Here is a 53295-nt window from a genome sequence, read left to right on the forward strand (position 1 = left end):
GTTGTTCACAAACCGCCAGAACGCCATATTGGCAGCCCAATCGCCCCGGGCCATCTGGCGCAAGCAGACGCTGCGCGTGCAAAGCATAGCCCGGAGAAGCGTCGCCCCCTTTTGTCGAGACGAACGTCCCCGAACTCACCCAAAGACAAATCCGGCTGCATCGCTGGCGCTCCTTCGAATCAAAGCGCCAGTGAGAGAATCATACAACATGCTGCAGAGACGCCACTTCTTGCTGCACCGAGTCAATCTGTCGCGCCCCAAAACCGTGTAGACACGCTAGTGCGAAAGCAGGGACGACAGTGAGTGTGCGGCACGGTTTGTGAGTCATACGCCCGCATTCTTGCGACATGGTTTGTCCGAGTTGACAGGTTTGTGCCGAGTTGCCCGTCGGGCAGCCACACGGCGCGGCACATTCGGCGCCCGCCGCCCGCTTGTCCGGTCGTCCATGCAATGGCAGAATTGCACCATAACGTGCAAAATCGGACACGGGCCATGCCACTCATCCGGATCTGGGTCTATGACGGCATCCTCGCTTCGGGTGTGGCGGGGATTGTCGACGTGTTCACCGCCGCCAATTCGGTGACGGCGCAGCGGCCGCGACGTCGCAGCGGCATGCCTTCACAGCTGCGGTGGCGCGTCGAGTCTTTGAATGGCCGGCAGGTCCAGACAGCGTCAGGCCAGGTCATCGGCGTCGATGGACCGATCGGCGCGCGGTCTTCGGCAGACGCGGTGGTGATCCCGGGACCGTTCGTCGGCGATATCGAACGTTTCTTCGAGCGCCTCGATACCGTCGAGCCGCTGCTCGCGGCTCTGCGCCGGCAGCATGAGCGCGGTACCCTGCTCGCGTCCTATTGCACCGGCAGCTTCATCCTCGCCGAGGCCGGCCTGCTCGACGGCAGGGTTGCGACCACCCATTGGGCGAAGGGACGGACATTCGCGATGCGCTATCCGGCGGTCGATCTGCGCGTTGCCGAGATCCTCACCGAGCAGAACCGGATTGTCTGCTCGGGCGCGGTGACCACCTCGCTCAATCTCGCGCTTCGGCTGGTCGAGAAGTTCGCCGGTGCCGATGTCGCCGCCGAGACCGGCAAGCTGATGCTGATCGACAGCAATCGCATCTCGCAGGCACCCTATGTCAGCCGCACGTCCGACACGCAGCACTCCGACGCGCTGGTGGCGCGGGCGCAGAGCATGATGGAGAAGTCGCTGCAACAGGGCTTCAGCCTTGCCAGGCTGGCCCGCGACCTTTCGGTCAGCGAGCGCACCTTGAACCGCCGCTTCAAGCTGGCGGTCGGCGAGGCGCCCTTGCAATATCTGCAAGCGCTGCGGGTCGACGTGGCCAAGCGCCTGATCGAAACCACGCGGCTGAAGCTCGACGCGGTCAGCGCGCGCGTCGGCTACAACGATCTGTCGACCTTCCGTCGTCTGTTCAAGCGCGAAACCGGGCTCTCGCCCCGCGAATACCAGCGCCGGTTCGTGCGCAGGGTCGCCGCGAGCTGAGAACGCCGTGTCCGAATTTGCCCTAAGATTGGCGATACTGCCACTGCTGCCGGGAGTACGCCGCGCATAGACCTCGTCCTGTCAACAACAGGAGGTCGCCTCAATGCCGATGATCGACGTGACAATTCCCGAAGGAGCCCTGAAGCCGGAAGCGGAAGCGCGGCTCATCAAGGAGCTCGGCGATATCCTGATCGGCCACGAGGGGTTCGATCCGGCGAACAAGGTTGCGCAAGGCGTCACCGTTGTCTTCCTGCATCGGCCGGCCGCCGTTTATGTGGCGGGCCGGCCGTCGCCATCGCCACGATTTCGCATCGTCCCGACGGTCCCCGAGGGGCAGTACACCGAAGCCTCGCGCGCGGCCTTGGTGAAGGACGTGACCGATGCGGTGGTACGCGCCGCCGGCGGTTCGTTCGAGGACGTGGCGCCGCAGGTCTGGGTGTTTCCGACAGAGATCCCCGACGGCCAGTGGGGCAGCCGCGGCGTCATTCGTCCGCTGCCGGACATCCAGGCCTTCATCGCCGGCGAGCACGAGCGCAAGGTCGGCGAGGCGCGTCTGGCGCGACGCCGGCGCGTCAAGGCGCTGGAGCTGCTCGCGGGCGCGCTCGACGCTGTCCGCAAGGGTGTCGACTGACGCGGGCACAACCATGACATCCGACACGCATTTCAGGCTCGCGGCGATCCAGGCCGCGGCGGTGCCATTCGATCGCGACGCCTCGCTGGAGAAGGCCTGCCGCCTGATCGGCGAGGCCGGCGCCATGGGCGCGACGATCGCCGCCTTCGGCGAGACCTGGCTGCCCGGCTATCCCTTCTTCTGTCACGCGCCGACCGGGCCGAGCACGTTTCGCGCGATGGCCGAATATCTCGACAACGCGGTCGAGATTCCCTCGCCCGCGACCGATCGGCTCTGCGCCGCCGCCGAGGCCGCCGGCATCGATGTCGTGATCGGCGTCGCCGAACGTGATGCCGTGACCAAGGGAACGGTCTACTGCACGCTGCTGTTCATCGGCCGCGAGGGACGGCTGCTCGGCCGCCATCGCAAGCTGAAGCCCACCTTCAACGAGCGCTCTGTGTGGGCCGATGGCGACGCGGCGGGGATGCGCGTGCATGAGCGGCCCTATGGCCGGATCAGCGGCCTCAATTGCTGGGAGCACAACACCATGCTGCCCGGCTATGCGCTGGCCGCGCAGGGAACGCAGATCCACGTCGCGGCGTGGCCGGGGCGGGAGCCTGCGGTGGCGCCACCGTCGCCGACGCCGCTCTGGCCGCGGCAGTTGTTGCTGTCGCGAGCGTTCGCCTCGCAAGCCGGCTGCTACGTCATCGCGGTCGGCGGCATGCGCTCGCACGAAATCACGCCGGAACGCTACCGTGAACTCTCGACGATCGAGTACAGCGGTGACAGCGTCATCATCGATCCGCGCGGCGAGGTCATCGCCGGTCCGGCGCAGGGCGAGACCATCCTGATCGCGGACGGCTCGCGGGAGGCCGTGCTCGCCGCCAAGGCGCTGTGCGATATCGGCGGCCATTATTCGCGCCCCGACCTGCTGCGGCTGATCGTCGATCGCAATCCGCAGGAGCGGGTCATCGACTGCGGCTTCGCCGGGCGTGTCACGCCGGAGATGTGGGAGTGACCGAACGGCGCGGGCAACCCGCGCCGTCAGAGCCTGTCGCGAGAAAGGTCGCTCCGTGTCACGAAGCTTCCTGCGGAATTGCGGATGGTGATTCCTCGCCCTTGAGCTCCTCGAGACTGCGGTGCCGCGGCTCGATGCCGAGCGCCCATACGGTGATGATCTGCACGATGAGCAGTCCGATCATCAGGGCCATCACGCCGGCGACGCCGCGCGCTTCGAACAGCATCACGACCAGGAATGGTGTCACGATGGTGGCACCTCGACCGAGTGTGTTGACGATGCCGGATGCCCGCAGCCGCACCTCGGTCGGGAACAGTTCGGGAATATAGATGCCGAACAACAGCGCGACCAAGACATAGATCGGCACGGTCAGCGCGAAGCCGACGGCCGGCAGCAGGAACGGATCCGAGATCATCGGATAGATGACGCCGAGGATGATCGAGATCAGCGATGCGCCGATGATCGTGGGCTTGCGGCCCCAGCGGTCGGCGGTCAGGGCGCCGATCGCCGAGCCGATCGGCGCGCCAAGCGCCATCAGCAGCGAGTAGCCGAACGAGGTCGCGACGGACAGGCCCTGCTTGATGAAGAACACCGGCAGCCAGGTCACGAAACCGTAGAGCAGCGTATTGATGGTAATCAGGCATACCGCGCCGACGATCATGCGGGACAGCAGCGGCGCAGCGAACAGCGTGGCGAGATCGGGCGACACCGGTGCCGGCGTTGCAGCCGCGGGCGCCGGCAAGGGCTGACCCCGGGAAGCTTCCTTCTCGATCGCCTGCATCAGCGCCTCGGCCTCGGCGGTGCGTCCCACCGCCTCCAGCCAGCGCGGCGACTCCGGCAGCGACTTGCGCAGGTACCAGACGATCAAGGCGCCGACGCCGCCCAGCACAAACATCGCGCGCCAGCCGAATTGCGGGACGACGACTGATGCGACCAGCAGTGCGATGGGCAGGCCGGTCACGACGCAGACGGCGGTGAAGCCGAGCCACTTGCCGCGGCTCCGGGCCGGCACGAACTCGGTCATCGTGGAGTAGCCGACAACATTTTCGGCGCCGAGACCGACGCCCATCACGAAACGGCAGGCAATCAGAAAGGCCATGTTTGGCGCAAACGCCGCCGCCAGGGACGCGATGCCGAACAGCAGCAGATTGAACTGGTAGGTGAAACGCCGTCCGTAACGGTCGCCGAGGAAGCCGGTGCCGAAAGATCCGAGCATCATGCCGACGAAGGTTGCGGAGATGAACGCGGCGTTTTGGGCGAGCGTCGAGAACCCGGTTTTCAGCGTCACGCCGAGCACGGTGCCGGCGATATAGATGTCGAAACCGTCGAAGAACATTCCGATCCCGATCAGGATCATGATCCGGCGGTGGAATGGTCCGATCGGTAGCCGATCGAGGCGGCTCCCGGCATTGACCGATGTCGACATATGCGCTCTCCCCTTGACTGTTTCCTCGGTGATGCGGCCCGCCATCTGTGGGCGGTTTGCCGCTTTGCTCGACTGCGGCTAGTTCAACCGGCGCTGGCTGGCCGTGTCGCGGTACCAATCGAACGGCTGTTCGTGGGTCGCGACCATCACGCTCTTGGTGTTGAAATGGTCGTCGAAGCTCTCGGTGCCGCATTCCCGGCCGATGCCGGAATCGTCAACGCCGCCCCAGGGCGAGGCCGGATCGAGCCGGTGGTGATCGTTGATCCAGACGATCCCGGCCTTGACCGCGGCGGCCACGCGATGCGCGCGCGCGACGTCGCGGGTGCGAATGGCGGCGGCGAGGCCAAAGGGCGAATCGTTGGCGAGCCGGAGCGCGTCGGCCTCGTCCTTGAAGGGGGTCACCGAGGTGAAGGGGCCGAACACCTCCTCCTGGAAGATCCGCATGTCGGATTTGACGTCGGCGAACACGGTCGGTTCGACGAAAAAGCCGTTGTCGTGGCCCGCGACCTTTGCGGCCACGCCGCCGGTGAGCAGCCGCGCGCCGTCTTCATGACCGTAGCGCGCATAGCTGAGAACGCGGTCGCGCTGGCGCGCCGAGATCACCGGCCCAAGCTGCGTGTTCGGATCGAACGGATCGCCAATGCGGATGGTGCGGGTCTTGGCCTGCAGCTTTTCGACGAACTCGTCGTAGATCGAGGCCTGCACGATATGGCGCGACGCGCAAACGCAGGTTTGGCCGGCGCCGATGAAAGCGCCGAACGCGGCGTAGTTGACGGCGCGGTCGACGTCGAAATCGTCGAATATCATCACCGGCGTCTTGCCGCCGAGCTCCATGGTCTGGTGCGCGAACACCTTCGCCGCGGCGCTGCCCGCGATGCGGCCGGCTTCGGTCCCGCCGGTCAGCACAAGCTTGTTGATGTCGCCATGCTCGGCGAGCATCTTGCCGGCGCTCTGGCCGAGGCCAAGCACGATGTTGAAGACGCCGGGAGGCAGTCCGGCCTCGCTGAAGATCTGGGCGAGCTTCAGTGTCGTCAGCGGCGTGTATTCCGATGGCTTGACCACGGTGACGCACCCGGTCGCCAGCACGACGGCAAGCGACTTGCACAGGATCATGAGCGGGTGATTGAAGGGCGTGCAGTTGGCGACGATTCCGATCGGCGTGCGCAGGGTGTAGTTCAGATACGCGCCTTCGACCGGGATGACGGAATCACGGCGCGACAACGCGAGTCCGGCGAAGTAGCGGAAGAAATCCGGCAGGCGCGACAGTTGCGCGCGGGTTTCGTTGACGGGACGGCCGTTGTTCAACGTCTCCAGCCGGTACAGCGTGTCGAGATTGGCCTCGAACGCGTCGGCGAGCCTGTTGACGAGCCGGGCGCGCGCCCTCGTGTCCATCCCGCCCCACGCCTTGCCTTCGAACGCGGCGCGCGCGCTCTTCATCGCGCGGTCGATATCCGCGGTGGTCGAATTCGGAATCCGGGCGATGACGTCGCCGGTCGCGGGATTGCGGACGTCGAGCATCTCGCCGTCTCCGGCCTCGACCTCGCGTCCGTCGATGAAGTTGCCGTGGATCTCGACGTCGATCGTCGCGGGCTTCGACGGAATGTTCATGATGACCTCTCTTCGACGATGACGGCGTTGCGCTTGAGTGCCGGCAGCACGCGCTTCTCGGTCGCCGCGATGTGAGCCTTGATGATGCGGGCCGCGGTGCGTGCCTCGCGTTGCTGCATGGCGTCGATCAATGCGACATGCTCGGCCACGAGCTTCGCCGGGTCGTGGCCCTTCAGATTGGAGACGCTGACGCGCACCAGCCGATCGGCCTGGCCGATCAGGTCGCAGAGCGTGGTCGCCATGCGGCGGTTGCCCGACGCGTGCGCCAGCGCCGAGTGGAAGCCGCGATTGTAGGTGATGAAGTCCTCATGGCTGCCGGAGAAGCGGCGGAATTCATCGAGTGATTTCAGGATGCTGTCGGGCGCGCTCTCGATTGCTTCGGCGACGCAGGCCGGTTCGAGCGCAAGGCGGAAGCGCAGCAGATCGCGCGCGTCGGACAGCGAGATCGGATTGACCCGGTAGCCCTGGCGGGGCTGCACCGTCACGAGGTGCTCGCGCTCGAGCCGCAGGAGGGCGTCCCGGACCGGCTGGCGGCTGACGGCGTAACGCTCCGCCAGATCCTGCTCTCGTATTTCATCACCGGGAGCAAGCTGACACAATAAAATATCAGATCGCAGATTTTCGTAGATATTCTCGCGGAGAAGGATCATCTTTATTGAGTCTCCTGCCCGTAAAATGCAGTTTGTGAAATATCACGTCAAGCTGAAATCCTTGAAATCCGGATGATTTGATCTATCAATCGTCCGCAGGGGCGCTTCGGAGCCCAAATGCGCGAATTTCGGGCGCGATTTGAAAGAGAGCGACGATGGAAAGGCTTTTGGCCAACCGCACAGTCAACGCAGCCCAGTCGGGCGAAGGGCCGCCGCTGGTCCTGTTTCACTCGCTGCTGTCGGATCGCGCGAGCTTCGATGCGATCGTGCCGGAGCTTGCCCGCTCGTTTCGGACCATCGTGCCGGAACTACCGGGATTCGGTCGGTCGAGCGCGGTCGAGGGTGGCCTTGCCGCGATTGCCGACCGGATGGCGGACGCGGTGCATGATGCGGCTGATGGCACGCCGGCCATCGTGCTCGGCAATGGTTATGGCGGGTTCGTCGCGCTGCAGATGGCGATCCGCCACCCGGCGATCGCGAGCCGGCTGATCCTCGCCGACAGCGGTGCGGCATTCTCCGAGCCGGGCCGCGAGGCGTTTCGCAACATGGCCAGGGTTTCACGCGAGAAAGGGCTCGCCGCGATCACCGACATTGCAATGCGCCGGCTGTTTGCACCGGATTTCCAGGCACAGCATCCCGCGCTGATGCAGGATCGCCGCGACGCATTCCTGCGCACCGATCTCAACGTGTTCTGCGCGGCCTGTGACGCGCTGGCGAGCCTCGATCTTCGTGCCGAACTACGCAGCGTGACGGTACCGACACTCGTTGTGGTCGGCGAATATGACGAGGCGACGCCGCCGCCGATGTCATACGAATTGGCAGGCGGCCTGCCGAGAGCGAAGCTCAGGGTCATTCCGGGATGTGCGCATGTCCCGCAACTGCAATCGCCAAAACTGTTCCTCGATACGATCGGCGATTTCCTGGCGATCAAGCATAACGCGCCCGCCTGAGGCACGCGCAAACGGCTGGATCGCGCCGCGGGTCACGCGGCGGCGTGCCGACAATTTGGGCAGAACGCCCAGCTAATGCCGTTTGACGCGACAGCATCTCTGCCTAGTCTGACCGGAGACGGAGATGAAACATGCGAGCGATCCTTGATCACTGCACCGGCGGTCGCAGGCGCAGCCTGCCGGCGGGCACGGATTTCATCGAGGAGGGAGGCAAGACCGGTCATCTGTTCGTGCTGCTCGAGGGCAAGGTGGAAGTCGTCAAGGGCGACAGCCTGGTCGCCGTCATCGACGAGCCCGGCGCGGTGTTCGGCGAGATGAGTGTGCTGCTCGACCGGGCGCACAGCGCCAAGGTGCGCACGGCCACTGATTGCGTCCTGTACGAGTTCGACGATGCGGCGTCGTTCCTGCGCGAGCAGCCGGCGGTGGCGCTGCTGATCGCGCAGCTGCTGGCGCAACGGCTTCATGTCGCCACGACCTATCTTGCCGACCTGATGCACCAATATGCCGATCACGGCACCCACCTGGCGATGGTCGGCGAGGTGCTGCAGAGCATGATCAACCTGCCGCCGATGCAGGTCGCGCCAGGCTCGGATCGGCAATCCGATCCAAGGATATGAGCCAGTCCGGCGCCTCGCGCACGGGAGCCGCCGGCCGCGACAGCGGCGCCTTGAGATCGATCATCTGCGCATCGCCGGCGGCCAGCCAGAACGCCTTGTCCTGCGCGAGATCGAGCACGATGTAGACCGGAGGCCGGCCGGGCTGCAGGCCGGTGTTGAACACCCAGCTCGCTCCGATCCGGTCGAACCACGAGCCCATCTGGATGAACGGCGACTGATGCACATGGCCCGAGATCACCAGCGCCGGATGGTGGCGCTCGATCCAGCCGAGCAGCTCGGCGTCGCCGAAAAAGCGCTTGCCGCCCCAGCTGGTCGGCGAATCCGCCGGCGGGGCGTGATGGACCCAGACCCAGCGGCGGTGCGGCATCGCGGCCGCCGCGCGAAGCTGATCGTCGATCCGCGCCTTGACCAGCGGGCCGTCCCACCACGGGCACACCGTGAACAGCGTGTCGCCGATGGCCAGATTGTCGCCGTCGCAGGCGACGCCGAACTCCCTGATGCCCGCGACCCAGCGCGCGATCTTCTCGCCCTCCGGGTTGCGCTCGTCGAGGTCGTGATTGCCTGAACAGAAGATCACCCGCGTGAGATCGGCGAGCCGCGACAGGTATTTCGTGACGACGACGATCTGGGCGCGGAAATCGACCGCCGAGCCGAGGTTGAGCGCATCGCCGGCGAAGATCACGAGATCGAATTGCGGTGCCGCCGCCAGCAGCCAGTCGAACTGCGGCAACGAGTAATGCAGATCGGCGACGACAAGACAGCGCATCGGTGAAATCCGAATGCCCGGAAAACGGGCGGGGCCGCACGGCAATGAATTCAAACAAGCCGAATCGCAGCAAGATCTATGCCGCGCCGCGCGGATCCGACGCGACAGATGTTCGCAGTGTCCTGGAATCGGCCGGCAAGAGCGCGAAGGGCGGATCGCGGCTCACGCCCTTGCTGTGGCGTGGGCGAAGGTCACCTCGATCAGCGTGCCGGTGCGGCCGCCGGTCCGGATCTGGAATTTGGCGCGATTGGCTTCGACCAGCGCCTTGGTCAGCGACAGGCTGACGCCGCCGGAGCCGGCCTGATCTGAAGGCGTCGGGGCGCGGAACGGCTCCAGCGCGGCGGCGACCTCGTTGTCGTTGAGACTCTGCCCGGTGTCGCGCACGCGCAACATCACCTCGCCGAAATCCGACAGCGCGGTCGAGACGATCACCTGGCCGCCGGCATTGGCGAGATGGATCGAGTTGCCGATCAGGTTCAGCGTGATCTGGCGCAACGCGCGGGCGTCAGCGACCACAGGCGGCAGCGTGTGGGCGAGCGAGGTGCGGATGATGATGCGCTCGCGGTTGGCTTGCGGCTGCATCACAGCGACGCAGCTCTCCACCATCTCGTTGAGGTTCTGGCTGGCGAAGGCGAGGTCGAGCTTGCCGGTCTCGATCCGCGACAGGTCGAGCAGATCGTTGACGATCGCGATCACCCGCTCGCCGGAGGCGCGGATGTCCTTCATGTATTCGACATAGCGCTCGTTGCCGAGCGCGCCGAAGCGCTCGCCGATCATCACCTCGGCAAATCCGATGATGGCGTTGAGCGGCGTGCGCAGCTCGTGGCTGATCCGCGCCAGCATGTCGGACTTGGCGTTGGCAGCGCGTTCGGCGAGCCGCCGCGCCTCGCGCAATTCGCCCTCGCTCTTCTTCGTTTGCGACAGATCACGGAACACCGCGAAGAAGTTCGGTCCATCGGCGCGGGTGCGGCCCATCGTCACCGACAGCGGGATGATGCCGCCCTGGCGGACGCGGCCGAGCGTCTCGCGGCCATGGTCGAGCAGGCTGGCGACGCCGGCCGATTTCAGGCTGGCAAGATAGTCGAAGATGCCGTGCTGGCTTTCCGGCGCGAACAGATCGGCGAGCTTGCGGGTGACGAACTCGTCGCCGTCATAGCCGAACAGCGCCTCGGCGCTGCGGTTGCAGGAATGGATGTTGCCGTCGGCATCGAACATGATGATGCCTTCGGCGGCGGTGTCGAGGATCGCGCCGAGCTCTTCGGCGTCGGCCTGGCCGGCTTGCGGCTCAGCCGGCGCAAGCAGCGGCTCGGCGGCCGCCGCAGGCTCCGGCTCGGACAGCGCGGCGGCGATCGAGGCATCCTCGTCCAGCGTGCGCGAGAAGATCAGCGCCAGCGCGGAATCGTCGTCCCAGGTGATGGTGTGCAGCCGCGCCTCGGCGGACACCGACTGCGCGCCGTCCTCGGTGCTCTGGTTCGCGGAGATCGTCACCGGCGTGCCGGTGCCCGACGTGCTGCTCGCCTGCGAGACGCCGGGCTCGACATAGAGCGCGTCGAGACCGCCGGCGGCTTCCAGCGCGTGCAGGCTGTCATGGCCCATGCGCGAGAGGAAGGCGTGGTTGGCATAGAGCAGGCGGTCGAGCCGGTAGATCAGGATGCCGACCGGCAACAGATCGAGCAGCGCGCGGTCGCGGCGGGAATCTGCGCGCGGCGCCGGCTCCGCCGCAGCCAGCCAGCTGGCCTTTGGTGTTTCCGCCGCCGTCTCCAGCTGCGCGACCGCCTCTTGCAGCGCCGTCTCTGCTTGCTGCGGCGGTTCGCTTGCGGGCGGCGCTTCGCCGACCGGCTCGGCCGGCACGCTGTCGTCCGTCGTCGCGGCGAGGCCGGCCTCGTTCTCGAGCCGCGCCGACAATTGACGGGCGAGCTCGTTGAAGGCGTTGTTCTCGACCGGCGTCAGCGACGGCGGCCGGGTGTCGCCGGCGGGACGGAACGGCACCACATTCGGTGGCGGGTCGTGACGCACTTCGTGCGTTTCCTCGTGCGTTTCCACGGCGTGATCCGGATCGGCTCGGTGTGAAGTCTCTGCGGCTGTCGGCTCGGTCAATTCCTCGGGTGGTGCTGCTGCGGTCGTGTCGGGCGGCGGCTCCGCGTGCGGCGGAGGATTGTCCTGTGGCGCGGCGGGCCCGGGCGGCGCAACGGTGCGCGGCACCGGTGCGACATCGGCCGACAGCGATTGTGGCGCGACCGTGCCGCTGAAGAACTCATAGCGGCGCAATGCGGCGAGTCGCGCAAGCCCGTCGAGGTCGCGACACACACCAAAGCCGCGATAGCCGGCGAAATTCCTGGCACGATCGAACACTGGCAGGCCGGACAGTTCGACCGGCAGCCGGCCGCCGCCGTCGACCGGCCAGTGCAGCGTGATGCCGCTCCAGGTGTCGTGGCTGGCGAACGCCTGCATGACGCGGCCCTCGGGATCGAGGCCAAAGCTCTCGGCGATGTCGCTCCACAGCCGGCCGAAGCCCGCCGCGGTGTGCAGGCCGATCAGGCGGGTGAATTCATCGGAGCCGAGCGAGAAGCGGGCCTCATGGTCCATCTGCCACATGAAGCGCAGCGGATGCCGCCGCACCGGCAACGGCTCGTCGAGCCAGGATGGTGGTGGCACCGGCGCCAACGTCGCGGGCTCCGGCTCGGCGACAGGCTGCGGCGTGTCAGCGATCGCATAAGGCGAGGGGACGGGATCGGCCGGCAGCGCCGATGTTTCCCGTGTGTTGGCCGTCTCTGCGGGATCAGGCGCGGACTCCGGCGCGGGCTCTTCGGCGTGCGTCTCCGTGGGCACTTCGATCAGCGCTTCCGACAGCGGCTCCTCGACGGCAGCAGTTTCGCCGGAACTGGTGTCGAGAGGTGCAGGCTCGACGGGCGTCGGCTCTGAATGCGTGAGTTCTGCCGACGCAAGTGGCGGGGCAAGATGCGCAGGCTCCTCGATCTGCGCGCCGTCCGGCACTTCGATCAGTGCTTCCGACAGAGGTTCCTCGGCGGCAGGTGTTTCGTCTTGCGTGGTGTCGAGAGCTGCGGTCTCGACGGGCGCCTCCACGTGCGCCGCCTCTGCTGCCGCGGCAGATGGAGCAGCATTCTCAGGTTCGGATTTGGCCGCGCTGACGAGCGGCTCGATCGTGACGCGCTCTTCCGACTGCGGATCCAGCGCGTCGAACAGTGTGAAGGCGATCGGTGCTGCGCAGGCCGTCGTGGGCGCTTCGTCATGCGCAACGGCTTGTTCGACAGCGGCAGGTGCGGGCGGCGACTCCGCGGCCATGGCCTCTTGCTGCGCTGGCGCTGCGGGGGCCGGGGCTTCGGGCGCCGGCGTCTCCGGCTCAACCGGCTCGGGCACGATCGGCGCCGCCGGCTTTGCGGCGAGGTGCGGCGCCGGCTTGATCAACGCGACCAGCGCGCGATCGGCGCCGCGGCCGATCCGCTGCAGCACGACGCGGCCGATCGCAACGCTCGCCGCCGCGCGGCCCTGCGCCAGCGCCTCATCGAGACCGGCTTCGGTGAGGTCGTGCAGGCCGGGCAGCGCACGCGCCGCCTCGTTGGTTGCGACCAAAAGTCCGTCGCTGGTGAAGGCGGCGGCCGGACGCGGCAAGCCGTGCAGCAGCCGCTGCAGGCGTTCCGCGAGCGGCATGCCGCGGCCGGTTGCGTTGAGCGCGGTCATCAGGATGCCGTGGCTGCCGTCCGGCAGGTCGATCCGGGCGCAGCCGCAGGTCGCGAGCATGCCGGGCGCCGCGCCGAAGCCGCGCAGCCGCTCCAGCCGGACTGCGCCATTGGTGTTCAGGCTGTGGCCGAGCCGCGCGACCTGGCGGCGGTGCGGATCGGCCGGGCCGAAGCCGCGCTTCGCCAGTTCGGCGCCGTTGGCGGCACCGAATACCTGCGCGCCGACCGGGTTGGCCCAGAGAATCCGCGCGCCGTCGGCCCCCCACAGCCATGCCGGCAGGGAGCCCGCCGCATGATCCGCCAGCCTGACATCGCCGAGCGCCTGGATCTGGAATTCCGCGTCACTCATCACGCAAGATTTGACCGCATGGGTTTGGCTTTCTTCCTTAAGCTCAGCCGAAGGCCCGGCAGCCGCAGGACGACAGCCTTAACAGAAGGTTAGTATCGCAACTGGGGGGCAGCAGGTCCATGTCCGCAGCGAAACTGCCCAGCCTTAAGCCGGGATAACGTTAACTTGGCTGAACGATCCACAGCCGTTTGGCGTTGTCGGGCAAAGCTAGGTTGCTGCGAGCCGCACGATGCGGAACCAGGCGGCGCCGCGTCACACCTGCGATTGCAGTGCCACGATATATTCTGCCGTCTATCTTGCCCTAGGCCCGCAGGGCCAAGCGGCGGGCCGATCAGCAAGCGAGGGAGAGCGACCATGAGCGACAACGGGCGTGACCATTTCGAGATCCCCAAGTTCGAGATTCCCAAGGATATGCGGTCGATGGCGGAGGCGAGTTTTGAGCAGGCGCGCAAGGCGTTCGAGCAATTCGTGACCAACGCCAAGGACACCGCCGGCAAGATCGAGGAGCGCAACGCCACGGTGCGCGCCGGCGCCAAGGATCTTTCGGCCAAGGCGCTGACCTATGCCGAAAAGAACGTGCAGTCGTCGCTGGACTACGCCGAGGCGCTGCTCAAGGCCAAGGACCTCAGCGACGTGATGCGGCTGCACAGCGAATATGTGCAGGGCCAGATGCGCTCGCTCGCCGAGCAGGCCAGCGAGATGGGCCAGGCCGTCAGCCGGGCCGCGATGGACGCGGTCAAGCCGAAGAACTGACGAGGCGCATTGGCCGCGGCCGACCCCGGCGCGTTCAGCCTCGGTCGGCCGCGGTAATCTTTTGTTCCGTCAGATAAAAAATGTGGCGTCGCACGCGATCTTACGTTGCGTTGCACAAAATTGACATGATATGGGTGTTTATTAGGCGCGCCCGACGAAGGGCACTCCCGTGAATCAAGGCAGCGTGATCCATTTCAGCGCTCCCGGCCTGATGGGCTCCGGGACGTCCGCAATGGTCACATCTACTCACCCGTTGCGAAGGATTACACGTATGACCAACCCGTCCGATCCGTTTTCCGCCTCGATCATTCCGTTTGAAGTTCCCGAGCAGATGCGCGCGTTCGCCGAGAAGGGCGTTCTGCAGGCCCGTGACAGCTACGCCAAGTTCAAGGACGCTGCCGAGACCCACAACTCGACGGTCGAGGCCGTGTTCACCTCGGTGAGCAAGGGCGCCAGCGAGTATTCGGCCAAGCTGATCGAGTTCTTCAAGGCCAACACCACCTCCTCGCTCGACTTCGCCCAGGAGCTGTTCAGCGTGAAGTCGCCGACCGAAGCGGTCGAGCTGTGGACGTCGCACGCCCGCAAGCAGTTCGAGACCTACACCGCGCAGGCCAAGGAACTGGCCGAGCTCGGCCAGAAGGTCGCCAGCGAGACCGCCGAGCCGATCAAGGCCAGCGCCTCGAAGCTCTACAAGCCGGCCGCCTGATCGCTGCCGTTTGGGAGACCAGCGAAAGGCCCGGGCCGAAGCGGTCCGGGCCTTTTTGCTGGCCAAGGGCCCGTCAAGCGGCCCGACATAACAGCGGAAATCGGCGCGTTACGGCCTTGCCAAAGCGCGGCGTTGCACCTAGTTTCCGCCCGAAATCGCCGCCCCGCTCGAGCGGGCCGCGCGTCAGGATGCAGTTGTAGCTCAGTTGGTTAGAGCGCCTGTCTGTGGAACAGGAGGTCGGTGGTTCGAGCCCACCCAACTGTACCATCCGCAAGATCACTCAGAGCTACATCGCAAGATCAGACCATCGCAAGGTCGCTCGCCCTTATCGCCCGGCGTGTCATCGCGTCCGCTTGCACTTCTCTGTCCCGTCACCCAAACTGGCTGACACGACGCCTTAACGACGCCTAGTGACACCTTTGGGGGGATGCATGGGGATCGCCGGTTCAAGGAGTTTTTCGTTTGCGTTGATATCAAGCATCGTTCTTGCGGCGCTGTTGCTGCCGGGCCGAAGCGAGGCCTACACGCCGGACCAGCAGCAGGCCTGTACGCCCGATGCGTTCCGGCTTTGCAGCCCCGAGATTCCCGACGTCGATCGCATCACGGCCTGCATGATCAGGAACAAGGCGCAGCTGTCGCCGGCCTGCCGCGTGTTCTTCCGCGCAGATCCGGAGCCGCGTAGGGCGAGCGAACGCGTCGAGCGGCGGCCGGTCGCTACGAAGCGGAAGGTCTCCAAATCGCACAAGGCGAAGAAGCCGGCCCACTGAACAGGCTCTCATCGCGCGCATGCCAGCGTCGCCAGCCGGACGCGTTGTTACCACGCGAACCGGTATGCGCCTCGCGCGATAACGGGCGTTGGATCGCCAGGCCGCGATTTCAAGGCTGCGATGCGCGACAGACTGACGCCTTGTGACGCTGTCACGCAGCATCATCTGTGGGACTTGTGTGGTTTGCCAAATCCGTTCCGCCTGTGGAACGGATGGAGTGGGACGCGTGAGCGAATACTACAAGCAAGAGATCGATCGGCACTTCGCCTGGTTTGAAGCCAAGCTCCCGGAAAAGCCGGCGCGCTTCGTCGCGTGGCTGCGCAAGCCGTCGTCGCGCTATGTGCGGATTCCGCTCGCGATCCTCCTGATCATCGGCGGCATCTTCAGCTTCCTGCCGGTGCTCGGACTCTGGATGCTGCCGCTCGGACTCCTTTTGTTCGCGCAGGACGTTCCGTTCCTGCAGAAACCGACCGCGCAATTGCTCGGCTGGATCGAGCGCAAGTGGATCGAGCGCGAGCGCGCGAAAGCTGCCGGAAAACGCTAGGCACTGAGTCAAATCAAACGCTTAGCGCTTCCATTTGGGGTTGCGTCATAAGTTCGGTGTGACTCAAAAAGCAAAAGGCACCGGTAATCTTGGCCACTTTGCGGATTGCAAGAAATTTTTTCTTTCGCGAATCAGCGTGCTGATTCATTTTCGCCTCCTGGGGTCAATCTGGAGGCCAACGTATGAACGTGATTGTTTTCGCTTCGCGTAAGGGGGGCTCGGGAAAAAGTACCCTGGCTGCTCACCTCGCCGCGCAAGTGCACAAGGCAACGAAGCCCTGTCTGTTGATCGATGCGGATCCGCAGGGCTCGCTGACTCTCTGGCACAAGCTGCGCGGCACCAACGAGCCGGCGATCAAGACGGCAGTGAACTCGGTCAGCGGGATCATTGCCCAGGCCAAGCGTGACGGCATCGAGTGGGTGTTCATCGACACGCCGCCGAACCTCTCGGCCGTGGTCGACGACTCCATCAAGAACGCCACGATGGTGATCATTCCGGCGCGGCCCGGCGTGTTCGACGTCAACGCCGTGCAGGAAACCATCCAGACCTGCCGCTCGATGCGCAAGCCCTATGCCGTCGTGATCAACGGCGCGCCCGCGCAGCGTGACGGCGCCGAAAGCCGCATCGTCGCGATCGCGCGCGAGGCGCTGGCGAAATTCCGCGCACCGGTGTGGAGCGGCCAGATCACCAACCGCGCCGATCTGCTGATGGCGCTCGGCCAGGGCGAAGGCGCCCGCGAATATTATGCGGAAGGCCGCGCCGCCGCCGAGATCAATCGGCTGTGGGCCGCGATCGAACGCTCGATCAAGGCGATCCGCGGCACGGCGTCGGCGTCCGGTACGATGCATAAGCAGGCGGCGTAACAACGCCGCTTACGTTCGAAATGGAAAGAACGCGCGGCACTCGCGCGTTTTTTGTCGATTGATGGAACGTCATTCCGGGCGATGCGCAGCATCGAACCCGGAATCTCGAGATTCCCCGATGCGCGATTGCGCATCTGAGGTTCTCGCTTCGCGAGCCCCGGAATGACCAATTCGGCGGCAGCCCTCAAGCCACCATCAGCAGATAGAACACGATCACCGGCGCCAGGGTCAGGATCACCGACCAGATGCCGACAGCCCATAAAATATCCTCGGTCGTAAAGCCCGGCTCGGCACCCGGCCTCACGGCAACAAAATTCCTGGAATTCACGACGCCCCCGCGCTGGTCTTGGCAATGCGGAAGGCTGTACGCGAGCGGTTTTAAGATCCCGGTTGGAATTTCGGGGGCATTTGCGCGCGGGTGCTACTTCGGATTAACCACGGCCCCGCCGGTCGGCCGTTTTGGCCGGGGCCGAAAGCCTCAGCGCATTGCGCCGTCCCGATCGCGGATCGCGCCGAGATGCTCGTTGATCCGGAATACGATCAGGATGAACTCGGCAGCGATGCGCGAGAACACGATGCCGACGAAGACGCTGGCGATCGACGCGAGCAACTGGATGAATCCGACGAACGGGCTGATCGCCATCGCGGTGAGGCTCCACAGGATGCCGGAGATCCCGAACAGCACGATGACCGCGATCACCAGCCAGTAGAACGTCTTGATGATCGTGGGCGTGATGAAGCGGTCCCACTGAAACAGATCCTGGAAATCGAACATCATGGTTCTCCCGGCCAGCCGAATATGATTCGCGTCGCATGCATCCTACTGCGTCACCGCCGGCGTGATCACTTCATCCCGGGAGCCTGCGCCGCAGGCGCCCGTCGGGACGAGGCTTTCGCCGGCCAATGGTTCGGCACGGCGCCAGGCGCCTCCGCGACCAGAGGGATCGATACCGCAGAACCCCAAACCATCTCGCCTGGAGCGAGCCCCGGACCGGGCGCCGGCAGTCCAGGGGCGAGCTATGCGAGTGGGCCGGTTGTGATTGCCGCAAATAACGGCCACAATCGGGCTTCCCTCCGGCATATCCTCACCCAATGACCACGCTGACCTTCGAAGACTTCAAGCCCGGCCGCTTCGGCACGTTCGGCCCGCGCCATGTTTCACGCGAGGAAATCCTCGCCTTTGCCGCCGAATTCGACCCGCAGCCGATGCATCTCGACGAGGAGGCGGCGAAGAAATCCATGCTCCGCGGCCTGTCGGGCTCAGGCTGGCATCTCGGCTCGCTGATGATGCGGATGCTGTTCGACGGCTTCATCGGCCGCACCGCCTCGCTCGGCTCGCCCGGGGTCAACGAGATGCGCTGGGTGGCGCCGCTGCGTCCGGGCGACGATTTGACGCTGGATGTCGACGTCGTCGAGGCGCGCGTCTCGAAGAGCCGGCCCGAGACCGGCATCGTCACCTTCAAGGGCACCATCCGCAACGCGCGCGGCGAGATGCTGTGCGAGATGGAGTCGCCGATCATCGTCAGCCGCCGCGACGGCGCGAGCGCATAGGAGAGGTCATGCGCTTTTTTGAAGATATCGAGATCGGCGCGCGGCGCGAGTTCGGCTGCTTCACCTTCACGCCCGAGGACATCAAGCGGTTCGCCGCGCAGTTCGATCCGCAGCGCTTCCATCTCGACGAGGAGGAGGGGCGCAACTCGCTGTTCGGCGGGCTCGCCGCATCGGGCTGGCATGTCGCCAGCGTCTGCATGAAGCTGCTCGTCGCCGACGGCAAGCGACTCGCCGCGGAAGCCGCCGCGCGCGGCGAACAGATCGCGGTCTGGGGGCCCTCGCCGGGCTTCCGCGAACTGCGCTGGATCCGCCCGGTGCTGGCAGGCGATACCATCAGCTTCACCAACCAGATCGAGACCAAGCGCACGTCCGAAAAGCGGCCCGAATGGGGCATCCTTCAGGCCCGCAACACCGGCGTCAATCAGCGCAATGAGGTGGTGTTCTCGTTCCTTGCGACGGCCTTCGTGCCGCGGCGGAATCCCGGTTCCTGATGTTGCCCGCGCGCCTCTGATGTTGCCCGGACGCCATGGTTAGCGAATGACTTCTGCTGCCGACGCAGTTGTGCGTTGCGTGGAACTCAGTTTTTGCTAACGCATTCTGAACCTTTGTCCCTGCCTTATGGTTTGAGGGCACGGACATCTGGCAAGAATGACTGGGGATACCATGGCAGATCGCAGCGCGCTGAAACTCGTCGGCATTATCTTCGCGACGGTAACGGTTGTGGTGATGCTGGCCACCGGAATGGTCGTGAAGGGCTTTGCCGACGGCAACTATTCCTTCGAGACCACTGCGAGCATCGACCGCTGATCGACCGTCTGTAACTGCCGGCGCTCGAGGGAGCGCAGGTGGCGTGCATGGCGCTTTTCAATGTGATCTGTCGGCAGGCTGCGTCACATTTCTTCCAAGCTTCAGTCTAACGATTCCAGATCAGCACCATCACGACCATCGCGGCTGCCAATATGCCGATGAACCGGATCATGATCGTGCCGATGCCCTGCTGCGGCTGGCGCAGCGGAATCGGATCGGCGGCGTTAGCCGGCCGGACGCTCTGCATGACTTCGTCTCCAAATGGATGCCGGCAAGGCGCAGTCCGGACGCGAATTCCGGATTGGACGCGGGCTCGACATCCCAAGTTCAAATCGGCTTCTGCAAAAATTGACGTCGCGGAGTTTACACCGCGCTGAATAACGAATCGTTCTGCGCTGAATCAGGTCGCAAAGCGAAGCCGCCGCCCCCCGTTCAGGAGGCGGCGGCGATCAGTTTGGGAAACTGAGCTGTATCAGCTGTTGCGCAGGCCGTCGGCGGCGCGCTTCCACTGCGAGACGTTGTCGGCGATCATGCGCGTCGACTTCATCGCGGCCTGGCTGAGCTGGGCATAGCCGGAGATCTCGCGCTGGACGCGCTGGCCCTCGGCATGCAGCAGGTCACGCAGGCTCTCGAGCTCGCCGATCAGCTTCTCGATCTCGGCGAGCGAGGTGCCGGCGACGCGCTGGATCAGCGAGTTGACGTTGCTGACGGTGGCATCGGTGTTGGTGTCGGTCGGCGCGGTCTCCGGGCTCGCCACCGGCCGGCGCAGATAGGCGATATCGTTGCGCACGAAGTCGCGGATGCCGGCTTCGACTTCCGAGACGGCGGCGAGGTTGGTGTCGACCTCGGACGTCGTTTCGACTTCGGTTTCCTCGGTACGGTTGGTGGCGTTCATCGGCTTTCCCCTTGTTCGCAATGGCGAAGCGCGGCTTGTCCCCCGCACGACGAATTGATGAAGTTACGGACCTATCAGTGCCGCCGAATTTGACCGCATCTGGGCCAAGTTGCGGCAATGCCTGATCATTTAGCGCGATAGAGCTAACAGACCGTTCACCATGAGCGCTTGTAGCCGGCGCTGATGCTCTTGTTGGTGGTGCCCTGGGAGGTCTCGCCGACCGAGCCGGAGACGGTAACGCCGTCGAACAGCTTCTGCTCGGCGCCGATCCGGCGCAGCCATCTGTCGTCGGAGGTCGACAGCGTCTGGCCTGCCGTGATGCTGGTGCCGGTGTCGTTAACGGACAGGCTCGCCGACTGATCGGTGTCGTAGCTGCGCGAGGGGTGGCTGATGATGCCGGGCACCGGGACCACGCCCTGCTGGATGAGGTTGTAGCCGTTCTGCAGCGTCAGCGAATATTGCTCCGACAGCGGCACCGACTTGCTCAAGGAGGTGCCGACCTTGCTCTGGTCGGCGGAGGGATCGACCCGCGCCTCGACCGAGGTCTTGTCCCAGATCGAGGCCACCCCGCCGGTCGAGATCGCGGCCCAGGCCGAGCCGCCGGACTGCGGCAGGCTGCCGCCATTGGCGAGCCGCTCCGACAATTGCTCCGACGTCGTCATGGTGCCTTGCCTTGCGACCGTCATGTCGGCGCCGATGCGGGTGTCGAGGAATGGCGAGATCGACTGCTTGACCGACACCGCCGACGAGCCGTTGGCGTTGTTGTTGGTCGACCAGGATGGATCCTTGCCGGCGACGCTGGCGGGCCTCGCCGCGCGCTTCGGCGCCAGTGTGGGCAGGCTGGTGGAATCGGTGTCGAGCTGGCTCCAGTCGAGCTTGCTCTCGTCGATGTCCTTCAGAATGTCGGCGTCATTGGCATTGGCCGCCGGCGGCTCCTCGTCGGCCGCAGCCTCGGCGTTATCAGCTGCGGTATCCTGGGCGGCGGGAGCGATCTGCCATGGCGGGGTTTGCGCGGCGGCCGGCAGCGCCATCGCCAGGCTGAAGCCGGCTGCCAGCACCTGCAGCCTTGCCCAGCCAAATCGTAATGTGAAAGTCATTCCCAGCCCGCAAATTCCAGAGCCGCAGCATGCATTGCCGTGGCGCAAAATTGTGGCATCGGCGCTCTGAAAGCAAGTGATCAACGCGTGATCGTCATGTCCGGGACAAACGCGCCGCGCGTTCGCGCGGCGCGTCCCGAGCGCGGCCGTTCGAGGCTGGCAAAACAGGCCGCCGCTGCCGGGGCGCCTGAACGCGAAGACGCGCTTCGCGCTTTAGCGCCCCGGACATGACGAAGGCGTGAAATCGAAAAGCCGTCAGACCGCGATGCGCGGCAGATGGATCGGGTAGCCGACGGTCTGCTCGACGAGGTCGAAACTGTCGACCAGCACGCGGAAGCTCGTCAGCTTGCCGGCCCTGAACTGCGCGAAATGCGCGATCCGGAGCGAGATCGGCTTGTTGGAGTCGAGTGCCGTCAGCGAATAGCGCAGCATCGAGGCTGCGGAATCCACGCCGAGCATGATCTGTTCCCGGTCGAAGCGGTGAACCCTGAGGTTCTCGCCGATCTGCCGGATCACCTCGAGCACCGCGGCCTTGCCGCGGCGCGCGCCGAAAAAGGAAAACAGGTCGATCGGTCCATAGATGGACCATTCGACCTCGTCGTCGAGCAACGGCTCGATATCTGCGAGCTGGCGTTCGTTGATCGCGCGATGCAATGCGCGCGAAAAACGCCAGAGACTATGCTCTGTCATTTTGGCCTTGTCCTGAAACTGGATTTTCAAACGCAAACGGATGGCAGGGGGTCAGCGCCGACGCCTTGCCAGGTTGCTGCACATCGCTATTGCGGCCTGAAATAGTGCGGAACGGCAAAAACGCAAATGACTTTTTTGCAAGGCACAATTGCGCCGAATTTTACCCGAATGTGACCGCCGACCTCTGGATTCTGGTTCCGACGCGCTTTTTTGATGCGAACCGGCATCCACCCCGCGTCACGTGCGGGGCAGGCTTCGCGCGAAAACGCTCCGGTCGCCGCAAGTCAGCGGTCGCGCTGCCGCACCGGTTGCCGCTCGATCACGATCTCGGCGTCGCGGATCGCCACCACCGCGAACAGCAGCGCGCCGCCGATGCCGCCGATCGCGGCGCCGAGCGGCATGAAGGTGAAAAACACCAGCGTTCCGCTGTCGATACCAGAGGTTCTGGCCAATCCGATCCAGCTAAGCCCGGCTCCGATGCCGAAGGCGGCGCCGCCAAGGGCGCCCAGCGCCAGGCCAAGCACAGCGAGCAATGCGATTTTCATGGTGATTTCAGCCCCGACCGCAACAAGCCCGGTAATGAGTCAGCGCCGGGCCGTCGAGGTTCAACGCCGGCGTTGCGAATTTGCGGGCACGATGTCGTCGTGCCCAGTCAGCGCCGCCGCGACGTCGCGCTCCAGCACCTGCTGGACGAGGTCGAAGGTGTCGATGATCTCGCGGATCTCGGTGATCTTGCCGTCGCGCAGCGTGTAGAACACCGCGACGTCGAACTGCACCACGCGGGCGTTGTTGCGCTTGCGGAAGAACACGCGCAGCTGCGCGGCGACCCTGTCGCCCTGGGTCACCACGATCGGCGCCTCGTAGCGCATGTCCGAATAGCGCTCGTGGATCGTGGTCCACATCTGGCGCAGCGCGGCCTTGCCGCGGTGCTGGCCCATATGCGGAAGAATGTCGATCGGGGCGTTGGCGAGAAACGCGACGTCGTCGCTGCAGCGATCGAGCGCGCCCTCGATGCCACCGGCATAATAGACGTCGAGGAAGTTCAAGACGCGCTGCCGGTTCAAATCCTCGCCCATGATCGACTCCGCCGGTCCGACTCGCTCTGGCCCGGCATTGTGAACCGGAGCATTCCACAATCAAACAACATATGTTTGACGCGCGAGACGCGATTAGGTTCGGCAACCAGCGCGTGCATTGTGGCACAAAATGCATGCGGCGCGCCGGTTCGCACATTGCGACGACGGGCGGCCGTCGCGTTGCAGACGGCGGTTTATTCCGCGCCTGCGCCGCTTAAATCTTCGCGCCCGCGGCCTTGCCGCGGCACCGCCGGCCCGTATGCTTTGCGGCGGAAGGCGGCCGAACAGAGCCGCCCCGATGGGGAGAGACCAATGAAGCGCATCACCCACTTCGCCGCGATCCTGTCGCTGCTGGCATGCCCGGCGATCCCGCCCGCCTTCGCACACACGCCGCAGCAGCCTGCCCACCAGCTCTACAACGAAGGCGACCTGAAGCTCGAGAGCGGCGAGGCGATCAAGGATTTCTCGATCTCCTACGTCACCCACGGCACGCTGAACGCGAAGAAGTCGAACGCCATTCTGATGGTGACCGCGATCTCGGGCAATCATCACCGGCTCGATTTCATGATCGGCCCCGGCAAGGCGCTCGACCCCGACAAGTACTTCATCGTCTGCACCGATGCGATCGGCAACGGGCTGACCACGTCGCCGAGCAATTCGAAGGCGCAGCCGCGGATGCAGTTCCCGAAATTCGCGATCCGCGACATGGTGGAATCGCAGTATCGGCTGATGAAGGAGAAGCTCGGCATCGACCATGTCGTCGCCGTGGTCGGCCCCTCGATGGGCGGCATGCAGGCGCTGCAATGGGGCGTCAGCCACCCGGACTTCATGGACGCGCTGGTTGCGATGGTGCCGCTTGCGAAGACGCCGGCCTGGTCGGTCGCGGTGATGGAGGCCTCGCGTAAGGCGATCATGAACGATCCGGCGTGGAAGGACGGCAATTACGAGGCGCCGCCGGAGAAGGGCCTCAAGCTGTTCCGCGATATCGTTGCGCTGCTCGCGGCGCGCACGCCCGACATGTATGCGGCGCAGTTCAAGTCCGGTCCCGACGTGCTGCCCTGGATGGCCGAGCAGGAGACCGCGCTGTGGAAGCTGTTCGACGCCAACGACTGGATCTACCAGAGCTGGGCCTATGACCGGCACGATGTCGGCACCACGGCCGGGTTCGGCGGCGACACGGCGAAGGCGCTGGCTTCGATCAAGGCGAAGACGCTGATCCTCACCGGCACCAAGGACCTGCTCAACCCCGAATTCGAGCCGAACCAGATGGGCCAGAACATCGGAGGCGTGACCATCAAGACGATCAGCCCGGGCACCGTGACCGGCCACGCTTCGGCCGGCGGCTTCTTCCCGGCGGATGTCGAGTTTCTCAACCGCGAAACCGGGGTGTTCCTCGACGGCGTGACCGACGGCGGCAAGAAACTGAACTGATCGGCTGAGTCGGCCGCGTCTCGCAGACGTGGAGCACGCGGCGGGCAGCTGTCCGCGAGTTAATGAAACCTCCGCCCGCGCGCCTGGTTGGTTCGGCGTGGGCGACGCATCCGCAATCAGGAGTTCCGTATGAGAAACACCATGCCGCTTGCCGTCGCCGCCCTGGTTGTCTCCAAATAAATCATGCGAGCGCGCACCGCGCGACGGTGAGCCGGCGTCGACGCCGGCCACGAGGCCTTGAGCTCCTCCGGGGCCGGCCGGTGAAATCGCGCCGGCTCGCTGTCGCGGTGCGTTCGACAACAGCCAATCCGACGGCGCCGCGTTGCCGACGGAGGGGGCGATGGTGAACCGCTCATCTTCCCGGAACCGGCGGTGCCGCTGCGCCGTTGATGCGGCAGCATTGCATTGGAGCCGCATCATGAAATCGATTGTTCTCGCTTCCGTCATGGCCGTCAGCGCGCTCGCCTTGGCGTCGCCTGCCGACGCCAAGGGTTGCATCAAGGGCGCGATCGTCGGCGGCGTCGCCGGTCATTATGCCGGCCATCACGGCATGCTCGGCGCCGCCGCCGGGTGCCTCTACGGCCGCCATCACGCCAAGCAGCAGCGCCAGCAGCAGCCGCAGTCACAGCCCGCGCAGCAGGAGAAGCTGCAGGGCCAGTTGTGAAGCCACGTTCCTGGAACGAAGTCTCGTTCCGGGAACGCCGTCCGCACCGGCAGCGTTGTCTCCATGCGTAACGGAGACGATGATGACGAAACCAAAGACAAAGACCATCCAGCCCGTTCCCGATGACAACAAGAGCCACAAGGGCCCCGGCAGCACCCCCAGCGTTCCCATCGACACCACCAAGGGCCATCGCGACGACGAGAAACACAACATCCGCGAGCAGGCCGCGCACGGCAATCTGACCCAGAACACCAGCAACAAGCGATCGGGGTAGGTAGGGTCGGGGCGAAGCGGAGCGGAGCCACATCCCTTGACGTCGTCCTGGCGAAAGCCAGGATCCATTACCCCAAATGCGAATTGTTGCGCGACACTGGGGCCACAATCCTTCCGACAACCAAAGCCGGTGGTAATAGGTCCTGGCTTTCGCCAGGACGACTTCCGAATATGTGGTTCGGCCGGTGCGTCATACTTCCGCATTCTCGCGACATGATTGGCCCGAGCTTTGCGCTTCCCTTGCGCGCTGTTGCCGATCGGCCTTATCTGCGAGCATGCAGATCAGGGACGAACGCCCCGAAGACGCCGCCGCGATCAGCCGCATCACGGCGGCCGCCTTCGCGACAGCGCCGCACAGCAGCGGCACCGAGGCCCGCATCGTCGGGGCGCTGCGCCAGGCTGACGCGCTGACGATTTCTCTGGTCGCTGTATCCGACGACGGCAGCATCGTAGGACACGTCGCGTTCTCGCCGGTGCAGATCGATGGCGTAGCCGGACGCTGGCATGGCCTTGGCCCGGTCTCGGTCGCACCCGACATGCAGCGGCAGGGCACCGGCGACGCGCTGATCCGCGCGGGACTTGCTCGCCTCGCGGCGATGAATGCCGACGGCTGCGTCCTGCTCGGCGATCCCGCCTATTACGGACGCTTCGGCTTCGTCAGCGATCCCGCGCTGACCTATGGCGGCGAGCCCAGCCCGTACTTTCAGCGGCTGGTGTTGAAGGGTCAGCCGCCGAAGGGGGATGTGAAGTACCATGCGGTGTTCGATGTGACGTGATCAGGTACCGCCTCAAGACGACGTGACTTACGGCAGAGTCATTTCCTCGATCCGCGCCGGGACCGCGCCGAAATCGCTGAACCGGGCCCAGTTCGGCCGTATCCGCACATAGCCGATGTTCGGCCATGTCTCGCGCGTCGGGCCGTCGGGCCACGCCGCGAAATACACCTGCTTGCAGGCGATGAGCTCCGCGCCGCTCGGGAAGTCCGCGACGCCCTCGACCTGTGCGGTCTGCTCGGCGTCCCAACCGATCACCAATGCCGCGCGCGGATCGGCGCGGAGGTTCTGGTATTTGCGCGAGGTGGTCAGCGTGTCGAAGATGATCTCGAGATTGTCGCTGACCGCGATCCCGACAACCGCCGCCTGGGGCGCGCCGTTGTGAACCGTGCTGACCACCGCGAGCCGATGCATCCGCAGGAAGGCGAGCAGCTCGGCGCGCGTCATGATCTACCTTTTCTTCCACCCGCCCCGCTTGCCCGGCGCGCCGCCGCTCGACCGCGGCGACGGGCCGAACTCCGGCCCCGACTGCCGCGAGTCGGTCGGCTGGATGATGCGGCTCGTGGTGCCGAACGGCTTTGCCGGCAGCGCGCCGCTCGGGCGGAAGGGCAGCGATTCCGGGCCGTGCATCTCGTCGAGATCGGGCTTGTGGATGCGTGAGCCGGACTTGCCGCCGCGGCTCGCCTTGAGCGAGGTCTGCGCCGACTTGTTCTTCAATGCGCTGACCGGCAGGTTGGCGGCATCGCCGTATTTTCGGGTGCCGGCATAGGCGCCGGCCTGCTTCTGCACGTTGCGCTGCTTGGCGGTGGGGTCGTCGACCACGGCCATCTCGGTGGCGCGCAGCCGCTTGACCTCGTCGCGCAGTCGGGCAGCCTCCTCGAAGTTCAAATCGGCCGCGGCCTCGCGCATCCGTGTTTCGAGGTCGCTCAGCACGGCCTCGAAATTATGCCCGATCGAGATCACGTCGTCGGCCATGCCGCCGTCGCCGATCTCCACCAGCACGTGATCGCGCTCGTAGACGGAGTTGAGGATGTCGCCGATCGACTTCTTCACGCTCTCCGGCGTGATGCCGTTGGCCTCGTTGTACTCGACCTGCTTCTCGCGGCGCCGCGTGGTCTCGGCCATCGCGCGCTCCATCGAGCCGGTCATGCTGTCGGCATAGAGGATCACCTTGCCGTCGACGTTGCGCGCGGCGCGGCCGATGGTCTGGATCAGCGAGGTCTCGCTGCGCAGAAAACCTTCCTTGTCGGCGTCGAGGATCGCGACCAGCGCGCATTCGGGAATGTCGAGGCCCTCGCGCAACAGGTTGATGCCGACCAGCGCGTCGAACGCGCCGAGGCGGAGATCGCGGATGATCTCAATGCGCTCGATGGTGTCGATGTCCGAGTGCATGTAGCGGACGCGGATGCCCTGCTCATGCAGATATTCGGTGAGGTCCTCCGCCATGCGCTTGGTGAGCACCGTGATCAGCGAGCGATAGCCGGCTGCCGCCGTCGCGCGCACCTCGCCGACGAGATCGTCGACCTGGGTGCGGGCAGGGCGGATGTCGACCGGCGGGTCGATGAGGCCGGTCGGACGGATCACCTGCTCGACGAACACGCCGCCGCTTTCGTTCAGCTCCCAGCCGCTCGGCGTCGCCGACACCGCCACCGTCTGCGGTCGCATCATGTCCCACTCCTCGAAGCGGAGCGGCCGGTTGTCCATGCAGGAGGGCAGGCGGAAGCCGTATTCGGCGAGCGTCGCCTTGCGGCGGAAGTCGCCGCGGAACATGGCGCCGATCTGCGGCACGGTGACGTGGCTCTCGTCGGCGAAGATCAGCGCGTTGTCCGGTACATATTCGAACAGCGTCGGCGGCGGTTCGCCGGGGCGGCGCCCGGTGAGATAGCGCGAATAGTTCTCGATGCCGGCGCAGCTTCCGGTCGCCTCCATCATCTCGAGATCGAAGGTGGTGCGCTGCTCGAGTCGCTGTGCCTCCAAGAGGCGGCCCTGGTCGTTGAGCTGGTCGAGGCGCTGCTTCAGCTCCGATTTGATCGACTTGATCGCCTGCACCAGCGTCGGGCGCGGCGTCACATAGTGCGAGTTGGCGTACATCTTGATGAATTCGAGCTCGTCCTGCTTGTGGCCGGTGAGCGGATCGAACTCCTCGATGGTTTCGATGGTGTCGCCGAACAGGTTCACCCGCCAGGCGCGGTCCTCATAGTGCGCCGGGAAGATGTCGATGACGTCGCCGCGGACGCGAAAGGTGCCGCGGGTGAAGTCGGCCTGGGTGCGCTTGTACTGGAGAGCAACGAGGTCGGCGATGAGCTGCCGCTGGTCGATGCGCTCGCCCTTCTTCAGCGCGAAGGTCATCGCGGTGTAGGTCTCGACCGAGCCGATACCGTAGATGCAGGACACGGAAGCGACGATGATGACGTCGTCGCGCTCGAGCAGCGCGCGCGTTGCCGAGTGGCGCATGCGGTCGATCTGCTCGTTGATCGAGGAATCCTTCTCGATATAGGTGTCGGTGCGCGGGACGTAGGCTTCCGGCTGGTAGTAGTCGTAATAGCTGACGAAATACTCGACCGCGTTGTCGGGGAAGAAGTTCTTGAACTCGCCATAGAGCTGGGCGGCCAGCGTCTTGTTCGGCGCCAGGATCAGCGCCGGGCGCTGCGTCGCCTCGATCACCTTGGCCATGGTGTAGGTCTTGCCCGAGCCGGTGACGCCGAGCAGCACCTGGGTGCGGTCGTTGCGGTCGATGCCCTCGACCAGCTCGGCGATCGCGGTCGGCTGGTCGCCCTTCGGCTGATAGTCGGACTTGATCTCGAAGCGCACGCCGCCTTCGGATTTCTCCGGGCGCGGCGGCCGGTGCGGGGTCCACACCCGCATCGAGCCGTCGTCCTTGCGGAACTCCGGGCGGCCGTCGCGGATCAGGATCTCCAGCGCGTCGGCGGTCGCCTTGACGCCGAGCGCCTCCATCTTGCTGCGCGGCGGCCGCGCCAGGGCCTCCTCGTCGTCCTCGGCGGTGGGCAGGCCGAGCTGCCGCGCCAGTTCCGGATCGAGTGTTGGGATGGTGGCCGAGGTGCCGTAATTGGCCTGCGGGGCCTCGCCGAGGCCCGAGGTATCGCGCCTGGCGACGTCCTCGCTGGTCTCGCGCGTCGACGCCCGCGCGCGATGCGCGGCGGCCTCGCCGCCGGCGCGGCGGTCCCAGGAATTGTCCGGCGGCGGCTGCAGGCCGGTGCCCGAACCCATGCCGGCATCGCCGCGGTTGATCGCGGGATTGAGCAATTCGGCAAGCGCGGGCCCGATCGGGAGGACCTCGGGCCGGTGTGCTTTGGATTTGGGGGTTTTGCCGGGCTTTTTCGGAGTGTTCGGTGTCTTCGCCATGCCCCGAATATGGGACTAGTCCGGCAGCGAGAAAAGGGTAAACGGCGGCGGGATGGCTGCACGGGCGAGGCTGCTGACAGCAGGGTGTCAGCAGGGGGCGCCGTCGCGGAGTTCAGGCCCGCGGCAGGTCGACGATGTCGAGATGGATCCCGCCGCAGCCGTCGCAGCGCATGGTCCAGTATTCGGCGGCGCGGCCGGGGATCACGCGCAGCAGCGAAAGCGATTCGGCACATTCCGGGCAGCTGGTGCGGACCTGCGCCGGCCAGACCGGATCCGGCTCGCATTGCGGGACGGCAACCACGACGTTACCGGTCACGCCGATGCTTCGGCCGCCGGCATTGTCATGCCATAGCGTTGCGGGAACCGGTCGATAGCCCGCTTCGCGTCGGCGATCGCCGCATCCGGATCGGACCACGCAAAGCCGATGTCGAGCGTCGGAAACAGCATGCCATCGATGACGACCGGCCTTTGATCGACCCGTTGAACCCTGGCGTGCCATTGCCCCTTCCCCACTTCGAACGACTTGATCTCAAAACCGCTGTAAATCATGTGCGACCTCGAAACGCCCTTCTCATAGGAAGCACGAGCGCGTTGCGCCAAATGTGAAGCAGTTCACAACTCGCCGGGTTTATTTCCGCGCAGCAAAGGAACCCGGACCCCTGAGCGCGTGGAGATGGTCGAATAGCGGCTGCGACGGCGGTGCGCTCCCTCTCCCGCTTGCGGGGGAGGGTTGGGGTGGGGGCTCTCTCCACGAGTCACAGTGTGGAGAGAGCCCCCACCCGTATCGCATCTTCGATACGATACGACCTCCCCCGCAAGCGGGAGAGGTGCAGCGACGTACAACGAGCACACCGCTCATCCGGCGAAGCATGAACCGAGCGGGACCAATCTGTTCGACGCCCAACAGGCGACTGCCTGTTGCGCCACATGATCGAGGGAATGCCGCCAGCCGGCAATCTTTAGCGTTTGTGCCTGCGGCGTCGCCATGCCCGGCGGCGCGGCCATCCTGCTAAGCCCGCGACGCTTCGGCGTTCGCGGGCTTTCTTGTGTCGCACCGACCGCAGGCCGGCCGCGCGACCGGCCGAACCCGCGCAAACCGGCGTTTCGCGTAGTCGATGAGCGGGGATTCGATCGCGCGCCAGCTGATCTCGGCAAGGACGCAGACGATCGGAAGCGCGATGAGACCCGACCAGGCACCAAAATCGAGGGACAGGAAGATGTTCAGCACGATCAGGTGGAAGAGATAGAGCGCATAGCAGCGGCGCCCGGGCCAGATGAACGGCTTGAGCAACACCGTCTTCTGTACGTTGATCCCGGCCCACACGATGACGCCGCAGGCGAACGCCGATATCCCGAGGAAGGAGAACGGTCCAAACGCCGCCGCATAGGTCAGATCGCAAAGCATCGGCACGCAGGCGAGCGCTGTCCACACTAGAGGGGAGCGGCAGTAGCCGCGCACAAAGCACGCCAGCAGAACGCCGCCGAACAGCTCGTCGAGCCGGCAGGGCAGCAAGAACTCCCAGGAGAGGTCGGGCAGGTGCGCGTGGAACAGCCAGCGACAGACCGGGGCGATCAGCACGCCGCACCAGAGGGCGCGGACCAGCCATTGCCGCGGCAGCGACCAGATCAGGAGCGGCAGGATCAGGTAAAACTGCTCCTCGATCGCGAGTGTCCAGCTGACGAATGTCGGCTCGGTCATGGGATAACCGAACTGCAACCACGGCACGGCCTGCAGGAAGAACAGGTAATAGCCCCAGTGATCGGGCGTCGCGATCAACAGCAGCAGCCAGTACAGCGGCAGGATCCGGAACGCGCGCCGGCCATAGAACGACGAGAAGTAACCGCGCTGTTCGCGGCTATCGAGCAGGATGCCGCCGATCAAAAAGCCGCTGACGACGAAGAACAGGTCGACGCCCAGCATGCCGTACTTGAATTCGAAATAGTGGCGGGCAATGACCGCCGAGATCGCGAGGCCCCTTAGCGCATCGAGCGATTCGGAGCGGTGCCCGGCAGAATCCTCCTCCGGGCGCGGACCAGCAATTGGACCCATGCTCAACCTGATATCAATTTCAATATGCGGCCACCCGTTGAGGTGGTTTGCAACCCTTACAGTCGTCCGGTTTCGTTGACAACTGAAGCGAGCAACGACCTTTCGTCTAAGGTTACCGGCCGCGGCAGCCTCGGGCTGCTCGATATTGCCCGGTCTTCCGCCTCCCGCTAGCCGCGGCCGGCGATGTGGTCGGCGAGCACCGCGGCATCGTCGCCGACGCCTGACAGGAACGAGGATTTCATCTTCGACAGCCATTGCAGGCCGAGGAAATAGAGGCCCGGCACGTCGGAGACGCCGTGGCGATGTCGCGGCGCCCCGTCGGCATCCAGCACCGGTATGTCGATCCAGTTCAGATCGAGACCGTAGCCGGTGGCCCAGATCACGCTCCTGATCCGCGCGGCGCGCAGGTCGATCGCATTGAGCGGCGCGGTGAGGCACGGCGGATCGGGCAGGCGGAGGCGCGCCAAGGGATCTTCGGGATGATCGAGGCCGCGCGCCGCGACGAAGTCGTCGACGATCCCGAGGAACGTCGCGTAATAGGCGTCGCCATTGGCGATGTTGGCGGCGAGATCGGGCGCGATCTCCAGCACGCCGTCGCGCGCCGCCGTCACGCGGCCGAGCAGGGTCACGCCGCCGGCGGCGAAGCGGCGGAAATCGACGGTGTGGCCGCCATGGGCGCCGGAAATCACCGGCAGCAGCCGCGACGGGCCGCGCTGCTCGACCGGCGTCCGGTCGATGCCCATTTCGGCCAGCCACCAGATCAGGTCGCGGCCGCGATAGCGGCGCGGCAGGCGGTTGTGACGTCCGACCGAGAGGAAGACCTCGCGGCCGGCGCGCATCAGCTCTTCGGCGATCTGCGCGCCCGAGGCGCCGGCACCGACCACCAGCACTGCGCCGTCAGGCAATTGCGCCGGATTCCTGTAGCCGGCGGCATCGACCTGGAACAGGCCGGGGTGATCGCGCAGGAGGTCCGGCCGCAGCGGCCGTTGATAGGGGCCGGTGGCGATGACAACACTGCGGGCTGCGATGCTGCCGCCGGCAAATTCGGCGAGGAAACCGCCGGCGTCGCGGCGCAGCTTCGTGACCGCGACACCGCAGCGGATCGGCGGCGCGACGAACGCGGCGTAGTCCTCGATGAAGGCGATGATGGCAGCGGTGTCCGAGAAGCCGTCGGGATCGCTGTGCGGAAACGCGAAATCCGGCAGCCGCACCGACCAGTTCGGAAACTGGAACATCAATCCGTCCCAGCGTTCGCTGCGCCAGCGCTCGGCGATGCGACCCCGCTCCAGCACCAGATGGGCGATGCCGCGCTGCTTGAGCCGGTGGCTCATGGTGAGCCCGGCCTGGCCGCCGCCGATCACCAGCGTATCGACGGTCTCGTCAGGCACTGCGCGTTCCCTTGCGGCGGGCGGCGGGCTCCGCCGCGGCGCGGATGATCCAGCGCCGGAACGCGGCGAAATCGCGCTGCTCGGCGTGGAAGCCGCGATAGACCAGATACCAGCGCATGCCCTTCGGCACGCTGAGCGCAAACGGCGCCACCAGCCGGCCGGCGGCGAGATCGTCGTCGATATAGGGCCGGATGCCCATCGCGATGCCGAGCCCGTCGCTAGCTGCCTGCAGCGCCTGGCCGTAGAACTGGAATTCCGGCCCGCGCGCGGTCAGGCGCGGCACGCCCGCGGCCTTCAGCCAGGACGGCCAGTCGTCGGGCGAATGCGCGACGCGGATCAGGCTCGGGCCCTTGAGGTCGGCGGGGCGCTTCAGGGTGTTGGCGAGCCGCGCCGTGCACACCGGCATCAGATCGGCGGCAAACAACGGCTCGGCGACGAGGCCCGGCCACTGGCCGTCGCCGAGCTGGATGCCGCAGCTCCAGTCGTCGGCGAACGGCACCGCCATGCCGCCGGTCGTGATCCGCACCTCGATGTCGGGCTCCGCTTTGCGGAACTCGGCGAGGTGCGGGATCATCCATTTCAGCGCAAAGGTCGGTCCGACGCCGACGGTCAGCACCCGCGCGCTCGCGGATGCCGTGACCTGCGCGGTGAGGCTCGCCAGCGCGTCGAAGATCGGCGTCAGCCCGCCCTGATAGGCGCGGCCGGCCGGCGTGGTGACGAGGCGGTTGGCCTTGCGCTCGAACAGCGCGACGCCGAGCCGCTCCTCGAGCAGATGCACCATCCGGCTGATCGCGGCGGCCGAGACATTGAGCTCGCTGCCCGCCGCCGCGAAGCTGCCGGTCCGCGCCGCCGCTTCGAACGCCTTGATGCCGTTGAGAAAGAGCAGCCGCCGCATGAACCCTCAGGAAAACTGATGCAAGGTCAAGATAACTCAGTTTGCCGGAAGAGGCCAAGCGGCGCAGAAATATGGTTGCTGTGATTTGGGCTAATGCGGCGCGGTTGACGTACCTCGCCTCGCTTGCGGGGAGAGGTCGGATCGCATCGCCAGATGCGATCCGGGTGAGGGGGAGTCTCCGCGAGTCCCACTGTAACCGCCCTCGTGGAGACTCCCCCTCATCCCGACCTTCTCCCCGCAGGCGGGGAGAAGGGGCGCACGATCACGACTTGCGGGAGATGTATGATGGCAGAGACGGCGGATAGCCTGGTGCTCGATCTCGTGGAATGGGTGGCGCGCGAGCCGCGGCCTTATGCCGAGGTGCTCGAGGTCTGGCGCACCTCATGCCCGCGGCTGACGATCTGGGAGGACGCCGTCGATCGCGGCTACGTCGCGCGCCGTCCCTCGGTCGAGGGCATACGGGTAATGGTGACGGAAAGCGGCGAGACATTCTTGCGCGCGCACGGGCGGATGCAGTGATGCGAAACCAGTCGATGCCTTCTTCACCTCTCCCGCTTGCGGGGGAGGTCGGATTGCATCGCAGATGCAATCCGGGTGGGGGCTCTCTCCACGATGTGACTCGTGGAGAGAACCCCCACCCCGACCCTCCCCCGCAAGCGGGAGAGGGAGGGCACCGCCGTTGCGGCACTAGCGTCCCGGTTCGGCGAGCCGTGGCCGGATGATCTCGATCATCCGGTCGGCTGACGTCCCCGGTGGAAAGAATCCGAGATAATTGCCCTCGCGGTCCATCAAATAGATGTAGGCGGTGTGATCGACGGTGTAGTCGGCGGCATCCTTCAGCGGCACCCGCGCGAAATAGACCTTGTAGGCATCGGCGAGCTTGCGGATCGCATCCAGCTTGCCGGTCAGTCCGATCAGGCGCGGGTGGAACATCGGCACGTACTCCGCGAGGTGGGCCGCGGTGTCGCGCTCGGGATCGACCGTGATGAAGATCGGTTGCACCTGGTCGCCGTCGCGGCCGAGCTTGTCGAGCGCCAGGGCGATCGCCTGCAGATCGGTCGGGCAGACGTCGGGGCAGGCGGTGAAGCCGAAATAGATCAGCATCAGCTTGCCGCGAAACTCCTTGTCGGTGCGTTCATGGCCGGCCTGATCGGTCAGCGCGAACGGGCCGCCGACCGGCTCCCTGTTCCACATCAGGATGTCCATGATCTCGGCGGCCGAGCGCGCCGATTGCGGCGGCGCATCGCCGGCCAGCACCGGCGCCAGCGTCAGCCACAGGCCGGCGCCGGCGAATGCCAGGCCCGCGCCAGCGAATGCAATGACGCGCGGGATCGGGGCGATCATATGCCGAAGGAGAGGCGGCTGCCCGTCGTCGTGACCAGCACCTTGTCGCCCATCTGCGCGGTCGCCTCCTGCACGAAGTTGAGCCCGGAGCAGTGCATCGGGATCAGCACGTCGGGGTCGAGCTTCCTGATCTCGGCGACCACCTCGGTGAGGTAGTCCTTCGGCGCCGGCCCGAGATGGAAGCCGCCGACGATGGCGTGCACCTTCTGGACGCCGGAGACCTCCTGCGCCTGCTTCACCGAATTGACGATGCCGACATGGCCGCAGGACGAGATCACGACGAGGCCGAAATCCCGCACGTTGAAGCAGGTGGCGTGCTCATGGATGTGCTCGTCGGGCACGATCTTGCCGTCCATCTCGGCCGGCAGATAGTGGCTGGCGTTGCAGCCGAGCCCGTCCTTGATGCCGAACTCGACCCAGGTCTGCGGCAGCACACGCTCGATGCTGCGGCGGGTGATCTTGCCGGTGGTGAAGGCATGGCCCGCGATCACGGTCGGTGTCTCGCACAGCACCGTGGTGACGCGCTGCGCCGCGAGCTGGCGGCGGTCGAGCGTGCCGAAATCGTTGAACTGGCCCTTGGTCGGCGTTGCGCTGACGCGATGGCAGAAATTGTCCTCGCCGCCGGCATAGAGCTTCACGTCGGCCGGTAGTTTATCACGGAATTTGTCGAGGAAGCCGTTGAGGCCGCCGAAATGGTCGTAGTGGCCGTGGCTCACGATCAGCCCATCGAGCTTCGCCGGGTCGACGCCGACCAGCGCCATGTTGTTGAGCAGCACCTCCGGCGTGTAGCCGTAGTCGAGCATCAGCGTGCGCTGCGCGCCCTTGGCCTCCGACTCCAACCACAGCGACAGGCCCCATTCATTGTGCAGCGACTTCTGGTAGTCGGCGGAGCGCGGCGGCGGCGCGATGGTGACGCCGCCGGCCTGCTTCGGTTTGAAGAACAAATCGAAGCTGGAATCGACCAGCACGCGGATCGAGAGCTTGTCGACGGTCGGCACCTCGATCGGTGCGGCGCTCGCGATCTCGACGCAGGAGAAGGCGCCCGCGGCTGCGGCGCCGGCGATCGCCGCTGAGCCTTTCAGGAAATCACGTCGTGCCAAATCCCGTGTCATCGCAATCCCCCGTGTTTTGAAAACTTTTCAATACCAAACACGTTGAGCCTAGGAGCAATCGGGACGCGGCTCAATCGGGCACTTGCGCTGGCCGCAGATCACATTCGCGCGCGCTGCAATGCGGGCGCCATTGACTTGGGTGCGGTTATGCGCCCAAGTCAATGCATTCGCATCTTTCTCGCCGATGCACGACATCGGCAGTCCCTGGCAATGCAGGATCACGCCCATGATCGACCTTCACTACTGGTCCACGCCGAACGGTCACAAGGTAACGATGTTCCTTGAGGAGACCGGATTGGAGTACAGGATTTTCCCGGTGAACATCGGCAAAGGCGATCAGTTCAAGCCGGACTTTTTGCAGATCGCGCCGAACAACCGCATCCCCGCAATTCTCGATCACGCGCCGAAGGGCGGTGGCAAGCCGCTACAGCTGTTCGAGTCCGGCGCGATCCTGCTTTATCTCGCCGAGAAGACCGGACAATTCCTGCCGGCCGATATCCATGGCCGCTATGACGCGATCCAGTGGACGTTCTGGCAGATGGGCGGGCTCGGGCCGATGGCGGGGCAGAACCACCACTTCCGCAACTACGCCGTCGAGAAGCTGCCTTACGCGATCGACCGCTATGTCAACGAGACCAACCGGCTGTACGGCGTGCTCAACAAGCGGCTCGCCGACCGCGAATTCGTCGCCGGCGATTATTCGATCGCCGACATGGCGAGCTATCCCTGGGTCGTGCCCTACAAGAACCAGGGCCAGGAGATCGACGATTTCCCGCATCTGAAGCGCTGGCTAGAGACGATCGGCAAGCGCCCCGCGACCGAGCGCGCCTATGCCAAGGCGAAGGAGGTCAACCCGAATTTCGGCCAGCCCGCGATCCGCACCGAGGAAGAGCGCAAGTTGCTGTTCGGGCAGACCGCGGCGGTGGTGCGGTAGGGCGAACTCCTCCGTCATTGCGAGGAGCGAAGCGACGAAGCAATCCATCTTTCCGCGTATGCGGGTCGATGGATTGCTTCGCTTCGCTCGCAATGACGGATGTAGCACTCGCGGGTTTTCAAGCCCCGACATACCTCGCCGGCCGCCGTTCCTTCCACGCCGCGAGCCCCTCGGCGAGATCGCGGCCCGGCACCAGCGCGGCGAACTGCTCGCTCTCGACCAAAAGGCCCTCGGCAATCGGCATGTTGAGCCCGCGAGTCACCGCTGTGATGGTGCCGGCGACCGATCCGGGCGAATGCCTGGTGATCCGGCCGGCGAGTTCGCGCGCGGCGGTCAGCAGCTGATCGTGCGGCACGACCTGATTGACCAGCCCGATCTCGCGCGCATGCTCGGGCGGGAACGGATCGCCCGTCAGCAGCAATTCAAGTCCGCGCTTGCGTCCCGCCAGCCGTGGCAGTCGCTGCGTGCCGCCGAAGGTCGGCGGCATGCCGAGCTTGATCTCGGGCTTTGCAAATTGCGCGCGGTCGCTGGCGACAGCGAGATGCACCGCCTCGGTGATCTCGCAGCCGCCGCCGAAGGCGAGCCCGTTGACCGCGGCGATCACGGGCTTCTTGAATGCCTCGAGCCGCGCGGTCATGGCCTGGCCGCGGCGGACGAAGTCGCGCACCGCGACGGCGGAGCCCTGCTTGACGCTCTCGGAAAACTCCTTGATGTCGGCGCCGGCCGAGAAGGCGCGCTCGCCGGCGCCGGTCAGGATCACGGCGCGCACCTCAGTGTCGCCCTCGATGCGGTCGAGCGCGGCCATCAGCTGATCGATCAGCGCATAATTCAGCGCGTTGAGCTGCTCCGGACGGTTCAGGGTGATCAGAGCGATCCCGTCGGTGATCTCGAGCAGGATGGGGGCGGGCATGATGCAGTCTCCAGCATTTGTGTGTCCCGGCCGAATGTAGGGCCAGCCGCAATTTGTGTATATTCACTGGTTAGTATACATACGCAGAATGCCCAGACCCTCCGAGCCCACCCGCGAGCGCATCGTCGAGGCGGCGAGCGCGCTGTTCTACAATGAAGGCATTCGCCGCGTCAGCGTCGACGAGGTCGCCGCCAAGGCCGGCCTCACCAAGCGCACGCTGTACTATCACTTCAAGAGCAAGGACGATCTGGTCGCTGCCTATCTCGCCGCGCGCGACCAGCCCAATCTCGCGCTGTTCCGAAAGTGGTTCGCGGAGGCCGAGGGTGGCCTGCCGGTGAAGGTCGAGGCGATCTTCAGGAACCTCGCGCGCTCGGCGCGGCATCCGAAGTGGAAGGGCTGCGGCTTCCTGCGCACCTCCGCCGAACTCGCCAACATGCCCGGGCATCCCGCGATCAGGATCGGCGCCGCGCACAAGAAGAAGTTCGAGGACTGGCTGGGCGCGACCTTCGCGGAGCAGGGCATCGCCGATCCGCTCAAGCTGGCGCGGCAGACCCTCTTGCTGCTGGACGGATCATTCGCCGTCGTGCTGCTGCACCGCGACGCGAGCTATATGGAGACGGCCGGCGAGGCGGCACGCACGCTGATCGAGGCGGCGCTGGCGAGACCGCGGCGTAAGCGAGGGTGAGGTTTGCACGTTCGTCTCGCTAGTGTTGCAGGGGAGCGATGCGCTCAAGGCGAGCCGCGCATTGATCATTCAGAACGTCACCAAGCCTGCCTACATCCTTGATCCCGAAATACACGTTGCAAAACGTCTCGGCCATATGAAAGCAGGCAAGCTTGCGATAGAAAACTTTCACGTAGCGGCGGTCGCGAAAAAAGAACGGCTTGGATGCATATGTGCTCAAGTCTCCCCTGACCTCGCCGAGTGAGCCGACGGTGTACCGGACGCTTACATTTCCGTAGCTCCACAAGCCGGCATGGACGCACGCGCCGTTGAGGTATCTCAAATCATATGCGGCGAAGCCGTCCGCATCTGCGACGTTCCCGAAGTACCTGAATAATCTGACGAGGAATATTGTCCTGTCTACTCTGACGATCATTCGCTTCATCGTAAGAATATAAACAAAAGCTCCGCCCACGCGCAGCGCGGTCAGTTGAGGTATGAAAGCAAAAAAGACCAGCGCACCGACAACTATCCATCGCCTCCTGACAAGTCCTTCAATGGCGTATTGTTCTGGCGTTAGCGAGTAAATCCCGTGGTAGGCGATAAGCGCCAAAACAAGAGCGCCCACGGTTACAAATGAGGCTGTGCAGAAAAAGCTGCTGAACCATCCCGGCGTGCCAATCCAGAGAACGCGCTCGTCCTCACCGAGCTTGGGTGTCACCCCGGAGGTGTCGAGCAGGTCGTTGGGCGGATCGAAGACTGACAGGCCGCGCTTGATCATCGAAAATGTTGCTCACATGCACGGCATCGTCGGAAGTCGAAGATTGTCCCGCTGCCTCTGAACCGTAGCGTAATCGAGTCCCTGATGCACGCTCCGCGAGCATTCGTCGTTAATCTTGCGGGCGGCAAAGCAATTTTGCGCCGAAGCGACGAAGCAATCCATCGCTCCGCATATGCGGGACGATGGATTGCCTCGCTTCGCTCGCAATGACGATTAAAGCGCGCCGCGCTCCTGCAGCAGCGCCAGCACCGCGTTGAGGTCCGGCAGCACGGCCGCGCATTTTGCACGGGTCGCTTCGGTCGGTGGCGCCATGTCCGGCACCATCAGCGTGATCGCGCCGGCGGCGTGGGCCGCCGCCACGCCGTGGTTGGAGTCTTCCACCGCAATGCAGGCTGCCGGCGTCACGCCAAGCCGCGCGGCGGCCTTGAGATAGAGCTCGGGATCCGGCTTGCCCTGCGCGACATCGTCAAGCGTCAGCAGCGTGCCGAAACGATCTCGGATGCCGGCAAGCGTCAGGTTGCGTTCGGCCGAGCGGCGCGAGGACGAGGTGACGATCGCCATCGGGCGCTGCGCAAGCGCGAGCGCATCGAGCAGATCGAGCGTGCCTGATTTGAGCGGCAGGCCCGACTGCATCATCCGATCGCGATGTTCAAGGAAGGCCAGGTTGACCGCCTCCAGCGGAAACGTCGCGCCGTAATGATCGCGCAGCATCGCCTCGCAGACCGGGCCGGGAAGGCCGACCATGGAATGGCACAGCGCGACGACGTCGTCGGTGTAGCCGCACACGTTCAGCGCCGCGACCAGGCTGTCGAAGTAGACCTTCTCGGTGTCGAGCAGCGTGCCGTCCATGTCGAGCAGGACGGCGTCGACGGTCCAGCGTGCCTTCACGTGGCGCTCACCGCTGCTTGCTGTTCCGCGAGCTTCCGCAAGCATGCGGGGCACAGGCAGTCGCCGCTATCGGTCGGCATCGGCAGGCGAAAACTCTCATCGGAGCACCAGCATGCTCCCGTGAGCGAGCAGGAAAATTCGCTGCCGCATGCCGTGCAGGCAAGCCGGCGCGGAGATGCTGGTTCGGAACGATCGTTTGACGAGAGGTCCATTCTAACCGCGATTTAATGCGCGAATTAATCTCGGGTTCATCCCGGACCGCGCTATGATGCCAGGCAACTGATATAGCCGGGATAGGCCGCCAAGGAAATCGCCAAGGAAATCGCCAAGGGAATTCTGATGGCCCGTGATTCGCAAGCCGCGCTGGTTGCCCTCAACCGGTTTGGATTCGGCGCCCGCGGCGGGGCGTCCGGCGACTTCATCAACGCGGCCTCCGATCCGCGCGGTTTCGTGCTGGCGGAACTGGCGCGTCCGAACGGCGCGCTGCTCGAAGTGCCGGGCCTGCTCTCGACACCCGAACTTGGCAAGCAGGTGTTCGATTATCAGTTCGAGATCCAGCAGGCGCGCAATGCTGCGAAGGCCGCGCAGCAGGGCGCGAGCGAGACATCGCCGCAGGGGCCGGACACGAAGTCGCCGCAGCGGCGCAATCTGTCGCTGTCCACTGCCGCCAAGGAGATCGCCGGAAAAGATCCGACAATGCAGGCGCAGGGCGCCGATGGCGCCAACGCGGCGATGACGCCGTCGGCTCCGATGCAGCCTCCGACGATGCAGACGGTGGCCGGTCCCCCCAAGCCGCCGGCGCAACCGCTCAACATCATCCAGAAGACGTTCCGCGCCGAGGCGCTGGCGCGCCTGCAGCGCGGCGTGGTCGCCGATTGCGGCTTCGTCGAACGGCTCGTGGTGTTCTGGTCCAACCACTTCTGCATCTCCGCCAACAAGGGCGCGCTGGCGCGGATGTGGGCCGGCTCGTTCGAGCGCGAGGCGATCCGTCCGCATGTGCTCGGCCGTTTCCCGGACATGCTGAAGGCCGTCGAGCAGCATCCGGCGATGCTGTTCTTTCTCGACAACCAGCAATCGCTCGGCCCGGAGTCGCGCGCCGGCATCAACCGCAATCGCGGCCTGAACGAGAACCTCGCGCGCGAGATCATGGAGCTGCATACGCTCGGCGTCGGCGGCGGCTACACCCAGGACGATGTGACCTCGCTGGCGCGCGTCATCACCGGCTGGACCTTCGCCGGCCGCCGTGGCCAGCTCGGCACGCCCGGCAGCTTCGTGTTCAATGCCAATGCGCACCAGCCCGGACCGCAGCAGGTGCTCGGCAAGACCTACGCGCAAGCGGGCGTCGCGCAGGGCGAGGCGGTGCTGTCGGACATCGCGCGGCATCCCTCGACCGCAAAATTCATCGCGACCAAATTCGCGCGCCACTTCGTCGCCGACGATCCGCCGCCGGCGCTGGTGGCGAGGCTGCAGGATACGTTCACGAAAACAGACGGCGATCTCAGGGCGCTGGCCACCGCGCTGGTTCAGTCCAGCGAGGCCTGGCAGGCGCCGCTGACAAAGATGCGTTCGCCTTACGAATTCCTGGTCGCTTCCGGCCGCCTGCTGGCGCGCAATCCCGAGGATCCAGGCCGCTATCTCAACGGCCTCAACGTGCTCGGCCAGCCGCTGTGGTCGCCGGCGGGGCCGAACGGATTTCCGGACACCGCCGCGGCCTGGGCGGCACCTGAAGGCGTCAAGCTCAGGCTCGACATCTCGGCGCAGCTTGCCTCCCAGCTCGCCGACCGGTTCGACCCGCGCGACCTGCTCGAGCTCATTGCTGCCGAAGCAGCCTCCCCCGAGACGCGGCGCACCATCGAGCGTGCGGAATCGCGGCAGCAGGCGCTGGCGTTGCTGTTGATGTCGCCCGAGTTCCAGAGGAGATGACGATGGAATGCTCCGAGAGCCTGATGCTGCAGGCGACGTCGCGGCGCGCGCTGCTGCTCGGCGGCGCCTCCTTTGCGGCCTGGGCCTACCTGCCGAAATTCGCGCGCGCCGCCGATGGCCGCGATCCGCGCTTCGTCACCATCATCCTGCGCGGTGCACTCGACGGCCTCGCCACGGTCGCACCGGTCGGCGATCCTGATTATGCCGGCCTGCACGGCGCGATCGCGCTGCGCCCCGATGGCCCGAACGCGGCGGTGATGCTGGATCAGTTCTTCGCCCTGCATCCGGCGATGCCGGAATTTTCGCGGATGTATCGCGCCAAGCAGGCCGCGGTGGTTCATGCGGTCGCGACCTCCTATCGCGATCGCTCGCATTTCGACGGCCAGGACGTGCTGGAGAGCGGCTTCCCCGGTCCGGGCCGCGTGCAGTCCGGCTGGCTCAATCGCGCGCTGGAAGCCTTGCCGAAAGGCGAGCGGGTGACGAGCGCGCTCGCGGTCGGCCCGACCACGCCGCTGGTGCTGCGCGGCGCCGCGCCGACCGTCGGCTGGGCCCCGACCGCGCTGCCGCAAGCCGCCGACGACACCGCGATGCGGCTGCTCGATCTCTATCAGCACCGCGATCCGGTGCTGGCGAGCGCGCTGACGCAAGGCTTGCAGCTCGAGAAGCAGGCGCAGGGCGACGAGATGAAGCCGAAGCCCGGAGTGGGCGGCGTGGCGGCGATGCGCCTCGTGGCGCGCGGCGCCGCGAAGTTGATGGCGGCCGATGACGGCCCGCGGATCGGCGCGCTCGCCTTCGACGGCTGGGACACCCATGCCAATGAAGGCGGGCCGGTCGGCCGCCTCGCGCAGCTGCTCGGCGGCCTCGACGGCGCGCTGGCGGAATTCCAGAGCGGCCTCGGCGCGCGCTGGCGCGACACCGTGATCGTGGTCGCGACCGAGTTCGGCCGCACCGCGCGCATCAACGGCACCGAGGGCACCGACCACGGCACCGGCACCATCGCGCTGCTCGCCGGCGGCGCGGTGAACGGCGGCCGCATGATCACCGACTGGCCCGGCCTCAAGCCCGCCAATCTCTATCAGGCCCGCGACCTCGCCCCGACCACCGACCTGCGCGCCGTGATCAAGGGCGTGCTGCACGACCAGTTCGGCCTCGGCGAGCGCGTGCTGGCCGATGCCGTGTTTCCGGATAGCGCCCCGGTAAAGCCGATGAAGGGGTTGGTGGCTTGACTTCCTCAACCTCTCCCCGCTCTTTGCGGGGAGAGGTCGGAAGCGACGCATCGCGTTTGCTTCCGGGTGAGGGGCAGGGCAATGCGTGGCCGCAAGGAAACACCTATCCGACTCGCGAGAGGGCTGCGCGCCAATCAAACGGACGCGGAGACCGTGCTTTGGAATCGCATCCGCAATCGCCAGATTGATGGCCATAAGTTCGCACGGCAGGTGCCGGTCGGGAGTTACATTTGCGACTTCGTCTGCCGCGAGCGACGGCTCGTGATCGAAGTGGATGGCGGTCAGCACGCGGACTCAGCTGCAGACGTGGTCCGGGACCGGTATCTCACCGGGGAGGCTATCGCGTGCTTCGCTTCTGGAACAACGATGTGCTCGGCAACGTCGAGGGTGTGTTGATTACAATTCAGACTGAGTTGCGCGGATAGATGCCCCTCACCCCAACCCTCTCCCCGTGAAGGACGGGGAGAGGGAGCGGAGAGAGTGCCGTTCGCTTCACGCCTTCGTTATCCCATCGATCTCCGCCATCTCCTCCGCGGAGAGCTTCCAGCTGATCGCCTTGACGTTCTGCTCGATCTGTTCGGGGCGGGTCGCGCCGGCGATGACGCTTGCGACTTGCGGGCGGGCGGCGAGCCAGGAGAAGGCGAGCTCGAGCATGGTGTGGCCGCGCTCCCTGGCAAACGCCTGCAGCTTCTCGACGATGTCCTCGTTGCGCGGCGTGACGTAGCGATCCTTCAGGGCCGGCGCCTTGGCGAAGCGGGTATCGGCGGGTGCAGCGGCGCCGCGCTGGTACTTGCCGGTCAAGAGGCCGCTGGCGAGCGGGAAGAACGGCAGCAGGCCGAGATTGTATTGCTGCGTCGCCGGCAGCAGGTCCTTCTCGATGTCGCGCACCAGGAGGCTGTATTCGTCCTGGCAGGACACGAAGCGGTTCACGTTCATCTGGCGCGCGACGTACTCGGCTTCGGCGATCCGCCAGGCGGGGAAGTTGGAGTTGCCGATGTAGCGCACCTTGCCCTGGCGGACGAGATCGTCGAGCGCGCGCAGCGTCTCGTCGATCGGGGTGAGCGGATCGTAGTCGTGCTGCTGGTAGAGATCTATATAGTCGGTCTTCAGGCGGCTGAGGCTCGCTTCGACCGCGGACATGATGTAGCGCCGCGAGGCGCCCTGCTTGGTGCCGTCGGTCGCCATCGGCTTGGAGAATTTGGTGGCGAGCACGATGTCCTTGCGGCGGTCGCCCAGCACGGTGCCGAGCACGGTCTCCGAGCCGCCCATGCCGGCATAGATGTCGGCGGTGTCGAACAGCGTGATGCCGAGATCGATCGCCTTGTGGATCACCTTGCGCGAGGTTTCGAGGTCGGTGCGCTGGCCGAAATTGTTGCAGCCGAGGCCGACCGCGGACACGCGCAGCCCGGAGCTGCCGAGATTACGAACTTCCATGAGACAATCCTGTGGGATAGGCGAGGGGTTTCGCGGATTGTGACGCGCTGCCCCGAGCCCGGCAAGGTGCCGTCCTACCGCCGATCACGCATGGCGGTGTCGCAAAATGAGATGCCGTAAAAAAAGCGGTCCCGGTCAGACGCGGCGACTGACGGGGACCGCTTGGCGAAGATCTGAGACGGGGGGCCTGATCTGCGCGAGCGGAAGCCTAGCCGGGCTTTGTAACGTGCCGGTGACACCTCTGTTCAATCCACAGGCCGCGAAGATCCGCTCAGACAATCTTGCGATAGATGACGAAGCCCGGCTTGTCCGCGACCTTGTCATAAAGCTGCATCGCGGTGTGGTTGGTCTCATGCGTCTGCCAGTAGACGCGTGGCGATCCCGCGAGCCTGGCCTGCGTGTAGACGCCGTTGATCAACGCGCGGCCAACGCCCTTGCCGCGTGCGGCTTCGCTGGTGAACAGATCCTGCAAATAGCAGGTTGGCGCGATCGCCGTGGTCGAGCGGTGAAACAGATAATGCGTCAGCCCGAGCAATCTGCCGCCGGCGTCGGCGACCAGCGCGTGCACCGGCTCATAGGCATCGAAGAAGCGTTCCCACGTCATCGCGGTGATCTCGGGCGCGAGCGCGGTCGGCCCGGATCGCTCATAGAAGGCATTGTAGCCGTCCCACAGAGGAAGCCACTGGGCGTAGTCGTCGCGGGTGACGAAGCGGATGGTGACGTCGTCGGCCATGGAGGATTCCTGGATGGTCCTGCGTTGCGGGCGATGTCTCCGCACCGCTCGCAAGGTTCTACCGTCGCTATCTCGCAGGATCAATTGCGGACGAGGTCGCGCCTCACTCGGCGGCGCGCAGCAGCCGCGCCAGACGGCGCTCGCGCCCGGCGCGCTGGGCCCGATATTCATCGGCCTTCGCGGGATCGTCGGTGTGCCGCACGAGGTCGGTGACCGGCGTGTAGCTCAGCATGCGGCCGCCGTCCGGCAGTGCGGTGCAGCTGAAGCGCAGCACCTGGCCGTCGGCGAGGTTGAGATTGATCGGCGTGGAGTCGCCGGCGCGCATCATCGCGATGCGCTCGGCGATGAACGCGCTCAGCTCGTCTTCCGGCAGTTCATAGGCGCCGGTGTCGCGGCCGTGATACATCAGCGCGACGAAGGGCGGCTTGCTCTCGGCCTGCGCATCCGACAGCGCGAAATAGTCGCGGAAGGCGCGGTTGATGAATTCGGCGCGGGTGTCGGCGTCGAGCAGCACGATGCCGATGTCGACCTGGTCGAGCGCGGCGGCGAGCCGCTCCGCGGTGGCGTGATGCTGCTGGTCCGCGGCAAAGGCGTCGATCCATTTCTGCCGCAGCATTCCGGTGATCACGGCGGTGCCGGCCGCGGTCGCCGCCAGCATCAGCATCCGCGCGACGTCGGCGGTGTCGTAACCGGGCAGCGCGCGATGATTGAGGAAGAACAGCGCCGAGGCGGCCACCGCGATCGCGGCGGAGATCAGCCCGGAGGTGATGCCGCTGATCGAGCTCGCAAGCGCCACGATGCAGACGAACAGCGGCGCGGGATTGGGGACGGCGACAACGAGGCGATCGAGCAGGAAGGCGGCGGATGCCGTGATCGCCGTCAGGGCCGGACCTGAAATTGCACGCCAGTCGAACCGCATGCGCGTTCTCGCTATCTATCAAACGAACGATAAAGCCGCAGTTTGACGACAGGGCCGCAACCGCGCCGGCATTTCCGTCCCGACCGTTAAGCGGGCGTTGCGGGGGCCGAACCAGCTTTCGCTGCTTTCAAATCAAATGATATGCAGACCGGCGCGGAACCCGGTTCCGTGCCTGCGGGTTACCGCGTGCTTTGCTTGCAAGAGGACATTCGATGCCCGCCATTTCGCCGTCGCTGCTGCCGATCCTGATGCTGTTCGCCTCGAACGTCTTCATGACCTTCGCCTGGTACGGCCATCTCAAGTTCAAGGATCACTCGCTCCCCATCGTCATCATGGTGAGCTGGGGCATCGCCTTCTTCGAGTACTGGCTGGCAGTGCCGGCCAATCGCTGGGGCAGCGCGGTCTACTCGGCGGCGCAGCTCAAGACCATGCAGGAGGTGATCACGCTGGTCGTGTTCGCCGCCTTCTCGGTGTTGTACCTGAAGGAGCCGCTGGGCTGGAATCACGCGCTCGGATTTGCCTTCATCGCCGCCGGCGCGTTTCTGATCTTCCACAAATGGGGCTAATGCTTCACCTCGCCCCGCGTGCGGGGAGAGGTCGGAACGCATCGTTAGATGCGTTCCGGGTGAGGGGGACTCTCCGCAAATGCAGCGATCTCCGAATACGCGGAAAGAGCCCCTCACCCCAACCCTCTCCCCGTAAGAACGGGGCGAGGGAGCACACTGCCGCCGCGGTTCGACCTGATCTCATCGCGCTTTAATGGTGCGGGGCCGGCTTGGCGGCCGGCGTCGTGACATGCGCGGGGCGTGCGTGGTCTTCGCCTTGCGTGCCGGTCACGATCAGGAGCGATGCCGCCAGCAGGATCGCCGCCGACAGCGTCACGGTCACCAGTCCGACGGGGGTCTTCATCATGTCGCGCCGCTGTCTCTCCCGCGCCTTGCCGCGGATCAGGTGCCAACCGGAAATTGCTTGATTACGCCGGGATCGCCGTTGCCATGGTGATGTTGCACGACAGCACCGTCACGGCGACGACCAGGCACAGCGTCAGCGCGCCGAGCGCGAGCGACGCGGCGATCGCGTTCGTCAGCCGGGATGATGCCACCGGGGCAAGGCGGCCATCGAAGCCTGCCGTGCCGGACCACCGTTTCATGGTCTAAATCCCTCAGGCCGCGAGCGAATCACTCGCGACATCCGAGCGAATCTGCTGGTCGTCACCGGCAACATTGCGGCGGCGGCACCGTCCAAAAATGGCTAAAATGCGGCGGCAGCGCAGGTTTTGCCCGTTATTTGGGCAGTTTCCCCGTTATTCCCTGAATTCACATACAGCCGTTCAGACGCCGGCTGCGAGGCGAGGCTCAGGCTCGGCCTCGGTACCAGGCTGCCAGTCCATCGAGACAAATCCGGGGGTCTGCTCGACCCGCTTGAGCCAGGCACGGATCGACGGAAAGGTCGCCAGGTCGAAGTCGCAGCGGTCGGCGACGTGGGTGTAGCCGTAGAGGGCGATGTCGGCGACGGTGAGCTGTCCGGCGGCGAAATAGGCGTGTTCCTTGAGGTGATTTTCCATCACCTGCAGCGCCGCATAGCCGCGCTCCATCCAGTCCTCCAGCGCGTGCGTCTGCAGGTCGCGTCCGCCCTTGACCAGCGACAGCCAGAAATAGGCGGCGCCGATGTTCGGCTCCAGCGCGTGCTGCTCGAAGAACATCCACTGCAGCGCCTCGGCGCGCTCGATCCGCGACTCCGGCGCCAGCGGCGTGCCGATCGCGACGTACCAGAGGATGGCATTGGACTCGGCGAGATGGCGGCCTTCGGCGACCTCGAGCAGCGGCACCTGGCCGCTCGGATTCTTGGCCAGGAATTCCGGGGTGCGGCTCTCGCCGCGCAGGATGTCGATCTCGATCGCCTCGTACGGCGTGTTCAGCACGGCAAGCGCCAGCCGGACCTTGTAGCTGTTGCCGGAGCGCTGCATCGAATAGAGCTTGTACATTGCGTCGTGGTTCACTCGGTCAGGGAGACGGTACGCTTAAAAATTGCGCGGCCTGTCACACCGCAACGCCGCTAAACAATGATGCTGACGGGGGTGCGTCGCAAGCCCTGCAGTGTGGAAAAAGTCGAAACGTCTACTGCACTGCACACGTGCAGAACGATTCCATCCACACGGCAGAACAACTCGGATCACGCCTGCGCGACGCTCTGCACGGTGCCGGTCGATGGCCAAGGTCGCGACCATGGCCGGCGCGCTGCAATTCACAAACTTTAACCCGCGTCCTTGGCGGCACGACGCGCGCCGGTCTGCGTTGACGACCCGCCGTTAGCGCTGTCAGGCAGGTTGCCGCGCGGCATTGTCCTCGGAGCAATCCGCGCTGGCGCATGCCGCCGAAGGGCCCGCCGGCAAGACCGGAGCGGGCTTGCCGGATATGAGTCATCCGGTGCCGGAACTTGCGGAAAATTGCGCGCGCCGCGAGCCATGCGCGAAAGTTTTCGTGCTTTACCGCCAAGCTTCTTGCGGTGCAGCGGCGACAGGCCTAGGGTGCCGCGATCCCATTCAAATCAAGTCGTGGCCCTACGGCTCACGACGTTTGCCAGGAGATGATAATGGCCTTCCTGTCCGCTGCGCTCGACCGTGTGAAGCCGTCCGCGACGATCGCGGTCACGGACAAAGCACGCGCGCTGAAAGCCGCGGGCCGCAACGTCATCGGCCTCGGCGCCGGCGAGCCTGACTTCGATACGCCCGCCAACATCAAGCTCGCAGCGATCCACGCGATCGAGGCCGGCAAGACCAAGTACACCGACGTCGGCGGCATTCCGGAGCTCAAGGAAGCCATCATTAACAAGTTCGCGCGCGAGAACGGCCTGACCTACAAGCCGAACCAGGTCATCGTCGGCACCGGCGGCAAGCAGGTGCTCTACAACGCGCTGATGGCGACCATCAATCCGGGCGACGAGGTGATCATCCCGGCGCCGTACTGGGTCAGCTATCCCGAGATGGTGGCGCTCGCCGGCGGCGAGTCGGTGCCGGTGGTGTGCCCGGCCTCGACCGGCTTCAAGCTGCGTCCGGAAGATCTCGAGAAGGCGATCACGCCGAAGACCAAGTGGGTGATCCTGTGCTCGCCGTCGAACCCGACCGGCTCGGCCTATACGAAGAGCGAGCTCAAGGCGATCACCGACGTGCTGGTCAAGCATCCGCATGTCTGGGTGATGACCGACGACATGTACGAGCACCTCGTCTATGACGACTTCGTCTTCACCACGGCGGCGCAGGTCGAGCCGAGCCTGTACGACCGCACGCTGACCGTGAACGGCGTGTCGAAGGCCTACTGCATGACCGGCTGGCGCATCGGCTATGCCGGCGGCCCGGCGCAGCTGATCAAGGCGATGGCGACGATCCAGTCGCAGTCGACCTCGAACCCGTCGTCGATCGCGCAGTGGGCGTCGGTCGAGGCGCTCAACGGTCCGCAGGACTTCATCGCCGCGAACAACAAGGTGTTCAAGGAGCGTCGCGACCTCGTGGTGTCGATGCTCAACCAGGCGAGCGGCATCGAGTGCCCGCGGCCGGAAGGCGCGTTCTACGTCTATCCGTCCTGCGCCGGCACGATCGGCAAGAAGGCCCCGTCGGGCAAGCTGATCGACAACGACGAGGCGTTCGTCACCGAATTGCTCGAGAGCGAAGGCGTCGCCGTGGTGCAGGGATCGGCATTCGGGCTCGGACCCGCGTTCCGCATTTCCTACGCCACCAAGACTTCCGATCTCGAGGATGCCTGCAAGCGCATCCAGCGCTTCTGCGGTAATCTGCGGTAGTTCGATCCGAACCAAGAAAACGCTCCCGCACCTGGTGCGGGAGCGTTTTTGTTTGTGTGCTGAAATCGCGCCGGTAGATTCGACGAGTCAAATCACATCCTGCTCACCTCACGCGCGTGTGTGCGAACATCGATGCCACACGCGGGAAGTTTTTACGGCGTCTTTGCGCGCTGCCTTGTTTTGGACACGAGCCTTCCTTCCTGTCCGCCGCGCGAATTCAGTTCAGTTCACCTTGCGGAGACAGATAATGCGACTTTCGACCCTCACCCTTGCAGCGCTTGCGTTGCTGGCGCCGTTCGCCACCGCCAACGCGGCGCCTCAGGTTCAAGCCGGGGTCCTGCAATGCCAGGGCGGCGAGAATGTCGGCTTCGTTGTCGGCTCTGTCGCGCGCCTCGAATGCGTGTTCCAGAGCGGCGGCCGTCGGCCCGAGCCCTATGTTGCGACCGTGAAGCGGATCGGCGTCGACCTCGGCGTCACCGCGACGACCCAGCTCGCCTGGGCCGTGAGCGCGCCGACCACGCAGCTCCCGCGCGGTGCGCTCGCCGGCAGTTACGGCGGTGTCGGCGTCAACGCCTCGGTCGGCCTCGGTGCCGGCGGTAACTTCCTGTTCGGCGGCCCGAACAATGCCTATGCGCTGCAGCCGGTCAGCGTGCAGGGCCAGACCGGCCTCAACGTTGCGGCCGGCATCGCCGGGATCGATCTCGAGCCGGTCGCCTACGGCGGTCCGCGCCGTCATCATCGTCACCACCGTCATCATCATCACCACTAGATTTGTTTTGACGCGTTTTCTTCACGCGAACCGGTATCCACTTCGCTCGAAAACGCTCTAGGCTGGTCGGTGTTCGATCAAAGAGGCCCGCGAAAGCGGGCCTCTTTTTTGTTGTCTGTTGTTTGCTGTCCGTTGCTCGATCAATCGGCAGACCCCAAGGAACATAGCAGCGCCGCAACATCTCCTGACAATCGGTGGCCGGGCACCGCAAATTCTGGCTGGACGTTCGATGTTGTGGCATAGGATGCGAACGGCGCCGCACACACGGCGCCGTTCTGTTCTCTGCTCGCGTCATGCCTCTCAGCCGGAGACTCCCAACATGCGTCGCTTCACTTTCCTCGCCGGTGCTGCCATTGCCACGCTGACCGCAATCGTTGGCGCCAGCGCCCAACAGCCGATCCAGCGCGTGCAGGTCGGCGTCCTTGAATGCCGCGGCGGCGCGAGCGTCGGCTTCATCGTCGGTTCCGTGACCCATCTCGGTTGCGTGCTGCGCGCCAATGGTCTGCCTGAGGATCGCTACATCGCGACCATCCAGAAGGTCGGCATCGATCTCGGCATCACCCAGGAATCGGCGCTGGCCTGGGGCGTCTATGCGCCGGTGGAGCGGCTCGGGCCGGGTGCGCTCTCCGGCAACTATGCCGGCGCGCAGGGCAGCGCGACGCTCGGTGTTGGCGTCGGCGGCAACGTGCTGGTCGGCGGCTCCGATAACACCATCGCCCTGCAGCCGCTCAGCGTGCAGGGCCAGGTCGGCATCAACATCGCCGCCGGCCTCGAAAGCCTGGAGCTGCGTCCGGGCCGCTAACGCGCGTCCGTGCGGTTGATTAGCTTGCCGAAGAAGCCGCTTGCTTCTTCGGCAACGATCCCTGGCGCCTCGGCGTGAACATAGTGCCCGCTCTCGACGAACCTGATCGAAGGTTCGCTCCAATAGTCTCCCAACCTGTCCGACCATTCGGGCGCGATCAACGGATCGCGGCGGCCCCAGAGAAAGCGCGACGGCACGTCGATGCGCGGCTGCGCCGGCAGCTTGCCTTCCAGCCAGAGCCGACGATTGGGCGCGGACGAGAGATACCAGTCGAAGCCGCCCTGGATGTTGCCCGGCTTCATGAAGTTGTCGACATAGGCTTCCAGCAGATCGCCGAACACGGCGGGATCATCGCCCGACCAGTGGTCGAGGAAATGTCGGAAGTAGAGCCGGCATGACTCGCGCGAGCTTCCGACCAATTGCGCGGCCCATGGCAGCTGCTGGAAGTATTGATACCAGACCTCGATCAGGTGGCCGGGCTGGCCGTAGCGATGGCCGAGGCCCGGATAGGGCGTGCAGAGATAGAGCGTGCCGGTCAGCCGCTGCGGCTGACGATGCGACATCGCCTGCATGACATAGGCGCCGAGATCGCCGCCGATCACGCCGAAGCCGTCATGACCGAGCGCGTCCATGACGGCGAACATATCCAGCGCGTGGCGCTCCGCGGTTGCGGACGCATCGGGCCCCGGTGTCGGCTTGCCGGTGTCGCCGCAGCCGCGCAAGTCGGGCGCGATCAGTTCAAAGCTGTCGCCGAGGCGCAGCATCAGCGGGCGCCACACCAGCCAGAACTCCGGCCAGCCGTGGAGCAGGAGCAGCGGCGGCCCTTTGCCGAAGCGCGCGACGTTGACGCGCAGGCCGCCGATATCGATCTTCTGTTGTGTGATGCCTGCCGCGGCTGCTTCCGCGAAGGCTCTTTCCAGCGCCGTCATGGGGACTCCCTGTGGTTTGCCGCAGGCTGTCCGCGTTCGCGCGTCCGGTCCAATACTCGTTCGATACGGTTGCAGAGCTATTGCGTATGACTGACGGTACCCGCCGCCGTGCTATACCGACGGCATGGAATTGCGACATCTCAGATATTTCGTGGCGCTCGGCGAGGAATTGAATTTTACCCGCGCGGCCGAGCGGCTGCACATCGCGCAACCGCCGCTGAGCCAGCAGATCCGTCAGCTCGAGGACGAACTCGGCGTGACGTTGCTGCAGCGGAATAGCCGTCCTGTCAGACTCACCGAGGCGGGCGAGCTGCTGCTTGCGCGCGCCCGCGCGCTGCTCGCAAATTTCGAGGC

General features: G+C 65.4%; 61 protein-coding genes, 1 tRNA gene and 1 pseudogene (1 of these 63 only partly in view). 29 read left to right on the top strand and 34 right to left on the bottom strand.

Going from position 1 to position 53295, the window contains the following annotated elements; translation table 11 throughout:
* The first annotated feature begins 492 nt into the window (after nt 1-492).
* The 3 genes from J6525_RS34670 to J6525_RS34680 all read left to right on the top strand — a co-directional run bounded on the left by J6525_RS34670 (nt 493) and on the right by J6525_RS34680 (nt 3128).
* The gene (locus J6525_RS34670) at nt 493-1500 is read left to right on the top strand and encodes a GlxA family transcriptional regulator (RefSeq protein ID WP_092085072.1); all 1008 of its coding nucleotides are present in this window, start codon (nt 493-495) and stop codon (nt 1498-1500) included.
* A gap of 103 nt (nt 1501-1603) precedes the next feature.
* Entirely contained in the window at nt 1604-2131 is a 528-nt protein-coding gene (locus tag J6525_RS34675; RefSeq protein WP_225648029.1) for a tautomerase family protein, read from the top strand.
* Between the two features lie 13 nt (nt 2132-2144).
* Nucleotides 2145-3128 (top strand): carbon-nitrogen hydrolase family protein, encoded by a 984-nt coding sequence (locus tag J6525_RS34680; protein ID WP_092085076.1) that lies wholly within the window; start codon nt 2145-2147, stop codon nt 3126-3128.
* A gap of 58 nt (nt 3129-3186) precedes the next feature.
* On the opposite strand, the gene J6525_RS34685 is transcribed toward J6525_RS34680, so the two are convergent.
* The 3 genes from J6525_RS34685 to J6525_RS34695 all read right to left on the bottom strand — a co-directional run bounded on the left by J6525_RS34685 (nt 3187) and on the right by J6525_RS34695 (nt 6812).
* Complete coding sequence (locus tag J6525_RS34685; RefSeq protein WP_225648030.1) at nt 3187-4554, bottom strand: MFS transporter; 1368 nt, start codon at nt 4552-4554, stop codon at nt 3187-3189.
* Between the two features lie 78 nt (nt 4555-4632).
* Nucleotides 4633-6162 carry an aldehyde dehydrogenase gene (locus J6525_RS34690; protein WP_225648031.1) on the bottom strand — a complete coding sequence of 510 codons (1530 nt, stop codon included), beginning with the start codon at nt 6160-6162 and terminating at the stop codon, nt 4633-4635.
* A complete protein-coding gene (locus J6525_RS34695; protein ID WP_225648032.1) occupies nt 6159-6812 on the bottom strand; it encodes a GntR family transcriptional regulator in 654 nt (217 codons plus the stop codon). The genes J6525_RS34690 and J6525_RS34695 overlap by 4 nt, the downstream gene beginning before the upstream one ends.
* Before the next feature lie 155 nt (nt 6813-6967).
* Here J6525_RS34695 and J6525_RS34700 point away from each other — a divergent pair, with 155 nt between their 5' ends.
* Nucleotides 6968-7762, top strand: a complete 795-nt coding sequence (locus J6525_RS34700) for an alpha/beta fold hydrolase (RefSeq protein ID WP_225648033.1) — start codon at nt 6968-6970, stop codon at nt 7760-7762.
* 131 nt (nt 7763-7893) lie between these two features.
* Nucleotides 7894-8379: a Crp/Fnr family transcriptional regulator gene (locus J6525_RS34705; RefSeq protein ID WP_092085086.1), complete on the top strand. Its 486-nt coding sequence runs from the start codon at nt 7894-7896 to the stop codon at nt 8377-8379.
* Here J6525_RS34705 and J6525_RS34710 read toward each other — a convergent pair.
* Together J6525_RS34710 and J6525_RS34715 are read right to left on the bottom strand one after the other, a co-directional pair.
* Complete coding sequence (locus J6525_RS34710) at nt 8318-9145, bottom strand: metallophosphoesterase family protein (RefSeq protein ID WP_076829651.1); 828 nt, start codon at nt 9143-9145, stop codon at nt 8318-8320. The two genes, J6525_RS34705 and J6525_RS34710, sit on opposite strands and share 62 nt — an antisense overlap.
* A gap of 162 nt (nt 9146-9307) precedes the next feature.
* Nucleotides 9308-13192 carry a histidine kinase dimerization/phospho-acceptor domain-containing protein gene (locus tag J6525_RS34715; protein WP_225648034.1) on the bottom strand — a complete coding sequence of 1295 codons (3885 nt, stop codon included), beginning with the start codon at nt 13190-13192 and terminating at the stop codon, nt 9308-9310.
* 354 nt (nt 13193-13546) lie between these two features.
* Here J6525_RS34715 and J6525_RS34720 point away from each other — a divergent pair, with 354 nt between their 5' ends.
* The 5 genes from J6525_RS34720 to J6525_RS34740 all read left to right on the top strand — a co-directional run bounded on the left by J6525_RS34720 (nt 13547) and on the right by J6525_RS34740 (nt 15962).
* Nucleotides 13547-13945, top strand: a complete 399-nt coding sequence (locus J6525_RS34720; protein WP_225648035.1) for a phasin family protein — start codon at nt 13547-13549, stop codon at nt 13943-13945.
* Nucleotides 13946-14216: 271 nt separating this feature from the next.
* Complete coding sequence (locus J6525_RS34725; protein ID WP_225648036.1) at nt 14217-14651, top strand: phasin; 435 nt, start codon at nt 14217-14219, stop codon at nt 14649-14651.
* A gap of 190 nt (nt 14652-14841) precedes the next feature.
* Nucleotides 14842-14918 (top strand) — tRNA-His (locus tag J6525_RS34730).
* A 164-nt stretch (nt 14919-15082) separates the two neighbouring features.
* Entirely contained in the window at nt 15083-15418 is a 336-nt protein-coding gene (locus J6525_RS34735; protein WP_225648037.1) for a hypothetical protein, read from the top strand.
* 217 nt (nt 15419-15635) lie between these two features.
* Nucleotides 15636-15962: a hypothetical protein gene (locus tag J6525_RS34740; RefSeq protein WP_018273595.1), complete on the top strand. Its 327-nt coding sequence runs from the start codon at nt 15636-15638 to the stop codon at nt 15960-15962.
* 13 nt (nt 15963-15975) lie between these two features.
* On the opposite strand, the gene J6525_RS47050 is transcribed toward J6525_RS34740, so the two are convergent.
* Nucleotides 15976-16110, bottom strand: a complete 135-nt coding sequence (locus J6525_RS47050) for a hypothetical protein (protein WP_256521274.1) — start codon at nt 16108-16110, stop codon at nt 15976-15978.
* A gap of 34 nt (nt 16111-16144) precedes the next feature.
* Here J6525_RS47050 and J6525_RS34745 point away from each other — a divergent pair, with 34 nt between their 5' ends.
* Nucleotides 16145-16825, top strand: coding sequence for an AAA family ATPase (locus tag J6525_RS34745; protein WP_028336032.1), 681 nt, complete (start codon nt 16145-16147; stop codon nt 16823-16825).
* Nucleotides 16826-17009: 184 nt separating this feature from the next.
* Here the strand turns inward: J6525_RS34745 and J6525_RS34750 are convergent, their stop codons facing one another.
* Both J6525_RS34750 and J6525_RS34755 read right to left on the bottom strand, forming a co-directional pair.
* Nucleotides 17010-17153 (bottom strand): hypothetical protein, encoded by a 144-nt coding sequence (locus tag J6525_RS34750; protein ID WP_225648038.1) that lies wholly within the window; start codon nt 17151-17153, stop codon nt 17010-17012.
* A gap of 150 nt (nt 17154-17303) precedes the next feature.
* The gene (locus J6525_RS34755; RefSeq protein ID WP_026193358.1) at nt 17304-17600 is read right to left on the bottom strand and encodes a DUF4282 domain-containing protein; all 297 of its coding nucleotides are present in this window, start codon (nt 17598-17600) and stop codon (nt 17304-17306) included.
* A 317-nt stretch (nt 17601-17917) separates the two neighbouring features.
* Here J6525_RS34755 and J6525_RS34760 point away from each other — a divergent pair, with 317 nt between their 5' ends.
* From J6525_RS34760 to J6525_RS34770, 3 genes are all read left to right on the top strand, one after another.
* Nucleotides 17918-18376 (top strand): MaoC family dehydratase, encoded by a 459-nt coding sequence (locus tag J6525_RS34760; RefSeq protein ID WP_057019033.1) that lies wholly within the window; start codon nt 17918-17920, stop codon nt 18374-18376.
* A gap of 8 nt (nt 18377-18384) precedes the next feature.
* Nucleotides 18385-18867: a MaoC family dehydratase gene (locus tag J6525_RS34765; protein ID WP_225648039.1), complete on the top strand. Its 483-nt coding sequence runs from the start codon at nt 18385-18387 to the stop codon at nt 18865-18867.
* Between the two features lie 172 nt (nt 18868-19039).
* Nucleotides 19040-19183, top strand: coding sequence for a hypothetical protein (locus J6525_RS34770; protein ID WP_016841369.1), 144 nt, complete (start codon nt 19040-19042; stop codon nt 19181-19183).
* Nucleotides 19184-19289: 106 nt separating this feature from the next.
* Here the strand turns inward: J6525_RS34770 and J6525_RS34775 are convergent, their stop codons facing one another.
* From J6525_RS34775 to J6525_RS34800, 6 genes are all read right to left on the bottom strand, one after another.
* The gene (locus tag J6525_RS34775; RefSeq protein WP_225648040.1) at nt 19290-19430 is read right to left on the bottom strand and encodes a hypothetical protein; all 141 of its coding nucleotides are present in this window, start codon (nt 19428-19430) and stop codon (nt 19290-19292) included.
* A gap of 225 nt (nt 19431-19655) precedes the next feature.
* Complete coding sequence (locus J6525_RS34780) at nt 19656-20078, bottom strand: hypothetical protein (protein ID WP_050382841.1); 423 nt, start codon at nt 20076-20078, stop codon at nt 19656-19658.
* A gap of 155 nt (nt 20079-20233) precedes the next feature.
* The gene (locus J6525_RS34785; RefSeq protein ID WP_225648041.1) at nt 20234-21175 is read right to left on the bottom strand and encodes a hypothetical protein; all 942 of its coding nucleotides are present in this window, start codon (nt 21173-21175) and stop codon (nt 20234-20236) included.
* A gap of 255 nt (nt 21176-21430) precedes the next feature.
* Nucleotides 21431-21865: a nuclear transport factor 2 family protein gene (locus J6525_RS34790; RefSeq protein WP_026193357.1), complete on the bottom strand. Its 435-nt coding sequence runs from the start codon at nt 21863-21865 to the stop codon at nt 21431-21433.
* A 284-nt stretch (nt 21866-22149) separates the two neighbouring features.
* Complete coding sequence (locus J6525_RS34795; protein ID WP_028336038.1) at nt 22150-22410, bottom strand: hypothetical protein; 261 nt, start codon at nt 22408-22410, stop codon at nt 22150-22152.
* Between the two features lie 60 nt (nt 22411-22470).
* Nucleotides 22471-22941, bottom strand: coding sequence for a nuclear transport factor 2 family protein (locus J6525_RS34800; protein WP_092085098.1), 471 nt, complete (start codon nt 22939-22941; stop codon nt 22471-22473).
* A 312-nt stretch (nt 22942-23253) separates the two neighbouring features.
* Here J6525_RS34800 and J6525_RS34805 point away from each other — a divergent pair, with 312 nt between their 5' ends.
* The 4 genes from J6525_RS34805 (at nt 23254) to J6525_RS34820 (ending at nt 26085) form a co-directional block, all read left to right on the top strand.
* The gene (locus J6525_RS34805; protein WP_225648042.1) at nt 23254-24372 is read left to right on the top strand and encodes an alpha/beta fold hydrolase; all 1119 of its coding nucleotides are present in this window, start codon (nt 23254-23256) and stop codon (nt 24370-24372) included.
* Nucleotides 24373-24790: 418 nt separating this feature from the next.
* The gene (locus J6525_RS34810; protein WP_225648043.1) at nt 24791-25036 is read left to right on the top strand and encodes a hypothetical protein; all 246 of its coding nucleotides are present in this window, start codon (nt 24791-24793) and stop codon (nt 25034-25036) included.
* An 82-nt stretch (nt 25037-25118) separates the two neighbouring features.
* On the top strand, nt 25119-25310 hold the full coding sequence (locus J6525_RS34815; RefSeq protein WP_172646835.1) for a hypothetical protein: 192 nt from the start codon (nt 25119-25121) through the stop codon (nt 25308-25310).
* Between the two features lie 274 nt (nt 25311-25584).
* Nucleotides 25585-26085, top strand: coding sequence for a GNAT family N-acetyltransferase (locus J6525_RS34820; protein WP_225648044.1), 501 nt, complete (start codon nt 25585-25587; stop codon nt 26083-26085).
* A gap of 27 nt (nt 26086-26112) precedes the next feature.
* On the opposite strand, the gene J6525_RS34825 is transcribed toward J6525_RS34820, so the two are convergent.
* The 7 genes from J6525_RS34825 to J6525_RS34855 all read right to left on the bottom strand — a co-directional run bounded on the left by J6525_RS34825 (nt 26113) and on the right by J6525_RS34855 (nt 33778).
* Nucleotides 26113-26529 (bottom strand): pyridoxamine 5'-phosphate oxidase family protein, encoded by a 417-nt coding sequence (locus J6525_RS34825; protein ID WP_225648045.1) that lies wholly within the window; start codon nt 26527-26529, stop codon nt 26113-26115.
* Between the two features lie 3 nt (nt 26530-26532).
* Entirely contained in the window at nt 26533-29445 is a 2913-nt protein-coding gene (gene uvrB, locus J6525_RS34830) for an excinuclease ABC subunit UvrB (RefSeq protein ID WP_225648046.1), read from the bottom strand.
* Between the two features lie 112 nt (nt 29446-29557).
* The gene (locus J6525_RS34835) at nt 29558-29761 is read right to left on the bottom strand and encodes a hypothetical protein (protein WP_376708598.1); all 204 of its coding nucleotides are present in this window, start codon (nt 29759-29761) and stop codon (nt 29558-29560) included.
* Nucleotides 29758-29994 (bottom strand): hypothetical protein, encoded by a 237-nt coding sequence (locus tag J6525_RS34840; RefSeq protein ID WP_038377734.1) that lies wholly within the window; start codon nt 29992-29994, stop codon nt 29758-29760. The genes J6525_RS34835 and J6525_RS34840 overlap by 4 nt, the downstream gene beginning before the upstream one ends.
* Before the next feature lie 460 nt (nt 29995-30454).
* Entirely contained in the window at nt 30455-31495 is a 1041-nt protein-coding gene (locus J6525_RS34845) for an acyltransferase family protein (protein WP_225648047.1), read from the bottom strand.
* 167 nt (nt 31496-31662) lie between these two features.
* Entirely contained in the window at nt 31663-32883 is a 1221-nt protein-coding gene (locus J6525_RS34850; protein ID WP_225648048.1) for an NAD(P)-binding domain-containing protein, read from the bottom strand.
* Nucleotides 32876-33778, bottom strand: coding sequence for a LysR substrate-binding domain-containing protein (locus tag J6525_RS34855; protein ID WP_018273588.1), 903 nt, complete (start codon nt 33776-33778; stop codon nt 32876-32878). The genes J6525_RS34850 and J6525_RS34855 overlap by 8 nt, the downstream gene beginning before the upstream one ends.
* A gap of 285 nt (nt 33779-34063) precedes the next feature.
* Between J6525_RS34855 and J6525_RS34860 the strand changes: the two genes are divergently transcribed.
* Complete coding sequence (locus tag J6525_RS34860; RefSeq protein WP_092085244.1) at nt 34064-34297, top strand: hypothetical protein; 234 nt, start codon at nt 34064-34066, stop codon at nt 34295-34297.
* A gap of 168 nt (nt 34298-34465) precedes the next feature.
* Here J6525_RS34860 and J6525_RS34865 read toward each other — a convergent pair whose 3' ends face one another.
* From J6525_RS34865 to J6525_RS34875, 3 genes are read right to left on the bottom strand one after another with little or no spacing between them, the layout of a single operon-like run.
* The gene (locus J6525_RS34865) at nt 34466-35122 is read right to left on the bottom strand and encodes an SCO family protein (protein WP_092085116.1); all 657 of its coding nucleotides are present in this window, start codon (nt 35120-35122) and stop codon (nt 34466-34468) included.
* Nucleotides 35119-36234 carry an MBL fold metallo-hydrolase gene (locus tag J6525_RS34870; protein WP_092085118.1) on the bottom strand — a complete coding sequence of 372 codons (1116 nt, stop codon included), beginning with the start codon at nt 36232-36234 and terminating at the stop codon, nt 35119-35121. Before J6525_RS34870 ends, J6525_RS34865 begins: the two co-directional genes overlap by 4 nt.
* A 48-nt stretch (nt 36235-36282) precedes the next feature.
* Nucleotides 36283-36462 (bottom strand): hypothetical protein, encoded by a 180-nt coding sequence (locus tag J6525_RS34875; protein WP_092085120.1) that lies wholly within the window; start codon nt 36460-36462, stop codon nt 36283-36285.
* Between J6525_RS34875 and J6525_RS34880 the strand changes: the two genes are divergently transcribed.
* The gene (locus J6525_RS34880) at nt 36461-37168 is read left to right on the top strand and encodes a glutathione binding-like protein (RefSeq protein WP_092085122.1); all 708 of its coding nucleotides are present in this window, start codon (nt 36461-36463) and stop codon (nt 37166-37168) included. The two genes, J6525_RS34875 and J6525_RS34880, sit on opposite strands and share 2 nt — an antisense overlap.
* A gap of 118 nt (nt 37169-37286) precedes the next feature.
* Here J6525_RS34880 and J6525_RS34885 read toward each other — a convergent pair whose 3' ends face one another.
* Nucleotides 37287-38078, bottom strand: coding sequence for a crotonase/enoyl-CoA hydratase family protein (locus tag J6525_RS34885; RefSeq protein ID WP_092085124.1), 792 nt, complete (start codon nt 38076-38078; stop codon nt 37287-37289).
* Nucleotides 38079-38166: 88 nt separating this feature from the next.
* Here J6525_RS34885 and J6525_RS34890 point away from each other — a divergent pair, with 88 nt between their 5' ends.
* The gene (locus J6525_RS34890; protein WP_092085126.1) at nt 38167-38763 is read left to right on the top strand and encodes a TetR/AcrR family transcriptional regulator; all 597 of its coding nucleotides are present in this window, start codon (nt 38167-38169) and stop codon (nt 38761-38763) included.
* A 19-nt stretch (nt 38764-38782) separates the two neighbouring features.
* On the opposite strand, the gene J6525_RS34895 is transcribed toward J6525_RS34890, so the two are convergent.
* Nucleotides 38783-39523, bottom strand: a complete 741-nt coding sequence (locus tag J6525_RS34895) for a hypothetical protein (RefSeq protein ID WP_092085128.1) — start codon at nt 39521-39523, stop codon at nt 38783-38785.
* Between the two features lie 213 nt (nt 39524-39736).
* Nucleotides 39737-40411 (bottom strand): HAD family hydrolase, encoded by a 675-nt coding sequence (locus J6525_RS34900; protein WP_092085130.1) that lies wholly within the window; start codon nt 40409-40411, stop codon nt 39737-39739.
* A 339-nt stretch (nt 40412-40750) separates the two neighbouring features.
* Between J6525_RS34900 and J6525_RS34910 the strand changes: the two genes are divergently transcribed.
* The 3 genes and pseudogenes from J6525_RS34910 to J6525_RS34920 all read left to right on the top strand — a co-directional run.
* A complete protein-coding gene (locus tag J6525_RS34910; protein ID WP_225648049.1) occupies nt 40751-42334 on the top strand; it encodes a DUF1800 domain-containing protein in 1584 nt (527 codons plus the stop codon).
* Nucleotides 42331-43560, top strand: a complete 1230-nt coding sequence (locus J6525_RS34915; RefSeq protein WP_225648050.1) for a DUF1501 domain-containing protein — start codon at nt 42331-42333, stop codon at nt 43558-43560. The genes J6525_RS34910 and J6525_RS34915 overlap by 4 nt, the downstream gene beginning before the upstream one ends.
* Before the next feature lie 81 nt (nt 43561-43641).
* Nucleotides 43642-43979 (top strand): annotated as a pseudogene (locus J6525_RS34920) (endonuclease domain-containing protein); the annotation flags it as partial.
* A gap of 73 nt (nt 43980-44052) precedes the next feature.
* Here J6525_RS34920 and J6525_RS34925 read toward each other — a convergent pair.
* The 3 genes from J6525_RS34925 to J6525_RS34935 all read right to left on the bottom strand — a co-directional run bounded on the left by J6525_RS34925 (nt 44053) and on the right by J6525_RS34935 (nt 46646).
* Nucleotides 44053-44994: an aldo/keto reductase gene (locus J6525_RS34925; RefSeq protein WP_225648051.1), complete on the bottom strand. Its 942-nt coding sequence runs from the start codon at nt 44992-44994 to the stop codon at nt 44053-44055.
* Between the two features lie 271 nt (nt 44995-45265).
* Nucleotides 45266-45727 carry a GNAT family N-acetyltransferase gene (locus tag J6525_RS34930; protein WP_092085144.1) on the bottom strand — a complete coding sequence of 154 codons (462 nt, stop codon included), beginning with the start codon at nt 45725-45727 and terminating at the stop codon, nt 45266-45268.
* Nucleotides 45728-45830: 103 nt separating this feature from the next.
* Complete coding sequence (locus J6525_RS34935; protein ID WP_076829885.1) at nt 45831-46646, bottom strand: PAS domain-containing protein; 816 nt, start codon at nt 46644-46646, stop codon at nt 45831-45833.
* A gap of 212 nt (nt 46647-46858) precedes the next feature.
* On the opposite strand from J6525_RS34935, the gene J6525_RS34940 reads away from it, so the two are divergent.
* Nucleotides 46859-47212 (top strand): DMT family protein, encoded by a 354-nt coding sequence (locus J6525_RS34940; protein ID WP_076829887.1) that lies wholly within the window; start codon nt 46859-46861, stop codon nt 47210-47212.
* Between the two features lie 190 nt (nt 47213-47402).
* Here J6525_RS34940 and J6525_RS34945 read toward each other — a convergent pair whose 3' ends face one another.
* From J6525_RS34945 to J6525_RS34955, 3 genes are all read right to left on the bottom strand, one after another.
* Entirely contained in the window at nt 47403-47555 is a 153-nt protein-coding gene (locus tag J6525_RS34945; protein WP_225648052.1) for a hypothetical protein, read from the bottom strand.
* 64 nt (nt 47556-47619) lie between these two features.
* Nucleotides 47620-47796, bottom strand: a complete 177-nt coding sequence (locus J6525_RS34950) for a hypothetical protein (RefSeq protein ID WP_225648053.1) — start codon at nt 47794-47796, stop codon at nt 47620-47622.
* 180 nt (nt 47797-47976) lie between these two features.
* Entirely contained in the window at nt 47977-48630 is a 654-nt protein-coding gene (locus J6525_RS34955) for a glutathione S-transferase family protein (protein WP_057015955.1), read from the bottom strand.
* Nucleotides 48631-49238: 608 nt separating this feature from the next.
* Between J6525_RS34955 and J6525_RS34960 the strand changes: the two genes are divergently transcribed.
* From J6525_RS34960 to J6525_RS34970, 3 genes are all read left to right on the top strand, one after another.
* Entirely contained in the window at nt 49239-50441 is a 1203-nt protein-coding gene (locus J6525_RS34960; RefSeq protein WP_028340563.1) for a pyridoxal phosphate-dependent aminotransferase, read from the top strand.
* 247 nt (nt 50442-50688) lie between these two features.
* Entirely contained in the window at nt 50689-51210 is a 522-nt protein-coding gene (locus tag J6525_RS34965; RefSeq protein ID WP_057015953.1) for a DUF992 domain-containing protein, read from the top strand.
* 319 nt (nt 51211-51529) lie between these two features.
* Nucleotides 51530-52012, top strand: coding sequence for a DUF992 domain-containing protein (locus J6525_RS34970; RefSeq protein WP_225648054.1), 483 nt, complete (start codon nt 51530-51532; stop codon nt 52010-52012).
* On the opposite strand, the gene J6525_RS34975 is transcribed toward J6525_RS34970, so the two are convergent.
* A complete protein-coding gene (locus tag J6525_RS34975; protein WP_225648055.1) occupies nt 52009-52941 on the bottom strand; it encodes an alpha/beta fold hydrolase in 933 nt (310 codons plus the stop codon). The two genes, J6525_RS34970 and J6525_RS34975, sit on opposite strands and share 4 nt — an antisense overlap.
* A gap of 124 nt (nt 52942-53065) precedes the next feature.
* Here J6525_RS34975 and J6525_RS34980 point away from each other — a divergent pair, with 124 nt between their 5' ends.
* Nucleotides 53066-53295, top strand: the start of a protein-coding gene (locus J6525_RS34980) for a LysR substrate-binding domain-containing protein (RefSeq protein WP_225648056.1). Its footprint extends 685 nt past the window's final position; only the first 230 of its 915 coding nucleotides appear in the window; the start codon lies at nt 53066-53068; its stop codon lies beyond the right edge, outside the window.

This window comes from Bradyrhizobium australafricanum (genome assembly GCF_020329495.1).
Taxonomy (GTDB): domain Bacteria; phylum Pseudomonadota; class Alphaproteobacteria; order Rhizobiales; family Xanthobacteraceae; genus Bradyrhizobium; species Bradyrhizobium australafricanum.

What these genes read in the sequence shown, in the direction of transcription:
- J6525_RS34670 (WP_092085072.1), top strand. Translation starts at nt 493, where the DNA reads ATGCCACTCATCCGGATCTGGGTCTATGACGGCATCCTCGCTTCGGGT.
- J6525_RS34675 (WP_225648029.1), top strand. Translation starts at nt 1,604, where the DNA reads ATGCCGATGATCGACGTGACAATTCCCGAAGGAGCCCTGAAGCCGGAA.
- J6525_RS34680 (WP_092085076.1), top strand. Translation starts at nt 2,145, where the DNA reads ATGACATCCGACACGCATTTCAGGCTCGCGGCGATCCAGGCCGCGGCG.
- J6525_RS34685 (WP_225648030.1), bottom strand. Translation starts at nt 4,554, where the DNA reads ATGTCGACATCGGTCAATGCCGGGAGCCGCCTCGATCGGCTACCGATC.
- J6525_RS34690 (WP_225648031.1), bottom strand. Translation starts at nt 6,162, where the DNA reads ATGAACATTCCGTCGAAGCCCGCGACGATCGACGTCGAGATCCACGGC.
- J6525_RS34695 (WP_225648032.1), bottom strand. Translation starts at nt 6,812, where the DNA reads ATGATCCTTCTCCGCGAGAATATCTACGAAAATCTGCGATCTGATATT.
- J6525_RS34700 (WP_225648033.1), top strand. Translation starts at nt 6,968, where the DNA reads ATGGAAAGGCTTTTGGCCAACCGCACAGTCAACGCAGCCCAGTCGGGC.
- J6525_RS34705 (WP_092085086.1), top strand. Translation starts at nt 7,894, where the DNA reads ATGCGAGCGATCCTTGATCACTGCACCGGCGGTCGCAGGCGCAGCCTG.
- J6525_RS34710 (WP_076829651.1), bottom strand. Translation starts at nt 9,145, where the DNA reads ATGCGCTGTCTTGTCGTCGCCGATCTGCATTACTCGTTGCCGCAGTTC.
- J6525_RS34715 (WP_225648034.1), bottom strand. Translation starts at nt 13,192, where the DNA reads ATGAGTGACGCGGAATTCCAGATCCAGGCGCTCGGCGATGTCAGGCTG.
- J6525_RS34720 (WP_225648035.1), top strand. Translation starts at nt 13,547, where the DNA reads ATGAGCGACAACGGGCGTGACCATTTCGAGATCCCCAAGTTCGAGATT.
- J6525_RS34725 (WP_225648036.1), top strand. Translation starts at nt 14,217, where the DNA reads ATGACCAACCCGTCCGATCCGTTTTCCGCCTCGATCATTCCGTTTGAA.
- J6525_RS34735 (WP_225648037.1), top strand. Translation starts at nt 15,083, where the DNA reads ATGGGGATCGCCGGTTCAAGGAGTTTTTCGTTTGCGTTGATATCAAGC.
- J6525_RS47050 (WP_256521274.1), bottom strand. Translation starts at nt 16,110, where the DNA reads ATGAATCAGCACGCTGATTCGCGAAAGAAAAAATTTCTTGCAATCCGC.
- J6525_RS34745 (WP_028336032.1), top strand. Translation starts at nt 16,145, where the DNA reads ATGAACGTGATTGTTTTCGCTTCGCGTAAGGGGGGCTCGGGAAAAAGT.
- J6525_RS34755 (WP_026193358.1), bottom strand. Translation starts at nt 17,600, where the DNA reads ATGTTCGATTTCCAGGATCTGTTTCAGTGGGACCGCTTCATCACGCCC.
- J6525_RS34760 (WP_057019033.1), top strand. Translation starts at nt 17,918, where the DNA reads ATGACCACGCTGACCTTCGAAGACTTCAAGCCCGGCCGCTTCGGCACG.
- J6525_RS34765 (WP_225648039.1), top strand. Translation starts at nt 18,385, where the DNA reads ATGCGCTTTTTTGAAGATATCGAGATCGGCGCGCGGCGCGAGTTCGGC.
- J6525_RS34770 (WP_016841369.1), top strand. Translation starts at nt 19,040, where the DNA reads ATGGCAGATCGCAGCGCGCTGAAACTCGTCGGCATTATCTTCGCGACG.
- J6525_RS34775 (WP_225648040.1), bottom strand. Translation starts at nt 19,430, where the DNA reads ATGCAGAGCGTCCGGCCGGCTAACGCCGCCGATCCGATTCCGCTGCGC.
- J6525_RS34780 (WP_050382841.1), bottom strand. Translation starts at nt 20,078, where the DNA reads ATGAACGCCACCAACCGTACCGAGGAAACCGAAGTCGAAACGACGTCC.
- J6525_RS34785 (WP_225648041.1), bottom strand. Translation starts at nt 21,175, where the DNA reads ATGACTTTCACATTACGATTTGGCTGGGCAAGGCTGCAGGTGCTGGCA.
- J6525_RS34790 (WP_026193357.1), bottom strand. Translation starts at nt 21,865, where the DNA reads ATGACAGAGCATAGTCTCTGGCGTTTTTCGCGCGCATTGCATCGCGCG.
- J6525_RS34795 (WP_028336038.1), bottom strand. Translation starts at nt 22,410, where the DNA reads ATGAAAATCGCATTGCTCGCTGTGCTTGGCCTGGCGCTGGGCGCCCTT.
- J6525_RS34800 (WP_092085098.1), bottom strand. Translation starts at nt 22,941, where the DNA reads ATGGGCGAGGATTTGAACCGGCAGCGCGTCTTGAACTTCCTCGACGTC.
- J6525_RS34805 (WP_225648042.1), top strand. Translation starts at nt 23,254, where the DNA reads ATGAAGCGCATCACCCACTTCGCCGCGATCCTGTCGCTGCTGGCATGC.
- J6525_RS34810 (WP_225648043.1), top strand. Translation starts at nt 24,791, where the DNA reads ATGAAATCGATTGTTCTCGCTTCCGTCATGGCCGTCAGCGCGCTCGCC.
- J6525_RS34815 (WP_172646835.1), top strand. Translation starts at nt 25,119, where the DNA reads ATGACGAAACCAAAGACAAAGACCATCCAGCCCGTTCCCGATGACAAC.
- J6525_RS34820 (WP_225648044.1), top strand. Translation starts at nt 25,585, where the DNA reads ATGCAGATCAGGGACGAACGCCCCGAAGACGCCGCCGCGATCAGCCGC.
- J6525_RS34825 (WP_225648045.1), bottom strand. Translation starts at nt 26,529, where the DNA reads ATGACGCGCGCCGAGCTGCTCGCCTTCCTGCGGATGCATCGGCTCGCG.
- uvrB (WP_225648046.1), bottom strand. Translation starts at nt 29,445, where the DNA reads ATGGCGAAGACACCGAACACTCCGAAAAAGCCCGGCAAAACCCCCAAA.
- J6525_RS34840 (WP_038377734.1), bottom strand. Translation starts at nt 29,994, where the DNA reads ATGATTTACAGCGGTTTTGAGATCAAGTCGTTCGAAGTGGGGAAGGGG.
- J6525_RS34845 (WP_225648047.1), bottom strand. Translation starts at nt 31,495, where the DNA reads ATGGGTCCAATTGCTGGTCCGCGCCCGGAGGAGGATTCTGCCGGGCAC.
- J6525_RS34855 (WP_018273588.1), bottom strand. Translation starts at nt 33,778, where the DNA reads ATGCGGCGGCTGCTCTTTCTCAACGGCATCAAGGCGTTCGAAGCGGCG.
- J6525_RS34860 (WP_092085244.1), top strand. Translation starts at nt 34,064, where the DNA reads ATGGCAGAGACGGCGGATAGCCTGGTGCTCGATCTCGTGGAATGGGTG.
- J6525_RS34865 (WP_092085116.1), bottom strand. Translation starts at nt 35,122, where the DNA reads ATGATCGCCCCGATCCCGCGCGTCATTGCATTCGCTGGCGCGGGCCTG.
- J6525_RS34870 (WP_092085118.1), bottom strand. Translation starts at nt 36,234, where the DNA reads ATGACACGGGATTTGGCACGACGTGATTTCCTGAAAGGCTCAGCGGCG.
- J6525_RS34880 (WP_092085122.1), top strand. Translation starts at nt 36,461, where the DNA reads ATGATCGACCTTCACTACTGGTCCACGCCGAACGGTCACAAGGTAACG.
- J6525_RS34875 (WP_092085120.1), bottom strand. Translation starts at nt 36,462, where the DNA reads ATGGGCGTGATCCTGCATTGCCAGGGACTGCCGATGTCGTGCATCGGC.
- J6525_RS34885 (WP_092085124.1), bottom strand. Translation starts at nt 38,078, where the DNA reads ATGCCCGCCCCCATCCTGCTCGAGATCACCGACGGGATCGCTCTGATC.
- J6525_RS34890 (WP_092085126.1), top strand. Translation starts at nt 38,167, where the DNA reads ATGCCCAGACCCTCCGAGCCCACCCGCGAGCGCATCGTCGAGGCGGCG.
- J6525_RS34895 (WP_092085128.1), bottom strand. Translation starts at nt 39,523, where the DNA reads ATGATCAAGCGCGGCCTGTCAGTCTTCGATCCGCCCAACGACCTGCTC.
- J6525_RS34910 (WP_225648049.1), top strand. Translation starts at nt 40,751, where the DNA reads ATGGCCCGTGATTCGCAAGCCGCGCTGGTTGCCCTCAACCGGTTTGGA.
- J6525_RS34915 (WP_225648050.1), top strand. Translation starts at nt 42,331, where the DNA reads ATGACGATGGAATGCTCCGAGAGCCTGATGCTGCAGGCGACGTCGCGG.
- J6525_RS34925 (WP_225648051.1), bottom strand. Translation starts at nt 44,994, where the DNA reads ATGGAAGTTCGTAATCTCGGCAGCTCCGGGCTGCGCGTGTCCGCGGTC.
- J6525_RS34930 (WP_092085144.1), bottom strand. Translation starts at nt 45,727, where the DNA reads ATGGCCGACGACGTCACCATCCGCTTCGTCACCCGCGACGACTACGCC.
- J6525_RS34935 (WP_076829885.1), bottom strand. Translation starts at nt 46,646, where the DNA reads ATGCGGTTCGACTGGCGTGCAATTTCAGGTCCGGCCCTGACGGCGATC.
- J6525_RS34940 (WP_076829887.1), top strand. Translation starts at nt 46,859, where the DNA reads ATGCCCGCCATTTCGCCGTCGCTGCTGCCGATCCTGATGCTGTTCGCC.
- J6525_RS34945 (WP_225648052.1), bottom strand. Translation starts at nt 47,555, where the DNA reads ATGAAGACCCCCGTCGGACTGGTGACCGTGACGCTGTCGGCGGCGATC.
- J6525_RS34950 (WP_225648053.1), bottom strand. Translation starts at nt 47,796, where the DNA reads ATGAAACGGTGGTCCGGCACGGCAGGCTTCGATGGCCGCCTTGCCCCG.
- J6525_RS34955 (WP_057015955.1), bottom strand. Translation starts at nt 48,630, where the DNA reads ATGTACAAGCTCTATTCGATGCAGCGCTCCGGCAACAGCTACAAGGTC.
- J6525_RS34960 (WP_028340563.1), top strand. Translation starts at nt 49,239, where the DNA reads ATGGCCTTCCTGTCCGCTGCGCTCGACCGTGTGAAGCCGTCCGCGACG.
- J6525_RS34965 (WP_057015953.1), top strand. Translation starts at nt 50,689, where the DNA reads ATGCGACTTTCGACCCTCACCCTTGCAGCGCTTGCGTTGCTGGCGCCG.
- J6525_RS34970 (WP_225648054.1), top strand. Translation starts at nt 51,530, where the DNA reads ATGCGTCGCTTCACTTTCCTCGCCGGTGCTGCCATTGCCACGCTGACC.
- J6525_RS34975 (WP_225648055.1), bottom strand. Translation starts at nt 52,941, where the DNA reads ATGACGGCGCTGGAAAGAGCCTTCGCGGAAGCAGCCGCGGCAGGCATC.